The following is a 57671-nucleotide window of genomic DNA, read 5'->3' as shown; positions in this document are numbered from 1 at the left end:
AGAGGCATTAGATATTCACTCGGATTCCCTTCTCCTGTGAGAACGTAATGATCGAGTTGCAATGCGTTGCCCCAGTTTTCTTCTAATACAAGGGTGGTAAAGCCCATTTCCATGACGAGAAATTCAACAAACCGGTGTTTCATCGTAAAAATTTCATGACTGCCATGATTTGCCTCACCTAAACCTACAATTGAAGCAGAACCGATCATTTTGCGCAGCGGTTCAATATCTTTAAGATCAGTCCCAGGCTCAGCGCTATTCAAGTGAAAAGATTTCAGCTCTAACCATTCTTTTGGACTTGGATTCTTTGCCTTCTTCCCTTGTTGTTCGCTGTCCATCTCGGTTAATGGAGTTGCGTACGTGGAATGGGCTCCTGTTAAGAGGAGACCACAAATCGATGCTGCGATGATGCTACTTCTGTAAAAGTTCATTTCTCTTTCCTCCTAAAAGCTTCGTTTGCTCAAAGTATGGCCCGTGCACTGCCTGTACAACAAGTAACCTTTTGTCATAAGTTTCAAACGCCCTGTTACCAACGGTTTCTCCCTACCCCATATGACAATCTGTCATCAAAAAAAGCACCGGATCTTGAAGATCGGTACTTTTGGAATAGCATTTCCAATGTCATATGCTGCGATCGGGGATAAGAATAGGCCATCCATCGCACCCTACCTACTAAAGGAGTGGTGAATCATGGATAATAAAAAGCGTTCCTCTGAGCACGATCCAACGATTGCGCCAAGTATGTACGGTCATGATCCATTAGAAGAAAAGGCGACGGAAGAAGAAGTGGAAAAAGGGGATTACACAAAGGTAACACGGCTATTCCTCGATCGAACGCCGGAAGAGTAAAGACGGGATTTCTCCCGTCTTTTTGTCATCTATAGGATACTCTCGGTTCGCGCCAGTTCAATTGCTTCTTCCCGGTTGCTGACACCGAGCTTCGAGTAAAGAGTGGAACAGTAATTCCGTACCGTTCCCTCCGATAAATATAGTTTGGTGGCAATCGATTTGTAACGCAGCCCATCCGATAAAAGCTGTAAAATCTCCCGCTCCCGTTTCGTCAATCCATACGGATCATTCGGGCTGTACTTCTCTAACTGTTCACGTTGGCGCTTCATCTCTTCGAATACGCGTGTGGCGATCGACTGATCAAGCCACGTTCCCCCGCTATAGATGAGCTTCATCGCTTCCATCATCTCTTTTGGACGAGTAGACTTCAGCATATATCCTTCCGCCCCATGCTCCAACGCTGATGCTGCCTGTACCGAATCCTCAAACGTTGTCATGATTACAATCTTCATGTTCGGCCAGCGTTCTTTCATTTGAAGGAAGGTTTCCAGTCCGTTCATCCCTTGCATGTGCACGTCCATTAACACGATATCCGGCTGGTGTCGCTCACACTGTTCTAATGCTTCTTGCCCATCACTCGCTGTACCCACAACGATAAAGTTGTCCTGCTGGCTTAAAATTTGCTGTAAGCTGTCGGCAATCATCACTTGATCGTCAACAATAAGCAGACGGATACTTCCCTGTCCAGCTTCTGCCTGTATGGGAACATTACAAATGACAACGGTCCCTTGCCCTGATTGTGAATGAACGGACAGCGTACCTTGCTGTTGCTCAAGCCGTTCTTTTATTCCCTTTAGTTCTAAGCCGAATTCGATGGATTCTAGTCCGTTGCCATTATCTTCGATTTGTAAACGGAGTTGCTGACTTTCGAAATACAGATCAACAGCTATCACACTTGCTTGGCCGTGACGAACCGCATTTGTAAGCAATTCTTGCAGGCAACGATATAAAGAAATGCTCATTTTTTGCATAACGAGCGTCTCACTACCGATCACACGGAAGTTGACCGTTACACCTGTTGACTTCATAAATTCTTCCGTCAGTTCCAGGAGTGACTCACTTAACGACTGGTTGAACCGAGCATGAGCATGAGAGAGCTGATGCAAATGCTTTCTGATATCATCCAGGCTGCCCTGTGCTATGGAGACAAGTTTATCGACTCGTTCGACCTGTGAATCAGGAACCGAGGATCGGAGCGACTCAACGCCAACAATTAGAGAGGTTAACGAATGGCCAATCGTGTCATGCAACTCATGTGACAGCCGATTACGTTCCTCGATCATTGTCAGCTCTTCGATTTGCTTAATATGCTGCTCCAATAATTGCTTCTGTTCTTGAATGATACGGCCTTGCTTATGAGACTCAATTAATATGCTAAATGCCATCCCAATCGCAAAACCAAAGCTGCAACTAAACATGAACTCGTACGGGAGACGATTGGTAATCAACCCGTTTAAAGCCGGAAAAATAATCCCACTAGAGATTCCCGTCCACATATACGTTCTGCGACTACTGGCCACACCAATAATGATTACTAGTAAAACGAAAGGCCAAGTCCATCCAGGTGCTACAAAGGCCACAAATAGATAAAAAAAGCCTGTCATTACGACTTCGACTGCCAGATACCAATCTTTTTTTCTATATTGAACGATCAATGGAATGGCATAAACCAAAAGGGCACTAAGGATGATGACTCCGAACGGAACGGCTATCATTGCCGGATACATAATATCTGCGATGACGATGATACCTAGCCAAATCGTTCGCAAGGCAAAAATCACCCAATTGTACCAGAACCATTTTTTTATGTTGAATAACATTTTTCATGTACTCCTGCTCATTTGAATGGTAAGGAATTTCCCGAATGTTTCTGACTCATCATGCATCATCATTTCCCGATTCGTCAAGCAGAATGAGCCGTGTCATATAGCCTTTATGACATTTTATCATGCCGCAAATATGAACGGTTAGCACGATGTCATACATAGATAGAACGGTATTGTCACTATGTGATTTTACAGCCCTGAGAATAAGGTGGATGTGTAAAGACAACACATTTCAACTTACAGGAGCGATGAGAAATGAAACCATTCCCTATGCAAAAAGGAGCGTCCCTTACGTTATCTGCATTATTGATAGGAACGCTGATACTTCCTACTTACGGTTGTGCGGAAGCAAGTGTGGACCAAGCAATCACGCAACAACAAAATACGGATCATGCCAAAATAAAAGAAGCGATTGATAAAGCTGCTGCCAGCGAAAACATTCCAGGTGTCCTCTTTGCAGTAAAGAAGGGAAATGATTTCTGGTCGTATGCTTCCGGCGAAGCGAATATAGAAAGTAAGAAACCGATGGAAGCTGACTTTTCATTTCGAATCGGGAGTATAACGAAATCGTTTGTCGGTGTAGTGACCCTGCAACTAGCTGAGGAAAAGAAGCTAAGCCTCGATGACTCGTTGGAAAAATGGCTCCCAGGTGTCGTCCAAGGAAACGGATATGACGGTAACAAAATTACGATTCGTCAGTTATTAAATCATTCGAGTGGAGTGGCAGACTACTTAGATGATGAACTCAAGGAAAGTATAATCCAGAACTCCACTCAAACGTTTACAGCTGAACAACTCATTTCTCGCGCATTAAAGCATACACCGACTACCGGTGGCTATTCGAATACGAATACAGTGCTGATGAAACTCGTTATCCAAAAGGTCACAGGAGAAACGGTTGCCGAACAAATCAAGAAACGAGTGATTGAGCCGCTTCAACTAACAGAAACGTTTTTCCCGGCAAAGTCTCAATCCATTCCGAAAAACAGTCCGAATGGATACTTTAACAATGCCGGTACATTAATGGATATAACTGACCTTAACCCTTCGTTTGCAGACGCAGCAGGGGCTATGATCTCGACTACGAAAGATTTAACAACGTTCTTTAGCGCTTTATTGGGTGGAAAATTGTTAACACCTGAGATGCAGAAAGAAATGTTAACCACTGTTTCTAATCCACACGGGAAATTCGGACTTGGTATTCAGGAAGTAACATTGCCGAATGGCACTACCATATGGGGTCATCAAGGTGGCATTCCTGGATTCACCAACTTCGCAGGTGGAACAAAAGACGGCGAGCACGTGATCGCGATGAGTATCAATGCATTAGGAGATACTGTTTCTCATATGGAGAACATCCAGATGACTGAATTCTCGGGACAAGCCAAGCAACCATCCACCCCGGATCAAGCAGCTCAAAAACATGGGAAAGAAATGAAGGACTTCATTGATCAGAAAGCAAAAGTCGAGGGAGTCCCTGGAATAATTGCTGCTGGGTTAAGAGACGGAGAATACTGGTCTTATGCAGCGGGTGTAGCCAACCTCGATCATAAAAATCCGATGGAGCCAGACTTTACTTTCCGTATTGGCAGTGTCACAAAGGCGTTTGTTGCTACCCTTGTCTTACAGTTGGCTCAAGAGGAAAAGCTGAATCTGGATGACTCGGTAGAAAAATGGCTCCCAGGTGTGGTAAAGGGCAATGGGTATGACGGCAACAAAATCACGATTCGTCAGTTATTGAACCAAACGAGCGGGATTGCAAGCTATACGAGTACAGACATGCGGTACGCTACCTCATTCCCTCAATATACCGTTGATGACCTTGTACGTATGGGACTGGCAAAGCCGCCAGTATTTCAACCGGGAGCAGGCTGGGACTATTCGAATACAAACACCGTGCTAGCTGGTCTTGTTATTCAGAAGGTGACAGGAGAAACGTACGATGTGCAGATGAAGAAACGAATCCTCGACCCGCTTCAGATGACAGATACATCCTTTAGTGGTAGTAATCCAAAAATCCCGGGCCAGCATGCAACAGGCTATAACATGAATCAGGCAGGGAAACTGTATGATTTCACAGAGTATAATCCTTCATGGGCGAATGCCGCGGGGGAAATGATCTCGACAGGGAAAGATTTGACCGCCTTTTTTAGTGCGCTTTTGGGTGGGAAACTATTAAGTGACGAGATGATGAAGCAGATGACAACAGGTGTGGAATCACCTTTTGGCAAATATGGACTGGGACTTTATGAGGTGACACTGCCGAATGGAAAGACCTATTGGGGTCATGGAGGCGGCATTCATGGGTTTGAAACGTTAGCGGGTGGTACCTTAGGCGGGAAGGATATTTTGGTGACGAACATCAATGCGGTTGGTCCAGAACCTGTCATCGCTAATCAAGCCATGTTCGAAAAGGAATTTAGCCGTTAAGTTAAAAAGGAAAAATGATAGAAGGCTTTTGCCTTGGGAACTCCAAGTGCAATAAGCCTTTTTCCTTTTCAATTATATCTATAAATTTATTTATGTATATGCTATTAAAACATAATTTGTTTTATCGATAACTCGACCTTAGAATAGCAACTGTATCCCAATCAAAAAATACAGGAGGCAATATAGTATGACCCCATCAATTAAATAGGTACTGACATTGCTCCTTCAAGTGGCTGCGGAATGTTTATTGATTCAGAATGTCACGTATGGCTGCATCGATCTTCTGGGCAGTTACATGTCGGCGGTTTACAAATGAGAGCATATGGGGTGTAACTAAACTTCGCATATGTTTGGATGTTTGGGCTGGCCCAAGATTGCACCCGTATCCATCGGTAATCCGATCAGGAAAATGTCCCATGCGTTCGCGCAGGTGTGAGTTATAACGTAAATTGAGACTGTTTATCTCGGACATTCCGTCGCGGGCAGAGGAAACGGTCGGGGCCGAGATGGCAGCAAGCTGGCACCGGAATAGGAAATTTCCGGTGCCAGCTTGCTGGTGTTCTTAATGTGATGAAGAGCCAATGAGTTGCTCGGCAATGCTTTTGGAAAGAGTCAACGTATTAATTTCAGAAGGCATCGCATTGATATTAAGGGTTTGTACATAATCCCCGCCGCGAGTTCCACCTGTGAACGTTGCGAATCCTGGAACGTTGCCGCCATGCCCCCAAATCGTAATACCATTCGTCAGCTTTGTTCCAACGATCCCCAAGCCGTATTCACCTGCTGGAGTTTCAACCCCAGTTAACATCTGATCTAAAGTAGCTGGTTTTAATAGCTTGCCACTAAGTATAGCACTGAAGAATGTATTCATATCATCCGCTGTGGAGATCATAGATCCCGCAGCATCTGCCCAAGAGGGATTCATTTCGGTTCTGTCTATGAATTGACCGTCGAGTACGAAGTATCCTCGTGCATGTTCACCTGGAATAAACGAGTAGTCGTCGGGTACATACGTGCTCGTTAGGTTAAGGGGAGCTATGAAACGTTTCCTAATATGTTCCCCGTATGTTTCTCCAGTAGCCTTCTTAATAATCATCCCTGCCAGTACCGTATTCGTATTGGAATAAACCCATTTCTCTCCAGGCTTAGAGATTGCCTTCATATTCAGTCCAGTACGAACTAATTCGTCAGCAGTAAAGGAATGTAACGGGTTTGGGAGAAATTTATCGAGAAAATCCTTGTGGTCTGAATAGTCAGGAATACCGCTTGTTTGGTTTAATAGTTGCCGAATCGTGATATGATCCCCTTCATATTCAGTACCCTTAACAACATCAGGCAGCCATTTTTCTATCGTGTCATCCAGGTTCAGTTTTTGTTCATCAACAAGCTGAAGAACGACCATTGCAGTAAACGTCTTTGTTAGACTACCGATCCGGAAAGTAAAGTTCGTCTTAACCGGGTCAGTACCGTAAATGCTTGCTTCACCGGAAGCATATGCCCATTTTGATCCTTTGTTTGAGGAAGCTACAATTATGCCCGGTATATTTTGATGGTTAGCAGCTTCATCGATAAGTTGCTTGGCTTTGGTCTGCGAATCTTGACTGTAAGTAGTAACGAGGGGATCCGCCTGCTTTGCAAAACCAGTTCCTTGTAATGGCAGTAATAGAGTCGCGGTAATCATTGTCGATACAGTGAGCATAGAAATTTTGTTCATTTCGTTTCTCCTTTTGATTAAAGAATCGTATTATTCATTCATTCGTTGCGAAGCGATTTGTCTCCCCGAGTATTGCAAAGTAATTGTCATACTGCCAAGATGCCATTATGTCACCATGATGCGTTTTTACTGTCATATGACGGCTTATCGCCCGATTAGGACGGGATTATGATGGTATCATTAGAGAATGGAAGAAAATCACAGAAAGTTAATGGAGGGCTACTCACTATCATGGCAACAGAAAATATGGCCCGTCACTCTGGACAGGCACAGGCCACTCACAAAGGATCGACTCTCGCCTTGTACGCTCTGACACTCGGTGCATTTGCGATCGGGATGACAGAGTTTATCATTATGGGGCTGCTTTCCGAGGTAGCCACCAGTCTGAATGTTTCCATACCACTGGCTGGATTCCTTATCACAGGATATGCATTGGGTGTCGCTATCGGCGCTCCCATCATTACAATCGCAACCCACAAAATGCCGCGCAAAGCACTTTTACTATTTCTTATGATTTTATTTATCGCGGGAAATGCGCTAGCCGCTCTCGCACCGAATTATACGGTTTTGATGTTGGCTCGCATCCTAGCTGCTCTTACTCACGGATCGTTCTTCGGTGTGGGTTCGGTCATTGCCGCAGAGCTGGTTCCCAAGGAAAAACGCGCGGGTGCCATCGCGATCATGTTTACGGGACTGACACTGGCAAATATTTTGGGTGTACCGATTGGAACATTTCTGGGGCAAGCGTACGGCTGGCGCTCTACCTTCTGGGCGATCACGATTATCGGGATCATTGCATTAATCGGAATCGTTATGCTCGTTCCGAAGGTAACCAGTGCAACATCTAGTCTGCGGCAAGAGCTCGGCGTGCTCAAACACCCAGCAGTTCACATCGCGCTTTTGATGACCGTATTCGGATTTGGTGGCGTATTTACTGCGTTTACGTACATTTCGCCAATCCTGGTGGATATCACGGGCTTTTCCCCCAGCTCTGTTTCGTACATCCTCGTCCTGTTCGGCGTAGGGATTACGATCGGGAATATTTACGGAGGAAAATTGGCAGACCGCAAGCTGTTTCCTTCCTTGCTCGGGATACTTGTCGCACTGGCGCTCATTCTCGCTGTGTTCAGCTTAACCGATCAAAATAAGATCCTCACCTTGATAACCGTATTCCTTTTGGGGATTGCCGCATTTGGTACGGTTCCTGGCTTGCAGCTCCACATGCTGAACACAGCCAAGGAAGCACCTACGCTCGCCTCGACACTAAACATCGCGGCCTTCAATCTGGGAAATGCGCTTGGTGCCTATATTGGGGGCGTCGTGATCGATTTTAACTTTGCAGGAGGTCTTTCTGCTGTTCCTTGGGTCGCTTCACTCGTGACGGTCATCGGAATTTTGTTTACGATATGGGGAGCACAGCACCAGAAACGTCTCAGTTAAGAAAGGATAGCCAACATGGTGGACTTTGAATGGTACCGAAGCTTTATCAGCATCTATAAGCATAGCTCCGTATCGGAAGCTGCCAGAACGAGAATGATGACCCAACCAGCCATGAGCCAGCATCTGGCCTCCCTGGAAGCAGAGGTGGGGGAGCCATTATTTACACGAGCTCCCCGAAAAATGATTCCTACCGAGAGAGGCAAGGCTCTCTATACACAGGTGGTTCCGCTCATCGAAGCTTTGGAAGAAACCACGCAAACCCTCAAGACGAACGGTGCCACATCTTTACCCGTGATTCGAATCGGGTCAGCGCATGAGTTTTTCCGTGAGAAGCTAGCTCCGCATATCGGAAGCTTCCAAATGCGCGTCATCGCCTATCTCGGTGTCGCTTCCAAGATACTCGAATTCCTGTTGGAGGAAAAAGTAGATCTCATCGTCATGTCGCAAAAGCTTTCCGCGCCAGGCGTCGAATATATTCCGTACATGCAAGAGGAATTTGCTTTGGTGGCACCTCCCGATTACAGTGAACCAAAATTTGACGACAAGGAGTCTTTTGAATCGTGGCTATGCTCCCAGCCGTGGATCAGCTATGATTTGGATTTGCCGATCATCCGCCGTTTTTGGCGCGAGCATTTTCAGAAGCGACCACAAACGCATCCGACACACGTCGTACCGGATTTGCACAGTGTGCTGAAGGCTATCAAGCACGGTGCTGGCATCAGCCTGTTGCCCACATTCATGCTGGATGACCATTTGTCCAGAAACAAAGTAAAGATCATGTACCCGTCCTGTACGGTTCATAACGACCTATACTTGGCATACCACGTGAAAAACCGGAATCTGCCTCATCTGAAGACATTGATTGAATCGCTAAAAAAGACGGCTTGATCCACACTTTCGTCCAAGCTAGAAAAAGGGCTGTCATCCTTTGATGGATAACAGCCTTCTTTTTAACTCTTTTTTTCAGACAAACAAGACGCTTGCTTTTTTATCAATTGAGTAGTAAAGTGATAATAAGCTCAGCGAAGGGAGGCAAACTAACATGCGTAATAACACCATAGGCTCATTAATCTGGTTACGCTTGATGCGGTTTACCACCCAAAGCAACCAGCTGTCAAATGAGTTTCTCAAACGCTTCGATTTAACAACAGCTCAATTCGATGTCCTGATGCAAATAAGCGTCTACCAGCCTCTCACCCAGTCGGAGTTAGCTGAGAAGGTAACCGTTACACAAGGTGGTATTTCTCGGATGCTCGTCAGACTTGAAAAAGAGGGCTACATTGTACGCAAGCAGGATTGGAAAACGAAAACGATCAGCCTAACCGAAAAAGGGGAAGCCGTACTGGAACAAGCCTTTCCTGAACAACTAGCGTTTCAGTCGTCATTCTTCGATGAGGTACTGAGTGAAGAAGAACAAAAAACGCTTTACACCCTAATGACACGCATTCATAAAAATAGCCAAAAAAAAGAATTACCGCCTGTGTAATTTTTTTCACCATCACTTGATTAGTCAAGTTAAACAAGGAGGAACTACCATGTACACCATTCCAGGCCATCACCATGTATCTATGTTAACCAAACATGCTCCATCAAATAATCACTTTTATCAAAACGTATTGGGACTGCGCAGAGTGAAAAAAACCGTCAACCAAGACGATCCGTCGATGTATCACCTGTTTTACGGAGATTTGACAGGCAGTGCAGGAACCGAGTTGTCGTTTTTTGAAATGCCGATGGTAGGAAAAACCGTACGCGGCACGAACGCGATCACTCGAATCGGACTGCTCGTTTCGTCACTGGAGAGCTTGACCTTTTGGAAAAAGCGCTTTGAACAACTGAATGTTCACCATGGCGAGATTACCAAGTACGCTGGCCGCGATGCCTTGCATTTCGAAGACTCGGAAGGCCTGCGAATGATCCTGATCAATAACAACGGCGAAGGAGTTCCATCGAATTGGGCTCCATGGGACGAATCCGTGGTCGAAGAAAAGCATCGCATCTTGGGAATCGGCACGGTTGAGATTACCGTCCGTTCCTTGGACAAATTAGCCAGTCTGTTAACAGACACATTCGGTTATACCGAGGTATCACGCTCAGAACAAGAAGCCATTTATCAATCCGTCGCTGGTAAATCCTTCGGTGAAATTGTCATCAAGCAGGAAGAGGGAACACCTGAAAAACCGGGTCGAGGAAGTGTTCATCACTTGGCGATTCGCGTGAAAAACGATGAAGAGCTGCAATACTGGGATGACGCCGTTCGTAAACGCGGTTTCCGTTCAACAGGGATTGTGGATCGATTCTACTTCAAAAGCTTGTATTTCCGTGAGTCAAACGGCATTTTGTTCGAAATTGCAACAGACGGTCCTGGCTTCACAGCAGATTCAACCGTCGAGGATCTCGGAAAAGCTTTGGACTTACCTCCATTCCTCGAAGAACGCCGAGCAGAAATTGAAGCGAAATTGACACCTATTGATTAAAAGGAGTGAATCAACATGGAACAATATCGTATCGACACCAAAAAGGGACTTGAATTCGGCCTATATTCGATTGGCGACCATGTCCCGAATCCACACACCGGCTCCAAGATTTCTACTGAACAGCGCATCAAGGAATTAATCGAAGCAAGTAAGCTGGCAGATGAAGCAGGACTTGATGTATTCGCTGTCGGCGAAAGCCACCAGACGTATTTTACGACGCAAGCACATACCGTCATTCTGGGTGCGATCGCACAAGCTACGAAAAACATTAAAATCGCTAGCTCCGCCACTGTATTGAGCACATCTGATCCGGTCCGCGTGTATGAGGATTTCGCTACCTTGGATCTGATCTCAAATGGTCGGGCAGAAATTGTTGCCGGACGCGGTTCCCGAGTAGGAGCGTATAGCCTCCTCGGCTACGATGTGCGCGACTATGAGGAATTGTTTGAAGAGAAAATGGACCTTCTTCTCAAGCTAAATAACGAGGATCGCGTTACGTGGGAAGGGCAGTTCCGTGCACCACTACAAAACGCTACGATCCTGCCGCAGCCTTTACAAGGACGTCTTCCTATCTGGCGTGCAGTAGGGGGACCACCTGCAAGCGCGATTAAAGCCGGTCAAGCTGGTGTACCTATGATGCTGACCACACTTGGAGGTCCAGCCATCAACTTCAAGGGTTCCGTCGATGCTTACCGGGAGGCTGCGAAGCAAAATGGTTTTGACCCAGCGACCTTGCCAGTAGCGACAACGAGTTTGTTTTATACAGCCGACAAGACTTCGGATGCGCTTCGCGAGTTCTATCCTCATCTAAATGGTGGGTTTATCGCATTGCGTGGCGGTGGCTATCCGAAGCAACAGTTTGCACAGTCTGTCGATTATCGTGATGCGTTAATGATAGGAAGCCCTGACGTCATCATCGAAAAAATGCTTTACCAATACGAAATGTACGGACAACAACGCTTCATGGCGCAAATCGATTTTGGCGGCGTACCTTTTGATAAAATTGCGAAAAATATCGAACTGATCGCAACGAAAATCTTGCCAGAAGTGAAAAAGCATACAACCAAGTCCTAACCATAAAAGGAGTGGCACCTATGAAAATCGTCGGAATTGCAGGTTCTAATGTAGGCTCGAAAACAAGAACAGCGATGGATTTGACACTCAAAAAGGCCCGGGGAAAATACCCGGATGCAGAAATTACGCTGCTTGACCTGGCCGAGTACAATCTCGTCTTCAGTGACGGTCGGAATTACACCGATTACGAAGGCGACACCAAGTTCGTGACTGAAACCATCATGGGAGCCGATGCGCTTATCATTGGAACACCCACATTCCAAGCATCCATCCCAGCCACATTGAAGAACATTTTTGACCTGTTGCCCGTCAACGCATTCCGGGATAAAGTGGTCAGCGTATTGGTCACAGCAGGAACGTCAAAGCACTATCTCATGGCGGAACAACAGTTGAAGCCGATCCTCTCTTATATGAAGGCGCATATCGTACCCACTTATGTCTTTATCGAAGAGAAGGATTTCAACCGCAAAGAAATCATCAATGACGATATTCACTTCCGCCTGGAGCGTCTCGTCGAGGATACGGTACTGCTCGTCGATGCGTATGCAAGGATTCGGGAGCAAAAAGATGCGGAGTACGATTTTTAATCGAATCAACTTTATCTCAAATTAGAGAAACTTGATTCAAAGACATCAACCGAAAGAGTTAGGAGGTGATCGTCATGTAGTAGACACCTGAAGGCCTATACATGACACCATCTAATTCAAAAACAAAAATTCTAGGAGGAATTATCCATGACAACGAAAAACCACAATGTAATTGATGTAAACGATGCAGCTCTGTTGTTGATCGACCACCAAAGCGGTTTGTTCCAAACAGTAGGGGACATGGATGTGCCAACACTCCGCCGAAACGTGATCGCCCTTGCAAAAGTGGCAAAGCTGCTGAATATCCCGACACTCACAACTGACTCTGTACCAACTGGCCCGAATGGCCCATTGATCCCAGAAATCGCTGAAATCCTGCCAAATAACGTGTATGTACCGCGTAACGGTGAGATCAATGCTTGGGATAACCCTAATTTTGTAAAAGCGGTTGAAGCCACTGGCAAGAAGACCCTGATTATTGCCGGTACACTCACCAGCGTTTGCATGGCGTTCCCTACCTTGTCTGCACTGGCAGAAGGCTACAAAGTCTTCACAGTTATTGACGCATCGGGTAACTGGAGCAAGATGGCGACAGATATTACACTGGCTCGCGTAGTGCAAGCAGGAGCAGTTCCTATTGATACACTCGCTGTCATGTCCGAACTGCAAAAAACATGGAACCGCCCAGATGCCCTAGAGTTCGCAGAAATTTATGCGGAAGTAATGCCAAACTACGGCCTGCTCATCGAAAGCTTCCAAAGAGCGTTTAAAGAAGGCCAGGCAGCTAAGTAACCTGCCGTCCAACAACCATCATAAATAAAAGACGCGGATCTTCTTCTCAAAAGGAAAGAAGGTCTGCGTCTCTTTTATTTTTCTATCTTCTGCTTCTGTCCAACCAAACCAAAGAAAAACATATCCACCCATTGCTTCATACTCAACGTTACTCGCTCACGATTCGATGCTTCCCAATGCCGTCCCAGCTCATTTTTGTACATCGTGAAGTACATCATCATCATTTCTTCTGTCAGATCACGCTGAATATAACCCTCCTGCTTCCCAAGCGCGACAAACTTCGTAAAAAAATGCCTGATTTTTTGTTCGTATTCGCTTTCTATTCGTTGCAGCAAGCCACTTAATTCAGAAAAGGGGGGCTCCTGTTAATCGGTAGATTGATTCCGTTAGTATTTCAACTGTCTGGAAAAATGCTGATACTCCTTAATTCTTATATGCGCATCACACGTTCTGCCGCTCCTTCATGGAAGCATCACTACCTCATTATGATTGGTGTAAAACCGGAGGCTCAAGGCAAAGGAGTCGGCAAAGCCCTGATGCAACACCTGTTTCAAACCATAAAGGATGACCACGAATCGCAGGGAATCGCGCTGGATACGGAAAAAGAAGAGAATGTGGGTTTGTATCGCAAACTAGGATTTACGTTACGAGAACAAACTAAAATCGATGATGTGCCTGTGTATTGTATGGTCTATCAAAAAAATCACTAGAATGACGGATACATGCTGCCGCCACTTCGCATTATGTTACAATTATTGTAAGAAACACACACATCGATGGAAGCGAGTTGATCTTATGAAAAAGAAAGTGATCCTGGCCGGCGGCACTGGCTTTATCGGCAAGTATCTGGCAGACAAATTCAATCAACTTGGCTACGAAGTAATGATCATCGCAAGAACTTCCCCTCATATAACATGGGACAATCACGCAAAAATCGTGGAAGCTTTGGAAGATTCCGAGCTGCTCATCAACCTGGCGGGCAAATCCGTCAACTGTCGTTACCATGATAAGAACAAGGAAGAAATCCTGAAATCTCGGACAGAGACCACTCATATACTCGGCAATGCTGTTTTGGCTTGCAAAAACCCACCTTTGCTCTGGCTCAATTCCAGCACAGCCACCATCTATAGGCATGCGGAGGATCGTCCCATGACAGAAGCGAGTGGGGAGATTGGAACAGGCTTTTCCGTTGATGTCGGGAAGCAATGGGAAGCGGCCTTCTTTTCCTTTGATTTGCCGCATACGAGACAAGTTGCCTTACGCATGGCAATCGTGCTGGGTGAAAACGGCGGGGTTATCGATCCATACAAAAATCTCGTTCGCTTTGGCCTTGGGGGTGTACAAGGGTCTGGCAATCAGCGTTTTAGCTGGATTCATGTCGAAGATATCTTCCAGATCATTCTCTTCTTGAAAGAGCGAACAGACTTAAGCGGCGTATTCAATTGTTCTTCTCCACACCCCGTCACAAACCGTGAATTCATGCAGCATTTTCGCAGCGTGATGAATCGAAGCTTCGGACTGCCTTCTCCCAAATGGATGCTCGAAATGGGGGCCATAATGATCGGAACGGAAACAGAGCTGGTGCTGAAAAGCCGCTGGGTCATTCCAGAAAGGCTTGAGCGTGAAGGGTACCAATTTCGTTTTGCCCATATTGATAAAACGTTGCAGGATATCTTGAAATGACCGAAAAACCTTCCAAGAACTATGTTCTTCACGCAAAAATAGGGACGTTACCTTTATTGACGAGCCACATCTCGTAGCCAAAATGGGGCAAACGGAAACCTGGATGACCTTTTTTAAAAGACACAGAATAGAATACACATGCCTTCGTGAGTGAAGTACAAGGAGAGATCGTTTCATTTTGAACGGTCTCTTTTTTTATTTCCCCACAAATTTGTATCTGTCACTATACTTCATCAACTGCACGGCTTTTACTTTGCTACCTCTTTGCTAATAGCATCATTGGATTTTAATTCCTGCTCATTCCCTTACACTTCCTTAACATGGGAAAAGTCATTTCTCAATATAAGCGTGATAGGATCGTACAAGAAACAAGCAGCAGCTTTAAAAGGAGACTTCGTATGAAAAAATGGATGTTTACTCTAACGGCGTCACTCGTACTCTCGACCCTTTTCGGTTACGGTCAAACCCATGCTTCCGGTACGAATTCAGCTGGTGTCCATAATGGTAAAACACGTTCTGTAGGCAGCCTTTCCTTTATTGGAGAACAAACCATTCCATATGGCCAGCAGTTTGAAGGAACGACTATTGGAGGACTTTCAGGTATTCATTATGATCCAAAAAAAGGACAGTGGCTCATCATCAGTGATGATCGGTCTGATAAAAACCCTGCGAGATTCTACCAAGCAAAATTAGCCTACGATCATAAACAGTTTCAACCGGTTCAACTATCCGGTGTAACATTTTTAAAGCAGCCAAATGGAAGCTATTATCCCAATCAAAAACAATTCGCAACGCAAGGTGGAGAAATCCCGGATTTGGAAGACATTGCGGTAGACCCTAAGGATGGAACCATCTGGTATACAACGGAAGGCAGCCGATCACATGGCATGAATCCATCAGTTAAGCATGCGACCAGAGATGGGAAGTATTTATCTTCGTTCCCGGCGTCAAAGCTATTCACCATGACTCCAAAGCTCGAAATCGGACCTCGCCAAAACCAAAACTTTGAAGGTCTCAGCTTTTCGCCAGACGGTTCGACTCTTTGGGTTTCTATGGAAAACGCTGTCTATCAGGATGGAGGACTCCCTACGGTAAACGCTGGATCGCTCTCGCGCATAACGCAATATGATCGCAATGGAAATATGAAAGCGCAATATGCCTATCCGGTTGATGCCATCCCTGCAAAACCGGGTCCTGGAAAGTATGCGGATAATGGGGTAACAAGTATTCTCGCTGTCAATGATCATCAACTCTTGCTGACAGAACGAGCCGGAGTTGAAGGAGCAGATGGAACCTTCTCCTTCCATGTTCGTGTGTATGAGATTGATACAACAGGTGCCACTGACATTTCCAATCTGGATTTGTTACTTGGAAAGAATATTACTCCCGTTAAAAAACGGCTGGTCCTCGATTTATCCAAATCAGGACGGCATATCGATAACATCGAAGGAATAACGTGGGGACCCAAGCTTCCGAACGGGCACGACAGCTTGGTTCTGGTTTCAGATAACAACTTTGCAAGTACACAAACCACTCAGTTTTTAGCTTTCGAAGTGCTACCTAAAAAGTGAGCAATGGGGTATAGGAAAAGGGGCTTTCCCCAAAAAGTCATGAAAATGACTAGGGATCGCCCCTGCTTCTATTTCCTTTATCCTTTCACCGTAGCAATCGGCGCCACTTCGGCTACAATCTCAGCCATCCCATGATCCACATGCGACCGAATCACAGGAGTAATATCTTTATAGGCATAAGGCGCCTCTTTTTTCAGCTCTTCTTCCCATTTCTTCAAAATATCGCTCCGTCCGCGCAAGTCCGCCCGCTTCGGGTCAATCGGATTGATCACGCGGAAGTTAGCAAGAAACTCGCGAAATCGGTCATCGTCCACTTTCACAGCATCTCCGCGAGAAAGTGCACGACCTGCACCATGGCTTGCGCTATACAAGCTATCCCGATTGCCGAGCCCCGCCAAAATAAAGCTGTGCGAGCCCATGGAACCGGGAATAAACACAGGTTCACCCGTATACTGAAACGGCGTGCCCATCATTTGCTCGGCCGATTTCGCCGTACACGACCCTTTTCGATGCAAAAATCCGCCCACCTGCTCCAGCTGCTCTTCCCACAAATAATTATGAGGCGCATCGTACAACAGCCTGTGTTCAAAATCGCCCAACACATCGGAAATCGATTTGTACATCATCAGACCCAGCATCAATCGATTGGCAAATGCAAAGTTCGCCGCATTGTGCAGGAGACTCCAAAACATTTTCCACTGTGGCAGGGAACGCTCTGAAAGAGGCAGTGGATACATGCCGTTATCCGGATGCTTCAAGGAAGTCGGGTACATCTTTTTCAACATCTCTTTGATCCATGCACCGCTGTTATAACCAATGGAAACAGAACCGGTATGAATCATGAGGACGACTTGCCCTTCTTTCAGCCCCCACTGACTGGCGATAGAGCCCTGATGCACTTTTTTGACCACCTGAATCTCAAAAAAATGATTCCCTCCGCCAAGTGAACCGATTTGTGCATCCCGGGAAAGCTCGGCAGGGCCGAGAAAGTCATCGAGGCCAATCGTTGATTCCGCGATAAAGGACCCCATTTTATTAACATGGTTCAAATCCAGCTCCTGCTGTTTCTCGTTGTAATAACGCCAAATTCCCTCGCTATTCGCTTCCTTGTGGCTGTCCAGTATGCCGATCAGACCTTCCTTGAACATTTTCTCACGCATCTGCCGCGTCATGGGAATATTGCGGCCCCCTTCGAAAAAAACATGGCGAACATTCCGCTCAATGGCGTCCAGGTGTGTGCGAATCTGTTCCTCGCACAAATCCGTGACATACAGACGCATCCCGCAGTTAATATCGTTGCCAATCGCTTGCGGAAGCACAAACCCACGTGTAAACAGCGTCGTGCCTACAGGAATGCCGCTCCCTTTGTGAAAATCGGGTGTAATCGCTACTTCCAAAACTCCGGCATCGGGATCGTCAAAATAATCGGGTGAATGCTTTTGCAGCGTTGCAATCGTTTCATTCACCTCTAAAAGTCGATGAAGCTCCTCTACCGCATTATTTTCCACTTTTACTTCCGGATTGATGAAATATTTAATCGGCGTGTTGCTCAAAAGAAGACCACCTTTATTCGTTTTATAGGAACGTACGTTCTTTGTTTATCAATAGAAAAAGCCGCTTCCAAAAACTCATTTCTTCATGCGGGGATGAAAAAATGCAGCCATGATTGCAGCCTCTACGCTTGGAGCTATTGGGTTATCACAAGGGCGTTATCCGCAGTCTATAGGAAACGGAGTTGGCTCACCCTTAAACAGCGCAATTGCGTAAATGGCATACCTATGGAGTTGGATCTTATCGCTACATGGTTTTATTTCATGCTTGGTTACGTATGCGAACATGTTTGAATCCTCCTCCTTTCGTTTCTTGCTCACGATCTTACCATTGGATAAATTTTACTGTCAAGCCCCCGAATTATCGAGGGCCCGAGTAATCTTTCCCTTTTACATCGAGTCTAACTCGCCTTCCATAAACTTGATCAGATACACCCCCGGCTGCGCAAGGAACTCCGTAAAGCTGCACAAGTCCGCATACTCCTTATGCTCCTCATCGTAGCAGCCTATGCTCCCTTTTTTCTTCGGATTCCACACAAGATGCAGATGGGAGTAGTTGTCGATTTCGGCAGACAAACGCAGCAGCTTTTGCCGACCAATTTTCATCTCAATCGTATCGGTCAATGTGAAAAAGTCGATATACGCGATGTCATACTCATTGTCCGCCAGCTCAAGACGTAGCTCTTCCCCGGTAAGGAAGCCAATTAGTTCTTCGGTCAGTTTAAATTTTTGCAGCTCGTACTTTCTGTTCTCCACATCATGCAGCTCGGCAGGTTCCAGCGATTTCAAATACGCAGCCAACTCCGTATCTTTATTGCTGACCGCGATGGTATAAGGCCGCTCGCCACCCTTTTCCGCTATCATAACGTCCGCACCGCGTTCAACCAAATACTTGACCATGGCGGCATTCCCCAAGCGCGTAGCAACTGTTAATGGGGTCGCTTGATACGGGTACACCATATTCGGTTTGTTAAAATTGATGTCTACCCCGTGGTCGAGCAAATAAGCGGTGGTCGTAAGGTCATGATCCGACACGGCTTCACGCAATACATCGCCGCCATGCAGTCTTATATCCAGTCCCAGCTCTTGAATGAGCGGGATGTTCTTTTTGTTGCCATAGTAAGCCTCCGAATAAGCGCCTGAGCGCACCTGATTGAGCATGTCCAGCTTGGCGCCTTGCGCTACAACAAAGCGAACGATCTCTTCCTTGCCATAACGTACGGCCTTCAAAAAAGCCGGTTTATTTTTGACATTCAGATTAACGCCATGCTCTACCAGCAGCTTAACAACTTCTAGTTTCTCCGATACAAGTGCCAGATCCAACGGACTTATCGTCGTATATTCGCTAAGCACGATACCCTTTTCTATATCCCAGCCTGCCGCAATCGCATCTTGCAAAGCCGGGACATTTCCTTGATAAATATGCATCGCGATTTCTGGCAGCTCTTCGAACCTCCCGATATCTTTCAACTTGATCATCGATTACCCTCTCCTAGCCTAGTCTTATGAAAAATATAGAAAATAAATTGGCAAAAAACAACAAATTTCTACCTTATTCTCTTTTGTTAGATTGAAAATACAGTCAATTATGTCTATTTTTGACGAATCTACTCGATAAAAAGTTTTTTCCCAATAAAAGGAGTAGTCTTACGAGAAGAGAAATACTTATGCAAATCGTCTTATACATAATTTTTAAGGAGAGTGGACTGATGAAGAAGATGCGTACTCTCGCTTCTCTTACGCTTGCAGCATCACTCATGCTGAGTGGCCTTCCTTACAATGCACTGGCAGCGGCGGAGTTTAGCGAACAGGATTGGGAGCAAGTAAACGAATTTACCAACGCGGAAGTAGAGATTGGCTCCGAAATCTCAAAAATCTCCCCCCTGCTGAACACCAGTTCCAGCAAAAACGTCAGTGTCATTATTGAGCTGAACAGCGAGCCTTCGATCACAGCTAAACACAGTGAAGGTTCAGAATCTTCCGTTAGATCATTGCGAGCGAAAGTAGAGGAGGAGCAAGAATCTTTCCTCGATGAGGCAAAAGACAACAAGGTCAAACTGAAGGTAAAGCGCAAGTTTGAGCACGTATTCAACGGGATGGAAGTAACAGTGTCAGCCGACGAGTTGGAAGAGCTGGCTGAACTGCCACAGGTGAAACGCATTTATCAAAATACGTATTATGAGTTTCCCGAAATTGATGCTGTCAGCGAGAAAGCATCGTCCACCAAATGGGATCAGGCCCCTCTCCAACAAATCGGCGTTCTCGATATGTGGAAGGACGGTCTGACAGGGAAAGGATTGAAGGTCGGCGTCATCGATACGGGTGTCGATTACAAGCACCCTGATCTCAAAGATGCTTATAAAGGCGGATATGACTCCTTCGACAATGACAAAGACCCTTATGAAGAAGCACCAATCCCTGTGGAAGATGACCGCGATGGAAAAGGATATGAAGGCTCCAGCCATGGAACTCACGTCTCTGGCACCATCGTAGGACGCGCCAAAAACAGGACCTCAGATGTGCAGGTAAAAGGGGTTGCCTACGGTGCAGACCTCTACGTCTACCGCGTATTGGGCCGAGGCGGCGGTAGCTCCGCTCAGGTCATCGACGGTATCGAAAAAGCGGTGAAAGACGGCATGGACGTCATTAACCTGTCGCTTGGTGCCGCCAGTGAGAAGAACTCTGACTCCCCAGATGCCATCGCTGTGAATAACGCGGTACTGTCTGGTGTGATCACTGTTGTATCAGGTGGGAATTCAGCCGACGATGAACGCGGCAGACATTTCTACACGGCGGGATCACCTTCTGGAGCGAGGCTGCCGATCACAGTTGCAGCGGTAGACTCCCCTACCGTGCAATATGACGGCTCAGCAACCTCGGCCTTCGGAGCCAATTACGAATTCCCTGTGATGGCATGGCAGGTCAAAAAGGATAACTTCGCCTCCATCATCGGAACCAAACCGCTGCCAGTCGTCTATGCCAACCTTGGCTCTCGCAGCGATTTTGAAAAGGCAAATGTAAAAGGCAAAGTCGCTCTCGTTTCCCGTGGTTCTCTCGGCTTCACGGAAAAAATCGATAACGCCCGAAAAGCTGGTGCAGTCGCTATCGTGGTCTTTAACGGTAACGACGTAGACGGGGACGGCGTAGCTGACTTGGATATCCGTGATCGCGAGGACTATGTCAACACAATCCTGGGTGACCAAATCGAAGCAATCCCTACCTTCGACATGAAGGGTTTGGAAGGCCGGACACTGGCAAAAGAGCTGCTGGCTGACGCTGAAAAAGCGAAAACACTGACGTTTACGTTCTCAGGAAACTACCCAAGCACAAATGATCCGGGCGACCGAATCGCCGGATTTAGCTCACGCGGTCCAATCATGGGCGACGATTACAGCATCAAGCCGAATCTGGCTGCACCAGGTGTAGCCGTTCTATCCAGCTATCCATCTTGGAGCAAGCTTATCCCTAACGCCAAGTACGACAAGGCATACGCCCGTCTAAACGGTACAAGCATGGCGGCTCCGCACGTTTCCGGTCTTGCCCTGCTGTTGAAACAGGCACATCCGGACTGGACCCCTGCTGATATCAAGGCAGCGCTCGCGAACACCTCAAAACCGCTGTATAGCCCAGACGGCACACTGTACGATGTGTACTCTCAAGGTGCAGGTCGCGTAAACGGCTACGCCGCATCGAAAACACCTGCTGTTCTGACAACGGTAGAGCAGCTCACCATTTTGGGCGAAGATTTTGAGCCGAAGACCATTCCGTATTATGCGGATAACGTTTCCTTTGGCTTGCTGAAGGCTGGCAGCAATACCGTCACGAAAACGCTCCAGCTGAAAAACCTGTCCAAGAAAGAAGTTTCTTACGAAGCAGAAGTAATCATGCATCCATCCGTCACGACAGATCCTTATAAGCCTGGCTCCAAAACGCCAGATGTCGATGACATCGATGTGGAAATCACCGATGACTCCATCTCCGCTAAAAAAGGCGATGCGACCACATTTGAGCTCAACCTGTCCGTTGACTCCGATGCAAAAGACGGCGTGTATGAAGGGGAAGTCCTGCTGAAAGCGAAAGGCAACCCTGACCTGCGCCTGCCGTTTGCTGTACACGTGGGAGACAAGCGTGAGGATACCAACTTCGGTTTCGACAACCTGAAGCTGTCCGATACGACGATCACGCCTGATGGCGATGGCAATGAGGATTCGTTCACACTCGAAGCCGAGCTGCAAGCCAAAGACGTGAACCAGATCTCTGTTGAAGCATGGGACATGGACGATAAATACGTCGGTACGCTCGCATCCGTGTTCAACAATTACGCGCTGATTGCACCAGGTCCTATCACCTTCTCTAATCTCGATGGTACCTACTACGATGGTGGCCAAGTAGCGAAGAAGCTCGATCCAGGCAAATACAAGCTGAAGCTCGTCGGTCGAAGCGTTGACCAAAGCAAACCGAAGGGTGAGCAGATTGTAAAAGAGTACGAAGCTTGGAAATCCTTCATGATTAAGGCGTCTAATAAAAACGCAGTCTTGTCCAAGGTAGTTGAAGAAGCCGAGGAGCAATTCGAATTTGAGATTGCGAACACCGCAGAGCTGGATCAACCAGTGCTTTCCCTGCCGGAAGAGAGCAATGAAGTGACTTATCAGGTGACAAAGAGCTCTGATGAGGCGTTTATCGACGATGAGGGGATTTTGAAGGAGCTTCCTGCCGAAGGTGAAGAGACAGTTACGCTGTATGTGACGATTACTTCTAAGGAAGATGAGTCGGTTACGCGGACTGTGAAAGTGGAAGTGACGTTGGAAGCGGTAGTAGAGTAGTTTGGTATGACGCTTCATAGATAAAGGAAGGCTCCGCCATGATGTGTGGCGGGGCCTTCTTCCTTCATCTCCCCCACTCCTACTCTGCGAAATCAAAAAGAACCTTCAATCCAAAAACGGATCAAAGGTTCCAAATGATTGCTATTAACTAATTAACTATACGCCAGTTCTTTTTCAACGAGACCAAGCGCCTCGTCTGTCGAACGTTGAAGCTCTTGGAGAAGCTCTTCGTTTTGCAAGAGTGACACGCCATAAGAAGGAATCATTTCTTTGATTTTCGGTTCCCACTCTGTCATACGTTGTGGGAAGCATTTTTCTAATACCTCAAGCATAACCTGAACAGCTGTAGAAGCACCTGGAGATGCGCCGAGCAATGCAGCTACGGAGCCATCAGCGGCACTAACCACTTCTGTACCAAATTGAAGGGTGCCTTTTCCTGCTGGTGTATCTTTGATAACCTGTACGCGTTGACCAGCTACCACGATACCCCAATCCTCACTTTTCGCGTTCGGAATGAACTCCCGTAGTTCTTCCATGCGCTTTTCATGCGATAACATAACTTGCTCGATCAGGTATTTGGTCAATGCCATTTCTTTTACGCCTGCCGCCAACATCGTGATGACGTTGTTCGGTTTTACGGAAGTGATCAAATCCATATTGGAACCTGTTTTTAAGAACTTTGGCGAGAATCCCGCAAAAGGTCCAAACAGCAAGGATTTTTTGTTGTCGATATATCTGGTATCCAGATGCGGTACCGACATTGGAGGAGCGCCGACCTTTGCTTTACCGTACACTTTTGCATGGTGCTGCTCTACCACTTCCTGATTTTTACAAACCATGAACAATCCGCTTACCGGGAAACCGCCGATATGTTTGGACTCTGGAATACCGGTTTTTTGGAGCAAATGCAGACTTCCGCCCCCACCGCCGATAAAGACGAATTTGGCAATATGGTCTTCGATGTTACCGGTAGCCATATTGTACACTTTCAATTTCCACATGCCGTCGCTCGTACGTTTGATATCCTCAACAGCATGATTGTAGTTAATCGCAACGTCTTTCGTCTTCAGGTAATCAAACAACATACGTGTCAAAGCACCAAAATTGACATCCGTACCAGAGTCGATTTTGGTTGCAGCTATTGGTTCATTCGATGCGCGGCCTTCCATGATGAGCGGAATCCATTCCTTCAATTTTTCAGGGTCATCGGAGTATTCCATTCCTTGAAATAGAGGATTGTTTGCCAGCGCTTCAAAACGTTTTTTCAAAAAGCTTACATTCTTTTCGCCTTGCACCATACTCATATGAGGTATTGGCATGATAAAGTCTTGCGGATTTTGGATGAGATTGTTTTTTACAAGGTAAGCCCAGAATTGTCTGGACAGCTGAAAATGTTCATTGATTTTAATGGCTTTGCTAATATCTATAGACCCGTCAGCTTTCTCGGATGTATAGTTCAGCTCACAGAGTGCCGCGTGGCCAGTACCCGCATTATTCCATTCGTTAGAGCTTTCTTCGCCTGCTTTTGCGAGTTTCTCAAAAACCTTGATTTCCAACTCCGGTGCCAATTCTTTCAGTAATGCTCCCAGAGTTGCGCTCATGACACCTGCACCAATCAAAATAACGTCTGTTTTTTGCTGTATGGAGCTCATATTACCCTTCCTTATCTACTGTTTTTGTAAAAAAGAAGTAGTAGCTCCTTGCCCCGTTGCAAGACGCTACGAAAACATCTTACCTTTCACAACTATAACTATATCATAGAAATTATTTATTGATTCAATTATCTATTATAATTAGAGGATTAATAACTATTTAATGTTGGTAAAAATGTAAGAATGCTGTCCACAGCGCCTTAACTCAGCTTTTTGCAAGGGTTCCATTTAGATGAAAAAACCTGAGCCCGGTAGAGGACCGAGCTCAGGTGCGTGGATGAGGCTTATGACATTTACAACAGTTTTATGGTTCTGTCACATGCTTCCGCAACGTATTGATCATGCGTAACGATTATAATTGTTTTGCCATCATCATTGAGTCCCTTTAGAAGCTTAACAATTTCGTTTCTATTGTCCATATCCAGTGAGCCCGTAGGTTCATCAGCAAGGATGAGGTCGCATGGTTTTAATAAAGTTCTCGCAATCGCTACCCGCTGCTGCTCTCCACCTGACAAGCCGTATGTTTTTTGCTTAAGCGGTATATTCAAACCCACTTTTTCAAGTGCATCGATTTTTAGCTTTTGCTTTTCCTTTCGCGAGTTTCTTGAATAGAGTAACGGAATTTCAAGATTATAGTCCACTGTTGCATCATCAATTAATGCGTAATTTTGGAACAAGTAACCGATCTTTGTCCGAAGAAGCCTGTTTGCTTGAGCTGAACCAATCCGAGGACTATTTTTTTCAAACAGTTTGACAGTGCCGTCACTCGGTTTTTCTAGCAATCCCATAATATTTAAAACGGTTGTCTTTCCGGAGCCGCTTTTCCCAGTAATGGCGAGCATTTCACCGTCATAGACCTTCAAATTCACCTGTTCAAGTACCAAATGGTCTTCATAGCGCTTGCTGACATCCACCAGCTCACATACCGTTTTCATATTGCTCAACCCCCTCCTTTCAGGACTTTCACTTTGTTTTTCCGTTCGATAACGAAAAGTGCAACAACAGATGCCATCAATTCAATTACGATCACTCCAACCCCTACTGCAAACACGTTGATTTCAGATGACCCGATCGTCTGATAGATGGATGTCGCCACTGCAAATACACTTGCCGCCTTCTCCAACACACTAGTTGCCAGCCCATTATTAATAAGAAAACAGATACCGATTTGAATTACCCATGTCGCTAGTAAAAACCACAAATACTCTTTGTATGTTTTAATAAAATCGGTACCAAATAATCTGCGAACGATAAATCTTCGTTGAAATTTGTTGAAGAATACGCTCAGATTCTGCACAACCAACACGATTAATCCCGCTACCAATCCGATGCTAAGGAACAAAAGCTGATCCCTCTGCTTTTGCAGATCGTATATCTGCTCGATAACGTACTGGTCAACAGATATCAGGGTGGTCAGGTTGTCATCGAGTTTGAGCCTTTTCATTTCTGTCTCCAGTGCCTTTACTGTCTGCTGGCTGTCTCTATTGATCAACTTCACCTTCAAAGGATCCCGCCCTCCACCACCAGTCATCATGTTTGCTTTATCTGCAACAAGACTGTTTTTCTCGGTGATCACTTGGATGATCGGATCTACAATCATATTGTTTTCTAAGCGAAATACATCAGGGTTGAAGCTGAAAATTTTCTGGTCATTCGCAGTCCAAATGATGGTAAGTTGTTGATTCCTTACGCTGTCGGGAATCACTACTTTAAACAGATTTCCATCCGCTTCCATACGACCCATTCTAATTTTCTTAAAGTAATCCAGAATATCTTTTTCTTTATCACGATATTTTTCAGGTACAAGCAAAATGAAATCGCTTGTCTCTTCTGAAATTCCCACAGGATTGTTTTGAATATCATACACGGGAAACTCTTGCAAATAATTAAGGTTTACAGAAATAGAACGTATACCGCTAGACTCCCTGTTAAGAATAAGTGATTGTTGCTCATACGCTATCGCGTTGATGTATAAGGCTCCCATTCGATTGAGTAGAGGGTAAAGGCCTGTCACTTCAGTTACCGTCGTTTTTGGTGAACCTTTCTCTACATCCTCCGAATCATTCCCAACCTTTACGGGATAGAACACACCATAATCCTTGCTGCGCTCCCAACTCTTCAGATTTTCCTGCTTGATGCTCAATTCATGATACTGACCCCAAATGGATAGGATGACTAATATCAGAAAGATGGAGCATCCGATCTTGAGCAGGGTGTTCAACGCAAAAATGACATTCGTTTGTTTGCGATTTTTGATTACATCAACTACCTTGATCCTAGAAATATAAATGTAGGCGAAGAGTGAAATGAAAGTGACAAAGACAAAACTAATCAACTGGGAAATGACAACACTTCCGATGAATGAAACAGTTGTGTCCTTAATTAGCAAGGCCGCAAGTACGGAGGCTGATGCTGAAAGAAGAAAAAGAATGGTAATGAATCTCCCTACAACTAGATACCAGAGATATAAGTTAGACAAGCCATGCATCTTCATAACGCCGATCCGCTTGGATTCATTAAATATGTAGTAGATGAGCATAATGATCACGATGGTAATTATTACGTACTTTATGTATGTAAAGAAATCTTCCTCGATTTCCATTTCTCCAGAATTGTATGATTGACCCTTGAAATCTTCAGTAGTAAGCACGGCCCCTTGGCCAACCAGTTTATTAGCAATTATTTTTTGGATGACACGGTCAACAAACTCATTGTACCGTTCTTCAGTCCCCTCGATAAAATACTCGCCTGCTACTGGAAGATGTTCATAAACAGTCTTAAGCGGTTTCATTTCAAAAAGGTAATGACCACCAAAACTCTTGATGATACCCACCTGATCCTGACTACCGGTATCTACCGTAGATAGAAAGGAGTTGCTCTTCTGCGTGTCTTCCGCGGTCAAAAACTTGCCCGTTGTTAATCGAAAGGAATCAAACAACCGGGTGTTGTTTGTCAGTAGCACGTATTTGTGAATTTGAGCCTCGTCATCTACACTGTAGTCTATCTGTGTTCGGAAGATATTGACCTTGCTGTCGACGGCTGCTTCGAGTAAGATCGGGTACATTTCATCTGGTGCAGCAAAATTCGCATAGTTGGGAATCTCAAACTGCTTTGATATCCCCTCTCCTGCCTTTTCCATTCGATCAAGTTCATTTCGATAAGTTTCATTGTAAACCAATAGAAAAGACACCGCGAAAACAAGAACTAGCAAACATGATAATGTCTTTTTCAATTCACCCGCTCCCCTCATGTGATGAAGAACTCCGCCCTTTCTCACAAACATACCATACGCTACTCAAAAGAGTAACGTATGGCAGTTGATTTCCAACTATTCTATTATTTAGGTGCAGTTGCCTCGTTATCCCAGTATGCATACCCGGTACTATCTTTTGGTCCGTAAGCATCTGCCTTCGAATACTCACCAGCGTCCGCATAAGCCTTATCAGTGCTGCTTCCTACCTTAGCTGTCGAAGAGTGGTAGTTCTCCGGGTGATTGTAGTGGGACCAGCAGTGCTTTTGCGAACCAGAGTTCTTTGTGCCGTAATCCCAGGTACCGCCACCAACGTTTTCTACCGCGAACGGAGACACCTTAGAGTTGACTAGTTCAACTTTGCCTTTTGTCTGAATTTCTTCTGCCGCCATCGCCTGAGAACCCATTGCCAAAGTAAGTGCTGCAATTACGCCTACCATACTTTTCTTCAACACAATTTCCATCTCCTTCAATTCTTTATATTTTTTGTCTTACATAAATATATTATCACAATAATTTACCAGAAAACTTACAGTTTATATAGTTTTTGGAAAATTATAATCTCTCCTATTATTTCGAGAGCGCCTTCTTCTTTTTTCTCGGGTACAAGACATATCCTTTTCCATAGTTGGAAACTAGACATTGAGGTTTCGAAGGATCATCTTCAAGACGCTCACGAATCCGTTTTATCACTACATATAGAGCATCCTTTTGAATGGTGCTGTTTTTTCCCCAGCCACGCCGGATTAATTCAGTTGGTGTCCTTTCTTCTCCCATCTTTTCTGCTAAGTAACGCAAGACTTTAAACATCGTTCGAGAAAGAGCGCGTTCCATTCCATCTTTTACAATGACCTCTTGCTCTATATCAAGATAACAATCCTCTCCAAGAGAAATTTTCATGTTGTCGACAGTCGAATTCATAGTTTACGGCTCCCCTCTCATAGAAAATGTCACTATAAGCTAGCATGCCTCTCGAGTTATTATCCATATTTTATCATAATTACCAAAATTATCCTATATTACTTTTTGATTATACTCATCTATCTAAAGTAAATTGCATCGCTTGCCGACAACTTTGTAAAAGAGGGCTTTTTTGCCAAAAGGGAGAACATAGGTGACTAGAAAATACTTCATCTGCTTTGAAGTTGAGAGCTTCTTTTCCTCGGAGCATGAGAAGCTGTCAAGTAGCCAGAAATAAGTAGGGAGATACGTATAAGGAGAGATGGAGATGAACTCTTTTATCCACACGACAACCAGCATTCCGTGGCAGCGTTTAACGACAGCCTATGGAAGAGGGACGGACATTCCGCGGCTTATAGATACCAGGCAATATGAGGAATTGGCCAATCTAATCGAGCACCAAAGCACCTTGTGGCAGACGACGCCGTGGGTGATGCTGATACTCCTGCAGGAGCTTGCCAAACAGAAACCAGAGCAGGTCTCTTCGGAGGAAATTCAGTTGTACGCGGCTGTAGCTTCTGCTATAAACGTGGACGAAATGAATTCACAAAATGCGGTTGAGACCATGAACGAGCTATTGGACGAAAAGTATTTATGGCCAGAGGACGAGGAAGACGATGAATTATGGTGGGAAGAAGATGAGCAGCGGGGCTATGGGCAGGAAGCCTTTTTTAGCTATTTTTCTTTCAGTTATTTGCTGCTAAAAGATGCCATTCCCGTTTTTACCGCGATTATGGAAGGGAATGATAAGCTCGCTCCCGCTATTCAAGAGCTGCTGCTTATGCTTCAGTCAGAAGGGGATAGTGCTGACGAATAGGTGTCGGAGTCTCTTTGATAGTACCCACCCCCGTCACTTTACGATGGGGTGGGTATTCCCAACTGCTGTACGTAATATCGATGTGCAACTTCTGCAATGCGATCCTGGTCTTCCCAGAAGCTCTGATCAAGCTTATCCAGCCGTTCTGCCTCTTCCTCGGTAAGGAACTGTGGAATATCCCAGAGTTGGGTGAGGCGGTTGTCTTCCGATAAATGCTCGATGCAGGCATATCCGGACTGGACGATTTCGAGTGAATGGACTGCCCCGATGGCTTGTAAGGCCCGTACCACATAGATATATGCTTCTTCTCCCCAGTTGCAAAAAAACTGCAAAAACCCGCCGTTATATACATCAGCTTCCAACAGCCATAAGGCGGCAATCTCTTGTTCCTGTGAGGTCAGTGTGTTCCAGCCCGAAGCATTCTTTTTCTGCACAAAGGCTGCGGCAAAATCGAACCATACGTCATGGATATCCATCTTACTCAACTTGTACGCCCCCTTAATGTTTAACCCCTTTTAGATCAGATGTGCACAAACGATACGAAATAAATTAATCTTATATGAATACATAATCGTTTGGTAGATGGCGGTAGCTTTGCGTGGCTGGCATCTAAGAAAAAGAATCATTTAGGAGGTTGCAATGGATCAGGTACTTATCGAACAATTGAATCGCTGGCATGAAGAAGACGAACAGCAGCGAATTGTGGACTTGCTGCTAACCGTTCCGGAGGAGGAACGAGAGTATGAGGCGGTCAGCCGACTGGGCAGAGCTTATAACAACTTGGGGCTTTATGATGAAGCAATTAACCAATTGAACAGAATTGCTGAAGCAGGTCAACAAGATCCAGTCTGGCACTTTCGGGTAGGTTTTGCCCTCTATCATTTGAAAAGATATGAAGAAGCGGCACAGGCATTCCGTACCTCGGACAAGTTAGAAACCGGTAATCAAAATACCGAATCATGGTTAAAATGGAGCCTGCAAAAAGCGGAGAAGCAGCAAAGACAAGAGCTTCGGATGGCAGCCAAAAAGGCAGCCGCTGTTGAGGGTTCAGCATCGGAGGAAATTCCTTTTTCGAACATGTCGCTTGATGACTTTTGGGATGACAGCGAGTACGCGAAAAAGTCCTATCTATCCGAGCCACCCACGGATGAACTGATCGCCTCGATCGAGGAAGAGCTCGGATACAAGCTCCCTGCCTCCTATCTTGCACTAATGAAGCATCAGAATGGCGGCATTCCGAAGAACACGTGCTTTCCAACAGAGGATCCGACCTCTTGGGCGGAGGATCATATTGCCATTACGGGCATTCTAGGCATTGGCCGAGAGAAAAGCTATTCGCTCTGTGGGGATCTCGGCAGTCCATTTATGATTGAAGACTGGGGATATCCAGACATTGGAGTCGTCATCTGCGATTGTCCTTCAGCAGGTCATGACGTAGTCATGCTGGATTACCGGGCATGCGGGAGAGACGGTGAACCCGAAGTCATTCACGTCGATCAGGAAAGCGATTATGAAATTACTTTCCTGGCTGAAAATTTCGAGGCATTTATCAGGGGCTTGGTGAGCGAAGAAGAATACGATACCTCCGAGGAGGACAAGGAAGCTGCTCTTTATAAAGTAGCCCACGGGAAGTTTTCTTCCTTGCTGGAGGAGCTGTGCAAGCCAGTAACGGAAGTGGAACAAATCGATCAGAAAATACGCAGCATTTGTACACGGATTGTAGAGGAAAAAGGCTTCTTTTCTTTTCATGCGGATGAACTCTCGTATCTGATGTACGATGTGCAGTTTTGGCTATACACAAAGTCATATCCCGATACCAGTCGCGAACAGTATTTGGCTGTCTATGAGAAAATGATTGCCTTTGGCGGAGAATTCGGTCAAGGTGGCTATGCTCCGGGCTGGATTAGCGAATGGCTGGACCGTCGCAAGAAGGAAGGTCATATCGTACAGGAAAATGGACACATCCGGTTTACAGATCAGTTCGTAGCGGAAGTGATTCAGCAGCTACGAGAAGCCTAAAATACATGCAAGCAACAAAGAGCCCACGTCAACGCGGGCTCTTTGCGCATCCCTGGATGCTATGTCGTACTACTCATGAAAATCGAGGCCCGACCTTACTTCTTTCACATACCCTGCCCGAATGACGAAATCTCCGAAATGTTCGCCTTCCTCACGTTCCTTCGCATACCGATTTAAGATCGGCCGCAGCTCATTCAGTATTTCTGCTTCCCCGATATTTTCACGATACAGCTTGTTCAATCGATTGCCGGAAAAACCGCCGCCCAAATACATGTTGTATTTACCGACAGCCTTCCCAATAAAAGAGATTTCTGCGAGTGCGGGTCTTGCGCATCCATTTGGGCATCCTGTCATGCGAATGACGATCTCCTCATCGCGCAAACCCGACTCATCCAAGATCAGCTCGATCTTATCCAGCAGTGTAGGCAAATAACGCTCTGCCTCAGCCATCGCGAGTCCGCAAGTCGGCAACGAAACACAAGCCATGGAGTTTCTCCGCAGCGCAGAATAGGAAGTTCCATCGGTGAGCCCGTATGCTTGAATGATCTTTTCAATTTCCGGCTTCTTTTCGCTGGTGACATTCCCAATGAGGAGATTCTGATTCGGCGTCAGTCGGAAATCCCCTGTATGCACCTTGGCAATCTCCCGCAGGCCGGACTTCAGGAGGTAGTTGTCCTCGTCTTTTACACGGCCATTCTGAATGAAAAGGGTAAAATGCCAGTTATCGTCACTCCCTTTCACCCAGCCGTAGCGATCGCCATTATGCTCGAAGTGATAGAGACGTGCCTTCTCCAGCTCCCAGCCCAGTCGTTGTTCCAGTTCATGGATAAACCATTCGATGCCGCGGTCGTCGATTGTGTATTTGAACCGAGCGTGCTTCCGCACTGCGCGATCTCCGTAGTCTCTCTGAATCATGACCGTTTTCTCGGCGACTTCCAATACTTGCTCCGGTGTGACGAAGCCGATCACCCGGGCCACCTGCGGATACGTTTTGGGATCGCCGTGGGTCATTCCCATTCCGCCTCCGACCGCAACGTTGAAGCCCAGCAGTCGTCCTTCCTCATGAATAGCGATAAAGCCCAAATCCTGAGAAAACACGTCAACATCGTTGGCAGGCGGTACGGCTATGCCGATCTTAAACTTACGAGGCAAATAGACAGGCCCATAGATCGGTTCTTGCTCTACCCCATCCCGACTGTCGACAACCTTTTCTTCATCCAGCCAGATTTCATGATAGGCGCGGGTCCGGGGGTCGAGGTGATTGCTTATTTTTTTTGCCCATTCGTAAACCTCTTGATGAACTTCCGACTCGTACGGATTTGGATTGCACATGACGTTGCGGTTGACGTCGCCACAAGCAGCCAGTGTACTTAACAAGGCTTCGTTTACTTCTTGAATCACCTGCTTCATATTCCACTTAATCACGCCATGCAGTTGAAAAGACTGACGAGTCGTCAGGCGAATCGTTCCATTCGCAAACTGCTGGGCGATATCGTCCATCATGAGCCATTGCTCTGGTGTGACAACGCCACCAGCGGCACGCACACGCACCATGAATTGATAGGCTGGCTCCAGCTTCTGTTTGCTCCGTTCGTTACGAAGATCCCGGTCATCCTGCATGTAGCTGCCATGAAATTTCATCAGGCGGTTATCGTCCTCAGGGATGGACCCAGAAATCCTGTCTTCCAGCGTTTCCGTCAGACTTCCCCGCAAGTAATCGCTTTTGCGTTTAATGTCCTCTACATCGCTGTGAGGAGCACTGTTTGGCGAAAGCAAATGATTTTCTGACATGGTTTCATCTCCCCTCTCATTCTTTCTCAATAATCAGTAGACATCTCGCTGATAGCGTTTTTCCTGCTGCATCCGTTTCAAATACGCAACGGCTTCCTCTGAATCGAGTCCGCCCTCTTTTTGGAGAATGGTGACCAAGGCTGCTTGAACATCATGCGCCATCTTCTTCTCATCTCCGCATACGTATACATGCGCCCCAGTCTGTAGCCATTGGTAAAGCTCCTTGCTCTTCTCAAGCATCCGGTGCTGAACATACACCTTTTCGCTTGTGTCTCGAGAGAACGCGACATCCATATGCGTCAGTACGCCCTGTTTGAGCCAACGCTGCCATTCGAGCTGATAGAGAAAATCCGTGGAGAAATGCTGATCGCCAAAGAAAAGCCATGTCTTGCCCGTCGCCCCAAGCTCCTCCCGCTCTCCCAGAAAAGCGCGGAATGGAGCGACACCCGTGCCAGGACCAATCATGATCAGCGGAGTGTCCAGGTTAGCCGGAAGCTTAAAGTTGGGGTTATGCTGCACAAATACTGGCAGCGTATCACCCGTCTCCAAACGATCCGCGATATAGCTCGAACAAACGCCGTACCGCTCACGCCCATGAGCCTGATAGTGAACATTGCGAATTGTCAGATGAACTTCGTCTGGGTAGGACTTTAAGCTGCTTGAGATCGAATAGAGACGCGGCGGCAGCTTTCTAAGGATGGAGACAAATTCTTTGGCAGGCACGCCCTTCAAATCGTAGGCCTCCACCAGGTCTAGCAAATCTCGATTTCGAACATAATCACGAAGCTCTTGCTCCTGCCCTTCCGCAAGCAATTCCTGCAACCCATTTCCTGATGATAGCTTTACTGCTTGTTCCAAGAGAGGCTTGGTGAGAACCGTGATTTCAAAATGACTGGACAAAGCCTCTTCCACCGTGCGCTCTTCCCCGTTTTTATGAATGGGAACGAGCTCTTCCGACTTCCAGCCCATCGTGTCAATCAACTCACGGACAAGGTCTGGGTGATTTTTAGGATAGACCCCCAAACAATCACCCGGTTCATATTCGAGATTGGAACCCTCAAGGGAGATTTCCAGATGGCGCGTTTCCTTATCTGATCCCCGTCCGTTCAGATTCAAGTTCTCCAAGACCACAGCCTGAAACGGATTCGACCGTGAATATTCGGTCTGTGTCCCTGACCCGATCACTGCACCGCCCACGACTGCGCTTGCAGCAGCAACCTGGGTGACGGAAGTTTCGTTGAGAGAAGCTAGAACATGATTCATCCATTCCGAGGCTTGCTCGTCGTAATCCACATCGCAATCGACCCGGGTAGTAAGACGCTTGCCGCCTAGCTCTTCCAACCGCTTATCGAACTCTTTGCCGGTTTGGCAGAACAATTCATAAGAGGTGTCGCCCAATGCCAGCACGGAAAACTGCAGGCCCACCAATTGCGGCGCTCTTTTGCTGTGCAGGAATTCATGGAAGGAGATCGCGTTGTCCGGTGGTTCACCATCCCCGTGTGTGCTTACCACAACAAGCAGATTTTCAACCTTTTTCAACGCATTCGTCTTGAAGTCGCTCATAGAGGAAAGAGTTACGTGGAAGCCGTGCTCCTGAAGCTTTCCGGTCAGCACCTTGGCCAACTTTTGGCTGTTCCCGGACTGAGATCCGAAAAGCACTGTCACCTCTTTGGAAATGACTGCCCCATTCGCAGCTGAAGTGGCTTGAAACCCAGCGGCCATCGGTGCTTCTACTTTGTGAAGAGCTGCAAGATACCCGCTCAGCCAAACCTTTTGCACCTCCGAGAGCGTGGGCAGCAACCGATTTAGGAGCTCTACTTGTTCCTGACTGAAAGGACTGTCTGTCACCTTAAGTACCAACGATATACACCTCACACGAGAAAAAATTAATTCCGAGTAATCTTATATGATTATTTACTTTAAGCTACCACAGCGAGTAGAACCCGAGCAATTGGAATTCGTTATTGTCATTATAAGTTTTACTAATCATCGGAAAACAACAAAGAGCCCCGGTCCTAAGATAAGGAACCGGAGCGTTTTTCACTCATATTCTTACTATTCAACTTGTTACGTACATGAAAAGTTACCTTTGTCCCTGTACCTAACGTACTTTCGATATGCAGTCCTGTTCCGAAGTGCCGTTTTAATCGCTGATCTGTATTGATCAATCCGACTCCTGAACTGCTATCTGCTTTTCTTTCTAAAAGTCGTTGTACTTGATCTTCGTCCATTCCGATCCCATCGTCTTCAACGGCTATTTCTACATGCTTTTCCTGGACAGAAATCCGAATCTTAATTTTCCCCCCACGAATGCGGTTCATCACACCATGTTTGATCGCATTTTCAACGAGAGGCTGGATCGTAAGAAAGGGAATTTTTACATCCTCACAGTCATCTATCTCCCAAACAACCTGTAGCCTTTCTTCAAACCGGACCTTTTCAATATATAGGTAAGAGCGCACCATACTTAGCTCCGTTTCGATCGGAACCAGCCCGTCCATATCTTCAAATTTGAATTTATTCCTCAAAAAATTGCTGAACTCATACAGTAAATCACGCATCTTATCCAAATTAATGTCACTTAAAGCCGTTACAGCACTCAACGCATTAAATAAAAAATGAGGCTGGATTTGCGCTTGCAGCCACGCAGCTTCTAATCGCAGTTGTTCCCGAACGGATTGTTTAATCGTAGTTAGCGCCTCAATCCGCGATTTTATTTCCATTCCTTCTACTGGCTTGGTCACATAATCGTTGGCTCCCGCTAAAAAACCACTTTGAATATCTTTTGGTTGGCTTCTTGCAGTAAGGAGCAAAACTGGGAGCTCCGTGAGTGTAAACCGCTCGCGAATCATTCGTGTCAGCTCATAACCGGACATCTGCGGCATCATAATATCGGAAATAACGAGATCCCATTCCTTTGTATCCAGAATAGCCAACGCTTCTTTCCCGCTCGTCACCATCGTTACTTCATATTCGTCTGGAGGTAGTATAGCTTCCAGCACCTGAAGGTTAACAGGGTCATCATCCACAATTAATAGGCGCGGACGATCGCGATTCACGTCTAATAGAGTTGTTGGTTTCGTAGCCGAAGGGATAGATTGTACGACTACCGGTTCGAATGAACGAGAAACAGCTACCTCTTCCTCCGCTTCCCCATGTGCCAGCTTTAACGAAAATGTAAATGTTGAGCCTTCCCCTAAGGCTGAGGACACATCCAACGTACCTCCATGGAGCTCAACCAGCTGCTTGCTTATACTCAGACCTAACCCAAAGCCACCTTCAATCATGGTCTCACTCGAGCTGGCTTGCTCGTACGGACGGAACAGGCGCTTTTGCATGTCCTCATCCATTCCAATCCCTGTATCATGAATTACAATAAAAGCTCTTCCGTCCTTGGTAAAAGCTTGAATGGAAATGATCCCTTCATTCGTATATTTCACAGCATTGTGAAGTAAATTGAAAACGATTTGAATCACCCGGTTCTCATCCGCGTGTACGGGAGGAAAATCTTCAGAGATTTGATTTGCGATTTTTACAGACTTTACTTCTGCGTTAAATTGCATCATATCAAGTACCCCGGTCACGATGGGCTGAATCCATATGGCTTTTTTCTGTAGGCGCGGGTTTCCTTCCTGTAAACTCATCACATCAATCAAATCATTTAATATCAAAGTCAGCCGTCGTCCTACTGATAAAACCGTTTCAAGCTCTTTGATACTCCTTTCCTGCAACAAATGTCGTTCCCTATTTAAAACGGATTGGGACATGTTCAGAATGCTATGTAGCGGATTTTTAAATTCATGTGAAGTGTTGGCCAGAAATTGATCCTTATGATCATTCATTCTTTGCAAGGTTGCAGCAATCTCTTTTGTGTTAGCATGCATGATGAAATAACCCTTAAACCACACAGTGGCTAAGCACCCCATCGAAATAATCAGATCAAATGGATAATAGACAAGACTCAAACCGCTTTCTCGCCAAATTAACGACCAAATAAAATGGTGAAGCAACGCAAGAAAAGAAAAAAGCAGTAAAAGATTGCTCATGATGTCTTTGATCAATTTTTTAAAGATGGAAATCAACGTGATCACTGCGGCGATACCGACCATTAGAAAATAAACCGGAAAGAGCATCGTCACCTGATCAGGGTCTAAAAACAACGTAATGCCAGCAGTCCCAAAATTCATCACCCTATATACAGGATACATCCTGCTCCAATAAGGGAGTTCGCGATGATTCATACACTCCAATAATGCATAGGCCCCAATGACGAGGGCAATATTCGCTAACCGGAAATCCCAATCAATGCCGATGTAAAATAATTGGTGGAACAACTTCTCATCGTTGCTTAACACGCTAGTAAGCGCTATGCATAATGTCAGCAAAGAAAAATACAGCAGATTCTTTTTCTTATCTCCTAGTAAAAATAAAATAAACGCATAAACAGAATGTATGAGAAATATCATGGCTGCCAGAAGCTGCGTAGAAACGGAGACTTTTATTTCCTTTGCAATGGCTTCTTCTGAACCAAATTTAATGGATCGAACAATGCCGCTGCTTCGACCATCCACATAATTTGCCGCCTGAATGACGATTTCGATTACCCCATTTTCGTCTGCCGTAAAGGTTGAAGAATAAGGCAGATTCTTCGCAAAATATTCATCCTCCGATTCGCCCACCCGCCCCGATTTAGCAAGCAATCGGCCGTTTACGTATAATTCTGATGCCGTGCGCACACTGGGTACACGAATACTATAATTCAGGTCCTTTTCCGGATTTACATACAGACGCAAGCGATAAGAAGCAAATCCATAGGGAGTGGACTTGTCTGCATGCAAAGCTTCATTCCATCTTCCCGGAACCTGAATAAGCGCTGGCTCCTTCTCGTCTATTCCTTGTTGCCGTCTGCCATCCATCAACCATTGGGAGGGATAAAACTCCCACTCTCCATCGAGTAAGAGAGTGTCGCCATCTTCTGCATTCCAATCACGCAAATCGAATTGCCCATTCTTAATGTCCGCTTGTTGATCACGAAACGATTCCATCCACAAAATACGCGCACCGGATAAGATGATTACTAATAGCCCGAGTAATAGTAGGATATGGCTCTTTTTCATTTGGTATTTGGGTATATGATTTGCCAAGAAGTATTCCTCTCCTAGTCATTTTCTTCTATGACATTCAAACAGAATCTATCCACAATTTACCACATGGGGTGTGACAGAGAAATACAGTTGCCATAGAAAAAGCTACGGTTATCTGAGGAGTACCGTAGCTTATCAAATGCAGTTTTTCTATGAATAGCAACCTATTCCGGCTCATATACGCCCCTACCAAGTCATGTAGTGGCTATCAGGAACTCTTCTCCGCTTGGCAGTGAAAGTCCATCGGTACGACCAGTGAAGTAGCGCTGGTTTAGTTCTGCCGAGGATACATGCTGGACTTCTCGGAAACCAGCTTCGCGGGCCAGTGCCAGCATCTCCGGTGGTTGGAAGAAGCTGATGAAGGGCGTACCGCTTGCTCGCGCTCCCTTTTCCGCCTCTTCAACCTCAGGACGCTCCTCGGTTTCTGTGAGGTTAAAAGGGAGCAGAAATGTCATAGCCAGCGTGGAGCCTGGGGCAAGCGTCGCTGTTTGGCGTAACGTAGCCACAATCGCATCCTTGGTGAGGTACTGGGTGACGCCGGTGGATGCTACCACAGCTGGTCGGCTAGCGTCAAAGCCAGCGACCTTTAGTTGCTCCCACCAAGACCCGCCTGACTCGAAGTCAACTGGCACGAGTCGTAGCCACTCGGGGATGCCAAAGCCAAGCTCGAGTAGACGTTGTCTCTTCCAACCCTGCGTTCCTGGCTGGTCGACCTCGAAGATTCGCATCCGGGAGGCGATCTCCGGTCGGCGCTGAGCAAAGGTGTCGAGGCCAGCGCCAAGGATGACGTACTGGGTGACGCCTTGGCTGAGCTGTTCGGTGACCAAATCCTCAATAAAGCGTGCACGAGCCACAATAGATGCTCGAAATCCGCTAGTGCTCTCTGGGTCCATGTCGGGGCGTTGGCGCCATCCTTCTTCCGGGGCCGCCAGTCGCAGACCGATCTCGTCTTCTAGCACATGCGGTGGTGAATCGATCTGTACGTGCAATGCTCGCCACAACGCGACCCGCACCGCTGTGTGGTCTGGCGCGGTAATTTGCTTATCATGCATGGCTGCTCTCTCTCCTATCGATTCGTTCTATTCATACAAAATGGTTTGATTTTAATATGCTCCGATTTATTAGGACAATCCTGATAAATAGCAATTCAATACTTCCAGATCACTCTCCTCCAAAGAGTTGCCCTCACCTAGCCTCAGCCTCATGAAATTATCGGCTAAAAATTTAAAAAGGAGTACGCCGCAGCATGCTCCTTTTGTTGATTTACTTATGATTTGCTCACTACTTCCCCACTGGAATACTCTGGGCAAAACGAAACACATTATGCGGATCGTACTTTCGTTTCACCTGCTTCAATCTGGCAAAGTTCACACCATAATACGCCTCAGGCCAGTTCTTGATCTGCAAATCGGGGAAGTTCACATAATCTCCTACGACAAAGGGACGTAGCGCTCTGCGGAACCTTTTCACCCACTGGATACTCCGCTGCTGCTCGCTGTCGTTCCTCCATCGCGCCGACAGCTCATAGATCGTCTCCGCCTTCCGATGAGGATAGGCCGTTGCAATCGGGGATACCCGGCTCACCGCGCTTCCTGCACCACCCAAACTCTGACTCCACACGGTAGAATGCCTGTTGGGCGCCTTCGACAGGAAATTGCGGATGATCCGTACTCCTTGGCGAGGCAAAGGCTTAAAACCAAAAGCCCCGGTTATTTTAAACTTCGGCTCCAGATTTAGGTCCGCTGCGGCAAAAAATTTGGTTGCTTCGATAAAAGGCACCGTCCGCACCTTCACCTTCACTGGAGTTCCTGCTTGCAGCAAAGGTCTGATCAATCGCCGCAGCTCCTTTGCACCGCCCAGCAATTGCCCGGTAGACACGATAGTACCCACTTGCTTGGCGGACACCTCGATAGTTGAGGTTAAGCGGTTCGTGACAGACGGCGCCCAACGCTGCCAAGTCGGGAAAACCTTCTCCAGATCGCGCCATTTCCAGGTAATGCTGTAGATGGAGACATCCTGGATAGGCCGTACCCGAAACGTAAAGTCTGTAGCAATGCCAAAGTTCCCTCCTCCACCACCTTGTGATGCCCAGAGCAGATCCGAATGTCTCTTCTTATTTGCGACGATCGTCTTCGCCCCACGCCGTCCCGATGCTACCACCATCTTCACCTGTTTCAGGTTATCGCAGGTAAGGCCATATTTGCGCGACAAAAGTCCAATCCCGCCACCCAGGGCAAGGCCCGCAACACCCACGTCGGGCGCAGTCCCAGCCGGGAGTGCCACACGCTCATTCCACAGCTTCTTGTACACGCGGGCAAGCGGATTGCCCGTCTGTACATGGGCCACCATATTCTTGCGATCCACCTTCACCTTATTCATCTCGCTCACATCGATGATAATCCCGCCATTTACAGCAGAAAAACCTTCATAACTGTGCCGCCCGCTCCGCGCTCGCAGCCGTACGCCCCGCTCACGAGCCCATTTGACTGCGTTGATCACATCCTGCGTCCGTCTGCAAAAAACGATGACCCGTGGAAACTTCGAAAAGCGCCTATTAAACTCCATTCTGGCCGCATTGTAAGTCCGATCACCTGGCAACACGATCCTCCCGGTCAATCGGGTACTGGCTTTTTTCCGTTTTTGTGCCATCGAATGTTCACCAACCTCGTTCATGGAGTAAGCTTTTCTCATCTGCTTATTCCTATGTGGGGACACTAGACCTGGTAACGGCACATGCCTTGTAGGGGGACGGGTACAAAAATAACGGCTTAAACCGAAGTCATCTCGTGAACAGAATAGCCCTCACAAAATGTGTTACACTACTATAAGCAACCGCTTATATGAATATCTCGAATGACTTCTTGGGGGCATGTGATGAAACCATTGATACTAACGACGATTCCCGGTGGAATCATAACCATCCTTATCTTTTATCTGGATTTCTTCCCATTTAATCTTGTCGAAAAATTTCTCATGTTTGCGGCTTTCGTCATTGTACCTCTAGTGATTTTACTTTTGCGCTATGACGAAAAGAATAAACAGCAACGGGTTATTTATACTGCTATAAAGCTGCTTCAATTTCCCGCAGCGCTTCTCGCCTTAGCCTCTGTAATGGGCAGCAAGACGTGGGGGCTGGGAAGCACAGCCATACCAGGGACCCTTTCGCTCGGGTGGCTACTATTCACATTCCTGCTCTGCATCTATGGCCTGACCGTTATTATGAATCGCATAGGAAGAACAGGGGAAATCGCGATTGGCGCGGGGCTCGTTTACTTTTTTATCGGGGGCATTTGGTTCACTCTCTATCAGTATCAATTTGACCTCTTCCAAGCTAAACCCGCGACGCATGCCCTGAGTTCAGTCCACTTTCATTTCTCATCTGCAATCGTTCCGATTTTTATCGGTTTACTGGGACGGATCATGACGAAGAAAAGCTGGTATCCCTGGGTCGTTGCCGTCGATATTATCGGACCCATTCTGATCGCTGTCGGGATTATTTTCTCAAAGCCGATTGAGTACATTGGCGTCACCTTGTTCGCTTGTAATATTGCGATTTACACTACTTATCTGCTTGGTTACTTGAGAAGAGGCTCTTTACAGAATAAGTCGAGCTTCTTTTTAGTCCTTTCCTGCATTGCCTTTTACACCATTGTCGTCGTTTCCATTTGCTATCCGATATTGAAAAGCATATTTTCATTAACCATACACGATTTCATTCCGATTTACGGATCGCTGCATGCGTTTGGGTTTGTTTTGTGTGGGCTGATTGGATGGGTGTACATGATAGATTCTCTTAAGGAAAAACGCTAGCTTGCGAGTTTACAACAAAGAGCAACATGAGTGATTACCACTACGTGTTGCTCTTTGTTTCTGAATTACACTTCGCATCCTTTTAATAGAAGCCATTGTTTCATAACAGCAAATGTTTGTTCAGCATCCTCTTCGTACATGACGGCAACCTCTTGCCGGTTGGCATAATTAAACCTTACATAGCCGCCTAGCTGCTGGTAAAACAGCTTGCAAAGATATTCGTTCTCAAGCACCAAATCAGGGAGAAAGGCTTCTTGGCACATGCCAGCCAGCTCCGGCAACGATATTCCATCCTGCACCGGGGGCAAGCGCAAAAAGAGGTGACTCCGCGTCTCCGACCACGGCTCATAATAAACCGCTCCCTCTTGGTCACTTCCGTATACTTGGCGATAGATTTCGTCCAGCACTCTAGCATACATCTCTTCGTCTTCCTGCTTCTGCCCTTGTAGCGATAGCGCCTTCAATCGCTCAGCATGCCTCGGCAGCCAAAGCAGTTGATCGGTCTGTATATGCACGGCCAGAAAATCACCGTCCACGGTAGTGCCTATCGCAATACACTGACCGATCTGCTGCTGCGTAATCGGGCTGTCAGCGTCATGCTCCCATAAATCGTACTCGGCAAAAGGCTGAAGCACCTCCGTATCAGGCAAATTGACATTCATCCATCCTCTGTAAGTCCCTTCACCGAATTGCTGTAAAAATTGGAAGTATCCCGGTGGAAAAAAAGCGGCTTCCTCCTTCGATAGCGCTTGGTTTCGGCCATCGGACAACCGCTTTGGCTGCGATACTATGTACATGAATGCCTCCTCCTGTATCCTACAAATCGAGACTTCCTCATCTGCGCTCGTCCATCAACCGTTCCAAAAACTCCGCAAGAGACGAAGCATAAGCATACGTGTCATACATGGGCTTCACCCTCTCTCCTCACACTCGACTCCACTTTTGATAACCTAACTTTACTAACGATTCTTGTATTTCTTGGTCTACTTTTGTTTTGTTAGTCACAAATTCCACTGTAGATAAAGCACTTGGAAGTTTTTGATGGATAAAGGTATCAAAATCGATGGCTGTTTTTAAAATGCGGAGCTTGCGCAGCGAAGACAATTGCTCTATTCCCGTCAAACGAGCCAAGCCTTTACAATTCCAAATGGATAGCTCCTCCAACGCCTTCATCTCCCGCTCAAAGCTGACTTCACGCAGTTGAATTTGATCTTCAATCATAAGACGCGTTAGCGCTCGGAAGTTCGCGATATTGGACAGGTCATGAAATCCGCGGACTCTGGAGATCTCCAGGTCGTCGATTTCGTTCTCTTCAATTTCTTGAATATGCTCTCGACCTCCAAGCAAAATGCGAAGGTGCTTCAGTTTTTTAAGCCGGTTAACAAAATGTAACGGTAATTTGCTGATCGAATGCAGTGCGAGATAATTCAAATCCTTTAGATCGCCTACCGCATCCAGGTTTTTCACCTTACCCCCGACATGCAATTGTTCCAGATGAGAGAACTCTTTCAAATATTGCAGGTTGAGAGTTTTTTTCTCAGAGATAATCGATAATTCTCTTAGAGAGCGCAGCGTTTCTATTCCCAAAACCTCTGAATTCTCCAACTCGTATATGCCCAGGTGTAAACTGTGCAAATGTTTCAGCGTGGCCAATACTTCGGTGTTATGTGCCTGGGTAAGACTATTGAGATGCAGCATTTTGACATGGGGAATCCGCAAGAGAGTATGTCCATCGAACGAGAGAGAATAGTGCCCATAGAAACGCACTCCGAAGTTTTCATCCAAACGCGCACAAAGCTCATCCACTTCCTCCAAAATGGAGCCATAAAACTCCGGGTGAGAGAACTGGACAATCACTTGGTTGCCGTCGCGCAAGTCCTGCCCGATCTGAACCCGGTCCAGCTCAACAGGATTATTGATCAGAATTCTTCTCTTCCATATTTTTCGCACGCGTACAGCCTCCTTACAAAGGATATGGCGGGGCCTTTCCTGCGACAATGTTATCTGGATGAACGTCAGTTGGCTCATAGTCACTCATGCGGAGAAAGATATACTCAATTTCTTCTAATGGCATTTGCAATTGTTGGCTGACCTCGTAAAGTCCGAGGTTTTGCGCTAGAAGTTCCCGAGCTTTATTGATCTTTCCATCCAGCCAATTGTTTTCTATCATCCAACTTTTTACCCGGGCTAAAAATTGATCTTGTGTCTCCTTATCTGCATGCTTTTTATAGGTAGCAACAGACTCAGACAGATACTGATAGAGGTAAATACCCAAGGCTTCGCGTTGTTCATTTTTAGACATTCGTTGATACTGCTCATACATGATGCTGATGTCTAAATCTAGAGCATGGTCCCTGCTATCAAAGCGTCTAAATGTTTTTCGCCCGTAACTTTCAGGTAAAACACGCCATATAAAATGAATATCATACGGAAACTGCCATGTTTTTGCTAAATCTTCTAGCGGCAACAATTCATCTCTCAATTGACCTACACACGTTCCATATGTATCTAATGTAAAAGATAGTTTCATTCATGCCTCCTTAGACAATATCAAGCGAAGACAGCATATTTCCTCCCTCGCGATCAAACAAAGTAATGATCATCAAACGAAATAACACCTTCTGTAAATGAAATTTGGTTGCCTTGAAACCTCTTTAAAATTTCAATGGAGAACTCCTCAAATGAGTTTGCAATCACTTCTTGATAACCCATACCGGAGTGATATTTAAAAATTTGCCCCGAGATGCCGTTTCTCCCCGGATCTAAATCCAGAATCAGATGAGAGGATGCTTCAAAATCAGTAAACGAAATCCATTTCTTACTCCAAATCAAAGGCTTGATTCGGTCTTCCTCAATCCAATCCACCTGTTCTTCGTCCTCAAACAAGTCATTCAGCATGGACCATGTTTCGATGATAGCTGGAATAGATAAAAAGGAGTTGTAGCCGATAAAAGGCACATGCTCTTGTTGTCCATTCCATGTAGATAGATAGTTTCGGAAATGAATGGGTAGTTGTTGTGCTTTCCAAGAGGTTTATTTCTTCCCCTGTGGCAGGGGGGTGACTGTAGAAAATATCGGGTGTGATATTGTTTGGATATGTTTTAAGATGTTGTCCCAGACGTCCTTAGCCATTCTTGGTTCACCACCACTTTTCATATATTGAAAGCAAAGAGACGTGCCTATACAGCCGATATAGTTTCAAAATTCATATTTCTTGAATCGTTCTCTGAGAGTTTCTTCATGTGGTATCCACTCCGCATCACTCCATAAAGACATTTTCACGAGATCCGACAGCTTATCAACGGCTTGATAGGGACTCGTCATGCTGATGAAGTCCTCAAAATCCTCATTACGGATATCTAACGATTCTCGTAGGTAGTCATCATGAAGACGCTCTTCTTTGAGTCCATATTCATCCCTCGTCCACTGTTCACAAAAGATTTTTTCGGCTTGGATGTCTCCATTCTCGAAAAACGACACCTCGAATATTTCTTCATTCATATATCCGATCGTCATCACTGGTTCCTCAGTAAGCTGGGACAATGTTTTGCCGATCTTCTTCACCGTGCCCCATACAAAATAATCGTGGAGCACGCTGATCCAGTTCTCGTTGCTTTTGCTTACGTACATGACAACGTTAATCTCTTGTGCCTCATCTTTTCGGTTGCCTAGTACTTCGGGGTGCCTTTTGGTTAACTCTCTTAATGCTTCGATGGTCTTCTCCACGTTTTTTGACTTGATATGCAAATTTGCGAATGATCTTCCCACGAGATGGCCTCCTCAAATCGCTTTCTCATGCATGGTTGTTATTTCCATTATAGTATGGGTCTTTCCTGAGTCTACCTACTTTTTGCCTGAATTTTTGAAATGATCTCCACTGATGATATGGCTCACCGCGTTGTCTATAACGGCAACCTCTTGAAAAAAGAAGCCTCCGGTTTGGAGGCTTCTTTTCGTTTCCTATGCTTGTCTCAGGTCCAATTATTCGCTTCTCAAAATGTGCTCGATTCGCTTTTCCGGCACGACCCAGATCGCGGCAACGAGTACGTAAAAGAAGCCGGATACCCATGGACTCACATACGCGGTCAATATCGCGAGCAAATAGAGAACAGGAGATATTTTCACCTTCCAGTCTCTGCCCATTGACTTTACGAATGCAGAATCGCCAGAATGCTGGCTAATGATTGCGAGTTGAAGCATTCTGTAAGAAGTCGCTGCAAGCAAAAGAATGATCCCGTACAATGCCATCGGAGCGGGAGCAAACTCGCTTTCCCCCATCCACGCGGTCGTGAACGGAATAAGGGATAGCCAAAAGAGCAACATCAAATTCAACCACATGAGCCGCCCGTTCATTGTGCGAACCATGTGCAGCAGATGATGATGATTGTTCCAGTAGATGCCGACATAAATGAAACTGAAGATGTAACTAAGAACTTTTGGGCCTAGTTCGATTAACGAATGCCAGTCGTGGTCTTCTGGTACTTTGAATTCTAGCACCATAATCGTAATGATAATTGCCAGCACGCCATCGCTGAACGCTTCCATCCGGTTTGCTCTCATTTGGTGATCACCTATTTCCCGCTTTGCGCGCTGAATTGATCTAATAGATATCCATAGTTTATTCTATCTTTTCTTCATGATGTCAAGCACAACCTTTCCCTCATTCAGGATCGTTTTAACGCAGACACTTGGCCAATTTGATGACGAAGACCGAGATCCCATTGTCCTTCAAAGTGATTACCATTAGTATATGATGGAAGGGGGTAGAGTTCCGTTGAAAACAGCGAGTGAGATACTTTCGATAATCAGTAATGACAGTTTTTTAGAGAATGTCTTCCATAAAGATGTTGATTGGGACGCTGAATTAGACGCTAGGGATGCTGATGAATTTGATACGGCATGGAGTTCTAGTTACAAAAAAGTTGATGAAATTGCCCCCTCTGAAAATACTGTGATCAGAGAAATTAGGGAATTTGTGTTCAAGCAAACTTTTCGGATAACCCAGAATTCAGAACTGGCAGGGTATGCGTCAGACGACCTTGGTCTAATTTCCAAGGCGTTTGAAAACAAGATCAATATTGAATTTATCAATAACCTATGGGATTCCTACCTGCAAGGGAATTTCCCGAATTAGCGATTATAAGAGTAGTCGAAAAAGACCGGAGAAGCATAAAAATATGCACTCCGGTCTTTTTGGATTAGGAAAGAGAGTTCCCTTTACTTTTTGGTTGCTGCTTCAATATCTTTGTACGCCCAATGGCTTGGAGGTACATCCGGCCAGCTTTGTCCTATTACCATGCTTAACTGCGAATGGTTCAGCAAACGATTGATAATGGTGACCGTTTCTGCTCGAGTCAATGTCTTTTGGGGATAGAATGTACCATCTGGATAGCCAGCCAAGTAGCCTTCTTTACTTACTGCCGCGATAATCTGAGTTGCCCAGTGATCTGCTGGTACATCGTAGAAGTTGTTCGGCATGCCGTCTCCATTTAATCCCAGATATTTGTATACAATGGTCGCCATTTCCGCGCGCGTGATTCCGCCTCCCGGATTGAACGTGCCATTCGCATAACCGTTCATCAGACCTGCTTCATTCGCTCTTCTAATCGCATCTGCTGCAACAATTATTGCAGCCACATTGAATCAGATTTTAACAAATCGCCCTCTACAAAAACTCTACAAAATTCCATTATCAAATCTTGAATCACTAAACACCCGATCGATTGTTTTTAAGAGGTGTCCTGAATATCTTGTCGAAAACTATTCTTTATGAAAATAATGAAATGGTCCCAAACATAGACAACTAATAACCGAACCTATAGGGGGCATGACTTACATCCATAAATGGGGGCTTAAGAGGTTGCTACTATTACTAATTGAGGTTATGAAATGAAAACAGTCGCCTGGAAATGGACGAAAATGATCGTTGTTGCTCTACTAGTGGTAACAGCCGTTCGCTTACTCTGGATGAGTTTCCTCACCACCTTTGACTACGCTGAAAAACCAGTGGCTGTACAAGGTGTGCTTGATTTACGCGGGTGGGAATTCTCGGAATACCAAACATTACGGTTGGATGGGGAGTGGGAGTTCTTCCCTTCTCAGTTCATAGAGGGAAACAGCCTGAAAAAACCTGAGGGACAGACATACCTCCAAGTACCCAAGCGGTGGGATGAAGCATTTGTTCATGAGCAGGGTGTACCGGACTCCTTCCACTTCGGCACGTATCGACTACGCATCTTGCTTGATCAGGAACAGGAACAGACACTTGGGCTCAGGATCAATGAGCTTCGAACTGCCTCGACCGTCTATGCCAATGGGAAATTAGTCTCCCAGGTGGGACAACCGGCAACCAGCAACATAGAGCATCAAGCACGCAATATTCCCTATACTGTCAAACTGACACCAGAACAAGGTCAAGTAGAGTTGCTTATCCATGTTTCCAATGATGTCGGAGCAGGAGGAATCACAAAACCTATTCGCTTCGGTACGATAGAAGCTGTACAGATGCGGACGATCCTCTCCATCAGTTTGCAACTATTATTACTCGTCGTGTTTCTGATCCATAGTTTATATGCCTTGCTCCTGTACTTCCTGGGTGCCAGAAATAAAGGCTTGTTATATTTCTCATTGGTCATGGTTTGTGGAATATTGACTGTGGTAACAGCCGATGACAAGTTGTTATTTGTCTGGTTGCAGTTCGATTATGATTGGACAGTTAAGTTGACGTATCTCTCCTATGTCGGTGCGGTCGCCTTCATTCCTCCCTTGTTTCATTACCTGCTTCCGGCTTATCTGAACAGAAGGATTTTACAAGGTTTCGGTGGCTTGTGCAGTTTATACGCCATGTTCATCCTTTTCGTACCTGCTGGAACTATCTTAGCTATGAGCAGAATGCTCTCTATCGTGATGCTCCTATCCGTCATTATTTCTGCCTACATACTCTGGAAAGCCATTCGGGAAAAGGAAGACATTATATTTCTCCTGCTAGCTTGCTTGTTTGTAGGGGTGAATGTGATCTGGACGATTGCTTATGCCATATTAGGCTTAGAAATTGTTCACTACCCCTTCAACCTGATCTTTGCCGTACTTGCTTTTGCGGCATATTGGTTTAGACGATTTTTCCGGGCAACGACTGAAACGAAACATCTTGCTGAGAAATTACAGCAAGAGGATAAGCGCAAGGACGAATTTTTGGTGAATACCTCTCATGAACTAAGAAACCCATTACATGGCATCATCAATATCACACAAGCGATTATCGAGGATACAAACACGCCCCTTCATGAAGAACACAAAAAGCGTCTAGATATTCTCCTGCATGTCAGCAGGCGTCTGACGCTCATGCTAGATGATTTGCTGGATGTAACCCGATTAAAGGAGAACAGCATTCGCCTGCATGAGAAAAAATTAAACCTGCAGTCTATCTTCGCTGGTGTTTTCGATATGGCGAGACTGATGCTGGACGGAAAACCGATTGCTTTAAAAGCGGAAATAGACGATTCGTTTCCTTCTGTTCGGGGAGATGAAAACCGGCTGATTCAAATTCTTTTCAATTTGGTACATAATTCCATTAAATTTACAGATGAAGGAACCATCACGATTCGCGCGACAACGGCTAACGGATTTGCGTATATCCAAGTAGAGGATACTGGGGTTGGCATCGAGGAAAAGGCTCTGCAAATCATTTTTCAACCTTATGAACAAGCGGAACTGAATTCAATCAGAGCAAGTGGCGGATTCGGGCTTGGCTTACATATTTCCAAACAGTTGGTTGAGCTGCACGGCGGTACTCTATCGGTTCAGTCCACCCTGGGAAGAGGCTCTGCCTTTACTTTTACACTTCCACTAGCTCCAGATTCCGTTCCAATAGAAGAAAGCAGCGCTCAGACATTGATGCAGACTTCTCTAGAAATGGCCGCTGCAACGACTGATCAAATCACTACACCGACAGAAACGGTCTCTTCTATTAATAGAAAAGCAAAAATTATCGTGGTGGATGACGACAGCATTAACCTGAACATCCTTAGCAAAATGCTTGAATCAGATCAATATGAAGTAAGCACGGCAACCAGCGCTCAGCAAGCCCTGTCCATACTGGAACGTAAACCTGTGGACCTGGTCATCTCAGACGTCATGATGCCTCACGTATCCGGCTATGAACTAACACGCATCATCCGGAAACGATTCTCTGTTTTAGAACTGCCTGTCCTGCTCTTGACCGCGCGCAATCGTTCCCAGGATATTGTAACCGGCTTTCAAGCAGGGGCAAACGACTATGTTAAGAAACCCGTCGATGCTTGGGAATTAAAGGCAAGAGTAAAAGCCTTAACAGAGTTTAAAATATCCTTCGATGAACGTTTGCGTATGGAAGGAGCATGGTTACAATCACAAATCGAACCTCATTTTTTATTTAACGCATTAAATTCAATTGCCGCCTTGGGACTCCAGGACTTCACGAAAATGCAGGCACTGCTTGAAGAGTTTAGCAACTATTTGCGTTTGAGCTTCGACTTTCATAATTCTGAACCCGTTATTTCGCTTCACGATGAACTTGATCTTGTTCGATCTTATTTGTATATCGAGAAGCAACGATTTGGCGATCGATTACAAGTGGAATGGGATCTGGACCCTGATCTCGATTTTTATTTACCACCCTTATCCATACAACCGCTAGTCGAAAATGCAATCAAACACGGCTTAATGCAACGCACAAGTGGGGGAACAGTCTGGATTCACATCAAAGACAAAGAGGATTATTTCGAAGTTTCCATCCAAGACGATGGGGAAGGAATAACAGAGGAAGATCTGAATCAACTTTTCAGCCAAACAGGGCATGGCAAAAAAAGAGCAAGCGTAGGTCTGCGAAATATGGAACGGCGACTAAAACAACTATATAACCAGGGATTAACAATTGATAGCTCACCTGAACAAGGTACGATCGTAACTTTCAGACTCCCAAAATAAGGAATAAGCCACCCGGTTTATTCCTTATTTTTCTGCCTCCAAAGTTGATACCATTCTGTAATAGCCGGATTAGGCTGTTCTTGCAATTCGTTCCATAACACACTCGTTAATTGATCGTAGTGCTTGTGAACCGAAGAGTGCCTTCCCATGTCAGCAAATATTTTCATAAGGAAAAAATAAGCTTCTTCCTCAATCGGATAACGGTGACAAATGTCCAAACATAGCGTGATGGCTTTGTCCCATTCATCATTGGCGTAATACCAATCCACCATTTTCACGGCGGTTTGCACCCATTGCAGTTGTAATCTTTGACGCTCGCTTTCTGCCCATATGTAATTATGCTCTTGCAAATAATCTCCTTTACACAGAGCTATAGCTTGTTCATATTCGCCAATCGTCTCCGCAGATAAGGATATGTCAGAGCGAAAAAAACGCTCAAACTGATCCACATCTAAGATGGTTTGTTCTAGTCTTACCTTATATCCTTCTGATGTATTGCTGATTTGAAAATATTTACTAAATGGCGCCAACGTTTTGCGAATATGATAGATAGCCGTATACAATTGATGATAGGCTTTTTCCGGTTCAAGCTCTGGCCAGAGCAACTCAATGATCGCCGTTTTATTAACCGCTGTTCCCCTGTGTTGAACCAAATATAAGAACAACTGCTGCACCTTGGCAGTTCGCCAACGAAGTGGGATTTCCTGGCCCCCATCTACAATCGTTACTTGTTGAAACAGACTCATTTGTAAATTCTCCGATTTCTGGAGGGAGAAGGTCGTATGTTCCTCCATCATGGATTGAATTCGTTTCATTGTATTTTGCAGACGTTGCTTGCCAACTGGCTTTAAGACATAGTCGAGGGCGTTCAGCTCAAATGCTTTAATCGCATATCTCTCATATGCGGTGACGAAGACAATTTGCAATTGAGGTTTCACTTCCAAAAGCTGTTCGGCCAACTCGATACCGTTTAGCTTTGGTGTTTGAATATCCAAAAAGACAATATCAATCTCATTTTTTTCAATCTCTCGTTTGCCGATCATCGGATCCGTAAACTTGCCAACAATTTCAAAATCGCCGATATGTAATAACTGATGTTCCAAATAATTTAATGCCAACTCTTCATCGTCGATTAAGATCGCTTTCATACTGTTCCCCACTTTAATATTCTATCTATTCTCTAAACTATTCCCTCCCTGATCATTTACCCAAACATTCCCGCTCCACTACTTAGGTTACTGCTCAACTTGCCTTTAACTCTCCTCCTCTTGTATCGTTTGATTTTCATTAAGCCGCACTTTATAAGACTCGCCCCATACTTTCATTGACATAATGACCGGTTCCAGAGTCCTTCCGAAATCAGTAAGGGAGTATTCCACTCTTGGAGGAACCTCTTTATATATTTCGCGATGAATGATGCCATCCCGTTCAAGCTCTCTTAACTGCAATGTGAGCATAAACTGCGTGATTCCCGGATTGAGGCGCCTGAATTCATTGAATCTTTTCGTTCCGTTCAGGAGCTGATAGAGAATGATCCCCTTCCACTTTCCACCAATAACATCCAGCGTTGTTTCAACCGGACATGCTTGCATATCTGGACTCATTCCATATTTCTTTCTTCGGTCTCCCATCAGCTTATCCCCCAATGGTTTGATTTTTAATACTATACCATAAAAATATGCGTACTTACTTAAAGTAATTGAATCGATTTACAATGCAACTGTACAACATTTCCTATTTGAGAGGATGGATACCCATGAATACTCACCAAAAGATGAAAGCTGTCGGGGCTTACCGATACCTCCCTATATCTAATCCGGAAAGCCTTATTGATCTGCACTTGGATAAACCGGAACCTACAGGCCGTGATTTGCTTGTACGTGTAAAAGCAATCTCCGTCAACCCTGCAGATGTAGGCGTCCGCGAAAGTCATAACTACGAAGCCGATTCACCGAAAATTCTTGGTTGGGATGCCGCTGGAATCGTAGAACAAGTTGGTCCTGACTGCGAATTGTTTAAACCTGGGGACAAGATCTATTATGCGGGCAGTGTGTCTCGACCAGGCAGTAACAGTGAATTTCACTTAGTTGATGAACGAATTGTGGGGAATATGCCGCGAAGTTTGGATTTTGCTGCCGCCGCCGCATTACCGCTTACCTCTATAACTGCATGGGAGGGCCTATTTGATCGTTTAGGAATTAGCGTAAATACAGGTGAAAACAAAAGCATACTGATTATCGGTGCAGCTGGAGGAGTAGGATCGATTGCCATTCAACTTGCAAAATTAGCAGATTTGACCGTCATCGGTACTGCTTCACGTCCAGAGTCCATTCAATGGGTTAAAAGTCTCGGTGCGGATTTTATCATAAACCACAACAACCCTTTTCTCCCTCAACTCAAGGAAGTTGGTATTGACGCCGTAGATTATATCCTTTGCTTGAATGATACGGTTCAACATCTTGAAAATATGGCGGAAGTCATTGTCCCCCAAGGTAAAATTTGCTCTATCGTTCCTGCAAATAAAACTACCTGGGCAGGGAGCTTGAAAATGGACTTGCTGTTTTCTAAAAGTGTAACGTTTGTATGGGAGTTCATGTTTACACGGTCCTTGTTTCAAACCAATGACATGATCAAACAACACGAATTGTTGAATGAACTGGCGGACTTAATCGATGATGGGAAAATAAAAACTACGCTGACTGAACGACTGGAGCCAATCAATGCAGCAAACCTACGTTTCGCGCATGAGAAGTTGGAATCTGGACGGACCATTGGAAAAATCGTTTTAGAAAACTTCTGAAACTATGAAGACGAAGTAGGCATGGTTGGTTCCAAAATGCGATGATGTGAATAGACAACTCAAAGGCCCCATGCTACTATGGGGCCTTTTTGAGTGCAACGGCATGTGCTGGCGAGACAAATCCTCCCCAGATTCTGTAAAAACCTGCCTTTAGTTGTGATAGGGCTCAGCTTAACGGTGCCAGCTCGTCTGCGATCATTTTTGCCTTTTCCGCAAGCTCTCTCATATCATCCGCCGGAACAAGCTCGGCTAATTCGTAAGCCAGCGGATCACGGGAAAACTTGTACAATTCATCCCGAAGCAGGTTCCTTTTTTCTTCAGAGGCATCTATATAAAGTTTGCACGGCTGCCTATCCTCATCCAAATCATGCAAATCGACATAGCCTGATTTTTGAGATTCCAACACAATGGCTGAAAGATCGATTAGAACTGAGCAGGCAATATCAAGTTCTGCTCGAAACGTGCCGTTAGCATTTTTTATATCAAATCCAATACTTCCGCCGTTTTTCAAGTCTCCCTCAGAAAGCAGAACATCCAGACCCAAGTCCTTTAAAATCTGATTGAGCGTCACATCCGTTGAGTCCAATTGTTCCAAATAGTCTACTAGTGCCAGCGAATCATCGGAACCGCCAATTAAATCTCCCCACCATTTGCTTATGTACATGTTCTTCTCCCACTTTCTTTTAAGCATGGTAATGATCCAAATAAGATCGTTTCACTCAAAAGCATACTTATCAATGCCGCTTTCACCGAGCCACCGTCAGGCTATACCCGCCGCCTTTTGCAGACGAATTATAAGCTCCTTATGCGGTCCTTGCGCCTTGCGAGCCAATGCAGCCAGCTTCTCTGCCTTGCCCCAGATCGGGTACAGTACCCGCTCGGCCTCATCATCCGACAGAGTCTCTATTTGCTGTACGAATAGCGACAGCTTGTCTTCGCTTTCCAGCTCCGGCTGAATCTTCAGCTTTAGTGAATCGTGGGAGCGCAGCAGGCAGGCGATCAAGGTGGGAGTCGAGCGTTCCGTTATGCCATAGGTTTCGGCAAAAACGGCTGTGAACTTGTCATGCACCAGCTGATGCTCATCATCCACAATGTCCATGTAAGCTTCAACAAGCGAAAAATACCGCTCGGACGAAAGCCCCAGCCCGAACACAGCATAACTGCCGGGCATTACGCTTCTTTCGCTTTCCGTATCCTCGTACCATTCATACTCTTCCATCGCCTCACGAGCGTATTCCTCCAATAAAGGATGCAGCTCGGAATAAGCCAGAGCGTTCGCAAAAAAACGGTGCGTGTCCGATTTGGCTAGCCCCTTGATGGGTAAATACTCTCTCACGCTGGATTTTAACTTGATTTTGTAGCTTTTCGGGAAGTCCTTTCGTAGCAGGGAGAGGATAAACGAAATCGCCCGCTCATACGCCCCAGCTTCTTCCTTGCGAATAACGATTGTGAAGAGAGAAAAAACATCGTTAGCCTTGCATTCGACCAATTCATGGCGCAAATGGACTTCTTCTTGCGAGAAGCTATCGCTGCCATCCTTTAGCATACGCGCGGCTTTACCGCTGCCAAGCTGCTTCGCCAGCTCCAGAAAAGTCTGACCCTTGAATTTGTTAAAGTCCGGCTCGTAACGAATAATCATTACCGCTCCGTACAACAAAAGGTCGATAGGCTGATTCGGCTCATTCTTGTCCTCAAAAACAGCATCTGGCTTGATTACATACTCATTGGTCCTGTATTCGGAACGGGTGACGTCATAGTAATGCGGCAAAAATACATTCTCGACCCAGCCGGTCAAAGCCCTAATGATATCTCTTCGATGCTCCGCGAGAGCCTCAACCTGTTCTTTATTCAACTCCTGAATCCGGTCAAATAAAGCTATCGTCTTTGCGGCTTCCGGTTCGGGGAACAAATACGGATCCAGCAGATGACGCGCCAAAAAGAAGGTTTCCCGCCTGTTTGTCGGGTAAGAGCCCTTCTCCAGTTTTTCCTCCATATAGGACTGAATTCGCTCCAGAAGCTGCCGCTTTTTCTCTTCGTATACAGTTTCCAGCACCGTTAATTCCACAAGCCCGTCCAACGTTGCGAAGGCTCCTTGGAAGGTAAAACGGTAGTTGATCAATGGCGACGTTTCCAGCCTGTCCAGCCTCTCCCTTACGATTTCCGCCAGCAGGGGCTGAACCTCATGCAATATCTGCTCCCGCGTAAAGGGTGAAGCTTTCATCGACTTTTTGCCTGCGGCACTCCCCACAGATTTCGAACTTTCAACCCTAGTCCTGCCCGGCCGATAATCCAGCATGACAAAGTTAAAGATGCCTACTTGCAGTGTGGTGCGCAAGACCACTTCCTCTGCGTCCTTTCGACTCTCCTGTTCGTCAAACCATTTATGAATCGCCGTTTTCATCTCTTCCAGCGCTTCTTTCTGTAATTCGTTCATTGTCTCCCGCCTTTTCGCGTTTTCCATCTTTTCTCAACATAATCATACTATGAAAATGGGAAACCTTGTTGAAACTGTATACCTCTCCCTGAGATCGGCTAAAGATCAATCCTTAGGATGCAGGAAGTAGAGAGGAGAAAAATGCTTATGTCGGGAAGATCAGATTTAATAAGCATAAAAAGCCGCTGGAGCAAGAAGCTACAGCGGCTGGAAAAGGAACAAAATGATATTGAACGTAAAAAAAGCGGAGCTGAGAGCTGCACTAGTAGATCCAATTATCACTGGCTGCTGTTCATTCGGACTCATTAGCGCCAGTGTTTGCTGCGCTTCTAGGCTCCACCAACATGATATGGCATTCCTTTTCGGCGAAAGGCTTTTGATCGGCTCCCCCCGGGACAATAAACATCTCACCCTTGGAAATTTTCACTTGGCCATCACGAAAAGCAATGAACATCTCTCCTTCGAGCACAATAAATACCTTATCCGTACCTTGATGCTCGTGCCATATAAAATCCCCAGCAATCTTAATGAGCTTAAATTGAAAGTCATTTATTTCAGCAATGACTTTCGGAGACCAGAGATCGTTGAATGTAGATAGCTTCTCATTCAGATTAATAGCTTGGTAATGCATATGAATCCCTCCTCATTTTTCTCGACTTTTTAAAGCTTACGCAAGGCACTTGTTATATTTTGTAAAGCGTATTCGATAGCTAATGGGCCACCAGTAATAGCGGACGCATCCATTAAATGAACATTTCTTTTCTTAACGGCATTGAGATTATTCCATACATTGCTTTGTTTTAAGTCATTCATTAATTGTTCCTTTTTGGTAATGTCACCGATAAGGAAAATATGGTCTGCTTCAACAGTTGATATTCCTTCAAACGTAGTAAATTTATTAGTCGTACCTTTAAATATATGGTCTGGTGTAAGTCCCAGTCCCTTCTCTTTATCAAACGCAAGTATATAGACCGGATTTCCTTCACCTAGGACATTAAACGTTTTTCCATCCCACGACAATATAAGGGCTACTGACTCTCCTTCAATCGACTTTAATGCTTCGCGCCCAGTTGTGATTTCTTTCATCATTTTATCAATGACTTTTTCCGCTTCATCTTCTTTTCCAATAATCTCGGCTACTGTACGGAGTCCATATTGCCAATCGTCATAGATGTCCTTGGATTTTAACGTAATGACTGGCGCAACTTTTTCTA

The 57671-nt window shown here is 45.7% G+C and carries 49 protein-coding genes and 2 pseudogenes (2 of these 51 cut by a window edge); 20 read left to right on the top strand and 31 right to left on the bottom strand.

Going from position 1 to position 57671, the window contains the following annotated elements; genetic code table 11:
- Positions 1–431, bottom strand: the 5' portion of a protein-coding gene (locus PMI05_RS09300) for an erythromycin esterase family protein (protein WP_007720290.1). It extends 910 nt beyond the left edge of the window; the window shows 431 of its 1341 coding nt (coding positions 1–431); its start codon is at positions 429–431; its stop codon lies off the left edge, out of view.
- A 259-nt stretch (positions 432–690) separates the two neighbouring features.
- Between PMI05_RS09300 and PMI05_RS31030 the strand changes: the two genes are divergently transcribed.
- Entirely contained in the window at positions 691–849 is a 159-nt protein-coding gene (locus PMI05_RS31030; protein ID WP_007720288.1) for a hypothetical protein, read from the top strand.
- 29 nt (positions 850–878) lie between these two features.
- Here PMI05_RS31030 and PMI05_RS09295 read toward each other — a convergent pair whose 3' ends face one another.
- Positions 879–2669 carry a hybrid sensor histidine kinase/response regulator transcription factor gene (locus tag PMI05_RS09295; RefSeq protein ID WP_007720286.1) on the bottom strand — a complete coding sequence of 597 codons (1791 nt, stop codon included), beginning with the start codon at positions 2667–2669 and terminating at the stop codon, positions 879–881.
- A 261-nt stretch (positions 2670–2930) separates the two neighbouring features.
- On the opposite strand from PMI05_RS09295, the gene PMI05_RS09290 reads away from it, so the two are divergent.
- Positions 2931–5105, top strand: a complete 2175-nt coding sequence (locus PMI05_RS09290) for a serine hydrolase (protein WP_007720285.1) — start codon at positions 2931–2933, stop codon at positions 5103–5105.
- A gap of 250 nt (positions 5106–5355) precedes the next feature.
- Here the strand turns inward: PMI05_RS09290 and PMI05_RS31780 are convergent.
- Both PMI05_RS31780 and PMI05_RS09285 read right to left on the bottom strand, forming a co-directional pair.
- Positions 5356–5490 (bottom strand): annotated as a pseudogene (locus tag PMI05_RS31780) (Tn3 family transposase); the annotation flags it as partial.
- A 177-nt stretch (positions 5491–5667) separates the two neighbouring features.
- Positions 5668–6819 (bottom strand): serine hydrolase, encoded by a 1152-nt coding sequence (locus PMI05_RS09285; protein WP_007720284.1) that lies wholly within the window; start codon positions 6817–6819, stop codon positions 5668–5670.
- A gap of 231 nt (positions 6820–7050) precedes the next feature.
- Here PMI05_RS09285 and PMI05_RS09280 point away from each other — a divergent pair, with 231 nt between their 5' ends.
- The 7 genes from PMI05_RS09280 to PMI05_RS09250 all read left to right on the top strand — a co-directional run bounded on the left by PMI05_RS09280 (position 7051) and on the right by PMI05_RS09250 (position 13189).
- Positions 7051–8259 (top strand): MFS transporter, encoded by a 1209-nt coding sequence (locus PMI05_RS09280; protein ID WP_007720283.1) that lies wholly within the window; start codon positions 7051–7053, stop codon positions 8257–8259.
- A 15-nt stretch (positions 8260–8274) separates the two neighbouring features.
- Positions 8275–9147, top strand: a complete 873-nt coding sequence (locus PMI05_RS09275; RefSeq protein WP_007720282.1) for a LysR family transcriptional regulator — start codon at positions 8275–8277, stop codon at positions 9145–9147.
- A gap of 154 nt (positions 9148–9301) precedes the next feature.
- On the top strand, positions 9302–9745 hold the full coding sequence (locus tag PMI05_RS09270) for a MarR family winged helix-turn-helix transcriptional regulator (protein ID WP_007720281.1): 444 nt from the start codon (positions 9302–9304) through the stop codon (positions 9743–9745).
- Between the two features lie 49 nt (positions 9746–9794).
- Positions 9795–10736 (top strand): ring-cleaving dioxygenase, encoded by a 942-nt coding sequence (locus PMI05_RS09265; RefSeq protein ID WP_007720280.1) that lies wholly within the window; start codon positions 9795–9797, stop codon positions 10734–10736.
- Between the two features lie 15 nt (positions 10737–10751).
- Positions 10752–11810, top strand: coding sequence for an LLM class flavin-dependent oxidoreductase (locus PMI05_RS09260; protein ID WP_007720279.1), 1059 nt, complete (start codon positions 10752–10754; stop codon positions 11808–11810).
- A 20-nt stretch (positions 11811–11830) separates the two neighbouring features.
- Positions 11831–12397 (top strand): NADPH-dependent FMN reductase, encoded by a 567-nt coding sequence (locus PMI05_RS09255; RefSeq protein ID WP_007720278.1) that lies wholly within the window; start codon positions 11831–11833, stop codon positions 12395–12397.
- Positions 12398–12544: 147 nt separating this feature from the next.
- Positions 12545–13189, top strand: a complete 645-nt coding sequence (locus PMI05_RS09250; protein WP_007720277.1) for a hydrolase — start codon at positions 12545–12547, stop codon at positions 13187–13189.
- Between the two features lie 74 nt (positions 13190–13263).
- Here the strand turns inward: PMI05_RS09250 and PMI05_RS09245 are convergent, their stop codons facing one another.
- A complete protein-coding gene (locus PMI05_RS09245; RefSeq protein ID WP_238543274.1) occupies positions 13264–13524 on the bottom strand; it encodes a hypothetical protein in 261 nt (86 codons plus the stop codon).
- A 75-nt stretch (positions 13525–13599) separates the two neighbouring features.
- Here PMI05_RS09245 and PMI05_RS09240 point away from each other — a divergent pair, with 75 nt between their 5' ends.
- The 4 genes and pseudogenes from PMI05_RS09240 to PMI05_RS09230 all read left to right on the top strand — a co-directional run bounded on the left by PMI05_RS09240 (position 13600) and on the right by PMI05_RS09230 (position 16443).
- Complete coding sequence (locus PMI05_RS09240; protein ID WP_081496807.1) at positions 13600–13899, top strand: N-acetyltransferase; 300 nt, start codon at positions 13600–13602, stop codon at positions 13897–13899.
- A gap of 85 nt (positions 13900–13984) precedes the next feature.
- On the top strand, positions 13985–14872 hold the full coding sequence (locus PMI05_RS09235; RefSeq protein WP_007720274.1) for a TIGR01777 family oxidoreductase: 888 nt from the start codon (positions 13985–13987) through the stop codon (positions 14870–14872).
- 43 nt (positions 14873–14915) lie between these two features.
- Positions 14916–15003 (top strand): annotated as a pseudogene (locus tag PMI05_RS31340) (VOC family protein); the annotation flags it as partial.
- Between the two features lie 267 nt (positions 15004–15270).
- The gene (locus PMI05_RS09230) at positions 15271–16443 is read left to right on the top strand and encodes an esterase-like activity of phytase family protein (protein WP_007720272.1); all 1173 of its coding nucleotides are present in this window, start codon (positions 15271–15273) and stop codon (positions 16441–16443) included.
- A 77-nt stretch (positions 16444–16520) separates the two neighbouring features.
- On the opposite strand, the gene PMI05_RS09225 is transcribed toward PMI05_RS09230, so the two are convergent.
- Together PMI05_RS09225 and PMI05_RS09220 are read right to left on the bottom strand one after the other, a co-directional pair.
- Positions 16521–17996, bottom strand: a complete 1476-nt coding sequence (locus tag PMI05_RS09225; protein ID WP_007720271.1) for an RtcB family protein — start codon at positions 17994–17996, stop codon at positions 16521–16523.
- A 387-nt stretch (positions 17997–18383) separates the two neighbouring features.
- On the bottom strand, positions 18384–19472 hold the full coding sequence (locus tag PMI05_RS09220; protein WP_007720269.1) for an ankyrin repeat domain-containing protein: 1089 nt from the start codon (positions 19470–19472) through the stop codon (positions 18384–18386).
- Between the two features lie 230 nt (positions 19473–19702).
- Between PMI05_RS09220 and PMI05_RS09215 the strand changes: the two genes are divergently transcribed.
- Positions 19703–22816, top strand: coding sequence for a S8 family serine peptidase (locus tag PMI05_RS09215; RefSeq protein ID WP_007720268.1), 3114 nt, complete (start codon positions 19703–19705; stop codon positions 22814–22816).
- Between the two features lie 152 nt (positions 22817–22968).
- On the opposite strand, the gene PMI05_RS09210 is transcribed toward PMI05_RS09215, so the two are convergent.
- From PMI05_RS09210 to PMI05_RS09190, 5 genes are all read right to left on the bottom strand, one after another.
- Positions 22969–24468, bottom strand: coding sequence for a malate:quinone oxidoreductase (locus tag PMI05_RS09210; protein ID WP_007720266.1), 1500 nt, complete (start codon positions 24466–24468; stop codon positions 22969–22971).
- 293 nt (positions 24469–24761) lie between these two features.
- Complete coding sequence (locus PMI05_RS09205) at positions 24762–25403, bottom strand: ABC transporter ATP-binding protein (RefSeq protein WP_007720265.1); 642 nt, start codon at positions 25401–25403, stop codon at positions 24762–24764.
- Positions 25404–25408: 5 nt separating this feature from the next.
- The gene (locus PMI05_RS09200) at positions 25409–27700 is read right to left on the bottom strand and encodes a DUF1430 domain-containing protein (protein WP_039960502.1); all 2292 of its coding nucleotides are present in this window, start codon (positions 27698–27700) and stop codon (positions 25409–25411) included.
- Between the two features lie 104 nt (positions 27701–27804).
- Positions 27805–28182 carry a lactococcin 972 family bacteriocin gene (locus PMI05_RS09195; RefSeq protein WP_193375253.1) on the bottom strand — a complete coding sequence of 126 codons (378 nt, stop codon included), beginning with the start codon at positions 28180–28182 and terminating at the stop codon, positions 27805–27807.
- Between the two features lie 106 nt (positions 28183–28288).
- Positions 28289–28639, bottom strand: coding sequence for a winged helix-turn-helix domain-containing protein (locus PMI05_RS09190; protein WP_007720262.1), 351 nt, complete (start codon positions 28637–28639; stop codon positions 28289–28291).
- 307 nt (positions 28640–28946) lie between these two features.
- On the opposite strand from PMI05_RS09190, the gene PMI05_RS09185 reads away from it, so the two are divergent.
- Entirely contained in the window at positions 28947–29495 is a 549-nt protein-coding gene (locus tag PMI05_RS09185; RefSeq protein ID WP_007720261.1) for a hypothetical protein, read from the top strand.
- Between the two features lie 38 nt (positions 29496–29533).
- Here the strand turns inward: PMI05_RS09185 and PMI05_RS09180 are convergent, their stop codons facing one another.
- Entirely contained in the window at positions 29534–29980 is a 447-nt protein-coding gene (locus tag PMI05_RS09180) for a DUF4375 domain-containing protein (protein ID WP_007720260.1), read from the bottom strand.
- Positions 29981–30134: 154 nt separating this feature from the next.
- Between PMI05_RS09180 and PMI05_RS09175 the strand changes: the two genes are divergently transcribed.
- Positions 30135–31514 carry an SMI1/KNR4 family protein gene (locus PMI05_RS09175; protein WP_007720259.1) on the top strand — a complete coding sequence of 460 codons (1380 nt, stop codon included), beginning with the start codon at positions 30135–30137 and terminating at the stop codon, positions 31512–31514.
- A 69-nt stretch (positions 31515–31583) separates the two neighbouring features.
- Here the strand turns inward: PMI05_RS09175 and cysI are convergent, their stop codons facing one another.
- The 5 genes from cysI to PMI05_RS09150 all read right to left on the bottom strand — a co-directional run bounded on the left by cysI (position 31584) and on the right by PMI05_RS09150 (position 41098).
- Positions 31584–33305, bottom strand: a complete 1722-nt coding sequence (gene cysI / locus PMI05_RS09170; protein WP_007720258.1) for an assimilatory sulfite reductase (NADPH) hemoprotein subunit — start codon at positions 33303–33305, stop codon at positions 31584–31586.
- Positions 33306–33338: 33 nt separating this feature from the next.
- The gene (locus PMI05_RS09165; protein WP_007720257.1) at positions 33339–35165 is read right to left on the bottom strand and encodes an assimilatory sulfite reductase (NADPH) flavoprotein subunit; all 1827 of its coding nucleotides are present in this window, start codon (positions 35163–35165) and stop codon (positions 33339–33341) included.
- 155 nt (positions 35166–35320) lie between these two features.
- Positions 35321–38449: an ATP-binding protein gene (locus PMI05_RS09160; protein ID WP_007720256.1), complete on the bottom strand. Its 3129-nt coding sequence runs from the start codon at positions 38447–38449 to the stop codon at positions 35321–35323.
- 194 nt (positions 38450–38643) lie between these two features.
- A complete protein-coding gene (locus tag PMI05_RS09155) occupies positions 38644–39501 on the bottom strand; it encodes a class I SAM-dependent methyltransferase (RefSeq protein ID WP_007720255.1) in 858 nt (285 codons plus the stop codon).
- A 229-nt stretch (positions 39502–39730) separates the two neighbouring features.
- Positions 39731–41098 carry an FAD-binding oxidoreductase gene (locus PMI05_RS09150; RefSeq protein ID WP_039960507.1) on the bottom strand — a complete coding sequence of 456 codons (1368 nt, stop codon included), beginning with the start codon at positions 41096–41098 and terminating at the stop codon, positions 39731–39733.
- Positions 41099–41323: 225 nt separating this feature from the next.
- On the opposite strand from PMI05_RS09150, the gene PMI05_RS09145 reads away from it, so the two are divergent.
- Positions 41324–42259: a YndJ family transporter gene (locus tag PMI05_RS09145; protein WP_007720253.1), complete on the top strand. Its 936-nt coding sequence runs from the start codon at positions 41324–41326 to the stop codon at positions 42257–42259.
- A 65-nt stretch (positions 42260–42324) separates the two neighbouring features.
- On the opposite strand, the gene PMI05_RS09140 is transcribed toward PMI05_RS09145, so the two are convergent.
- The 6 genes from PMI05_RS09140 to PMI05_RS09115 all read right to left on the bottom strand — a co-directional run bounded on the left by PMI05_RS09140 (position 42325) and on the right by PMI05_RS09115 (position 46819).
- Positions 42325–43056, bottom strand: a complete 732-nt coding sequence (locus PMI05_RS09140) for a hypothetical protein (protein WP_007720251.1) — start codon at positions 43054–43056, stop codon at positions 42325–42327.
- 127 nt (positions 43057–43183) lie between these two features.
- Positions 43184–44209 (bottom strand): hypothetical protein, encoded by a 1026-nt coding sequence (locus tag PMI05_RS09135; protein ID WP_007720250.1) that lies wholly within the window; start codon positions 44207–44209, stop codon positions 43184–43186.
- Between the two features lie 13 nt (positions 44210–44222).
- A complete protein-coding gene (locus tag PMI05_RS09130; protein ID WP_007720249.1) occupies positions 44223–44789 on the bottom strand; it encodes a hypothetical protein in 567 nt (188 codons plus the stop codon).
- Between the two features lie 53 nt (positions 44790–44842).
- A complete protein-coding gene (locus PMI05_RS09125) occupies positions 44843–45265 on the bottom strand; it encodes an SMI1/KNR4 family protein (RefSeq protein WP_081496806.1) in 423 nt (140 codons plus the stop codon).
- Positions 45266–45457: 192 nt separating this feature from the next.
- The gene (locus PMI05_RS09120; RefSeq protein ID WP_007720247.1) at positions 45458–46027 is read right to left on the bottom strand and encodes a hypothetical protein; all 570 of its coding nucleotides are present in this window, start codon (positions 46025–46027) and stop codon (positions 45458–45460) included.
- 213 nt (positions 46028–46240) lie between these two features.
- Positions 46241–46819 carry a TMEM175 family protein gene (locus PMI05_RS09115; RefSeq protein WP_007720246.1) on the bottom strand — a complete coding sequence of 193 codons (579 nt, stop codon included), beginning with the start codon at positions 46817–46819 and terminating at the stop codon, positions 46241–46243.
- Positions 46820–47033: 214 nt separating this feature from the next.
- Between PMI05_RS09115 and PMI05_RS09110 the strand changes: the two genes are divergently transcribed.
- The gene (locus tag PMI05_RS09110; RefSeq protein WP_007720244.1) at positions 47034–47393 is read left to right on the top strand and encodes a hypothetical protein; all 360 of its coding nucleotides are present in this window, start codon (positions 47034–47036) and stop codon (positions 47391–47393) included.
- A gap of 83 nt (positions 47394–47476) precedes the next feature.
- Here PMI05_RS09110 and PMI05_RS09105 read toward each other — a convergent pair whose 3' ends face one another.
- Entirely contained in the window at positions 47477–47896 is a 420-nt protein-coding gene (locus PMI05_RS09105) for an S-layer homology domain-containing protein (protein WP_007720242.1), read from the bottom strand.
- Between the two features lie 252 nt (positions 47897–48148).
- Between PMI05_RS09105 and PMI05_RS09100 the strand changes: the two genes are divergently transcribed.
- Entirely contained in the window at positions 48149–51223 is a 3075-nt protein-coding gene (locus PMI05_RS09100) for an ATP-binding protein (protein ID WP_007720241.1), read from the top strand.
- Between the two features lie 17 nt (positions 51224–51240).
- Here PMI05_RS09100 and PMI05_RS09095 read toward each other — a convergent pair whose 3' ends face one another.
- Both PMI05_RS09095 and PMI05_RS09090 read right to left on the bottom strand, forming a co-directional pair.
- The gene (locus PMI05_RS09095; RefSeq protein WP_007720240.1) at positions 51241–52371 is read right to left on the bottom strand and encodes a response regulator; all 1131 of its coding nucleotides are present in this window, start codon (positions 52369–52371) and stop codon (positions 51241–51243) included.
- A 105-nt stretch (positions 52372–52476) separates the two neighbouring features.
- A complete protein-coding gene (locus tag PMI05_RS09090; RefSeq protein ID WP_007720239.1) occupies positions 52477–52854 on the bottom strand; it encodes a helix-turn-helix domain-containing protein in 378 nt (125 codons plus the stop codon).
- 125 nt (positions 52855–52979) lie between these two features.
- Between PMI05_RS09090 and PMI05_RS09085 the strand changes: the two genes are divergently transcribed.
- Complete coding sequence (locus PMI05_RS09085; protein WP_007720237.1) at positions 52980–54023, top strand: zinc-binding alcohol dehydrogenase family protein; 1044 nt, start codon at positions 52980–52982, stop codon at positions 54021–54023.
- Positions 54024–54189: 166 nt separating this feature from the next.
- Here PMI05_RS09085 and PMI05_RS09080 read toward each other — a convergent pair whose 3' ends face one another.
- From PMI05_RS09080 to PMI05_RS09065, 4 genes are all read right to left on the bottom strand, one after another.
- On the bottom strand, positions 54190–54687 hold the full coding sequence (locus PMI05_RS09080; protein WP_007720236.1) for an imm68 putative immunity domain-containing protein: 498 nt from the start codon (positions 54685–54687) through the stop codon (positions 54190–54192).
- A 96-nt stretch (positions 54688–54783) separates the two neighbouring features.
- Complete coding sequence (locus PMI05_RS09075) at positions 54784–56457, bottom strand: DUF6138 family protein (RefSeq protein WP_007720235.1); 1674 nt, start codon at positions 56455–56457, stop codon at positions 54784–54786.
- 292 nt (positions 56458–56749) lie between these two features.
- Positions 56750–57088, bottom strand: coding sequence for a cupin domain-containing protein (locus PMI05_RS09070; protein ID WP_007720234.1), 339 nt, complete (start codon positions 57086–57088; stop codon positions 56750–56752).
- A gap of 29 nt (positions 57089–57117) precedes the next feature.
- A protein-coding gene (locus PMI05_RS09065; RefSeq protein ID WP_007720233.1) for an ABC transporter substrate-binding protein crosses the window boundary here: on the bottom strand, positions 57118–57671 show its 3' portion. 430 nt of this gene lie beyond the right edge of the window; 554 of the gene's 984 nt are visible here — the last part of the coding sequence; its start codon lies beyond the right edge, outside the window; it ends in the stop codon at positions 57118–57120.

Origin of the sequence: Brevibacillus sp. BC25 (assembly GCF_000282075.1) — a bacterium.
Lineage (GTDB): Bacteria > Bacillota > Bacilli > Brevibacillales > Brevibacillaceae > Brevibacillus.
This window is presented reverse-complemented; position numbering and strand designations above follow the sequence as displayed.

Coding starts and splice junctions, on each gene's coding strand:
- PMI05_RS09265 (WP_007720280.1), top strand. CDS start 9,795: ATGTACACCATTCCAGGCCATCACCATGTATCTATGTTAACCAAACAT.
- PMI05_RS09070 (WP_007720234.1), bottom strand. CDS start 57,088: ATGCATTACCAAGCTATTAATCTGAATGAGAAGCTATCTACATTCAAC.
- PMI05_RS09210 (WP_007720266.1), bottom strand. CDS start 24,468: ATGAGCTCCATACAGCAAAAAACAGACGTTATTTTGATTGGTGCAGGT.
- PMI05_RS09260 (WP_007720279.1), top strand. CDS start 10,752: ATGGAACAATATCGTATCGACACCAAAAAGGGACTTGAATTCGGCCTA.
- PMI05_RS09175 (WP_007720259.1), top strand. CDS start 30,135: ATGGATCAGGTACTTATCGAACAATTGAATCGCTGGCATGAAGAAGAC.
- PMI05_RS09290 (WP_007720285.1), top strand. CDS start 2,931: ATGAAACCATTCCCTATGCAAAAAGGAGCGTCCCTTACGTTATCTGCA.
- PMI05_RS09215 (WP_007720268.1), top strand. CDS start 19,703: ATGAAGAAGATGCGTACTCTCGCTTCTCTTACGCTTGCAGCATCACTC.
- PMI05_RS09150 (WP_039960507.1), bottom strand. CDS start 41,098: ATGGCACAAAAACGGAAAAAAGCCAGTACCCGATTGACCGGGAGGATC.
- PMI05_RS09240 (WP_081496807.1), top strand. CDS start 13,600: ATGCTGATACTCCTTAATTCTTATATGCGCATCACACGTTCTGCCGCT.
- PMI05_RS09295 (WP_007720286.1), bottom strand. CDS start 2,669: ATGTTATTCAACATAAAAAAATGGTTCTGGTACAATTGGGTGATTTTT.
- PMI05_RS09230 (WP_007720272.1), top strand. CDS start 15,271: ATGAAAAAATGGATGTTTACTCTAACGGCGTCACTCGTACTCTCGACC.
- PMI05_RS09280 (WP_007720283.1), top strand. CDS start 7,051: ATGGCAACAGAAAATATGGCCCGTCACTCTGGACAGGCACAGGCCACT.
- PMI05_RS09190 (WP_007720262.1), bottom strand. CDS start 28,639: ATGAATTCGACTGTCGACAACATGAAAATTTCTCTTGGAGAGGATTGT.
- PMI05_RS31030 (WP_007720288.1), top strand. CDS start 691: ATGGATAATAAAAAGCGTTCCTCTGAGCACGATCCAACGATTGCGCCA.
- PMI05_RS09130 (WP_007720249.1), bottom strand. CDS start 44,789: ATGAAACTATCTTTTACATTAGATACATATGGAACGTGTGTAGGTCAA.
- PMI05_RS09095 (WP_007720240.1), bottom strand. CDS start 52,371: ATGAAAGCGATCTTAATCGACGATGAAGAGTTGGCATTAAATTATTTG.
- PMI05_RS09275 (WP_007720282.1), top strand. CDS start 8,275: ATGGTGGACTTTGAATGGTACCGAAGCTTTATCAGCATCTATAAGCAT.
- PMI05_RS09270 (WP_007720281.1), top strand. CDS start 9,302: ATGCGTAATAACACCATAGGCTCATTAATCTGGTTACGCTTGATGCGG.
- PMI05_RS09140 (WP_007720251.1), bottom strand. CDS start 43,056: ATGTACATAGTATCGCAGCCAAAGCGGTTGTCCGATGGCCGAAACCAA.
- PMI05_RS09250 (WP_007720277.1), top strand. CDS start 12,545: ATGACAACGAAAAACCACAATGTAATTGATGTAAACGATGCAGCTCTG.
- PMI05_RS09155 (WP_007720255.1), bottom strand. CDS start 39,501: ATGCATGATAAGCAAATTACCGCGCCAGACCACACAGCGGTGCGGGTC.
- PMI05_RS09075 (WP_007720235.1), bottom strand. CDS start 56,457: ATGAACGAATTACAGAAAGAAGCGCTGGAAGAGATGAAAACGGCGATT.
- PMI05_RS09235 (WP_007720274.1), top strand. CDS start 13,985: ATGAAAAAGAAAGTGATCCTGGCCGGCGGCACTGGCTTTATCGGCAAG.
- PMI05_RS09090 (WP_007720239.1), bottom strand. CDS start 52,854: ATGGGAGACCGAAGAAAGAAATATGGAATGAGTCCAGATATGCAAGCA.
- PMI05_RS09145 (WP_007720253.1), top strand. CDS start 41,324: ATGAAACCATTGATACTAACGACGATTCCCGGTGGAATCATAACCATC.
- PMI05_RS09115 (WP_007720246.1), bottom strand. CDS start 46,819: ATGAGAGCAAACCGGATGGAAGCGTTCAGCGATGGCGTGCTGGCAATT.
- PMI05_RS09205 (WP_007720265.1), bottom strand. CDS start 25,403: ATGAAAACGGTATGTGAGCTGGTGGATGTCAGCAAGCGCTATGAAGAC.
- cysI (WP_007720258.1), bottom strand. CDS start 33,305: ATGTCAGAAAATCATTTGCTTTCGCCAAACAGTGCTCCTCACAGCGAT.
- PMI05_RS09185 (WP_007720261.1), top strand. CDS start 28,947: ATGAACTCTTTTATCCACACGACAACCAGCATTCCGTGGCAGCGTTTA.
- PMI05_RS09195 (WP_193375253.1), bottom strand. CDS start 28,182: ATGGAAATTGTGTTGAAGAAAAGTATGGTAGGCGTAATTGCAGCACTT.
- PMI05_RS09100 (WP_007720241.1), top strand. CDS start 48,149: ATGAAAACAGTCGCCTGGAAATGGACGAAAATGATCGTTGTTGCTCTA.
- PMI05_RS09080 (WP_007720236.1), bottom strand. CDS start 54,687: ATGTACATAAGCAAATGGTGGGGAGATTTAATTGGCGGTTCCGATGAT.
- PMI05_RS09220 (WP_007720269.1), bottom strand. CDS start 19,472: ATGATCAAGTTGAAAGATATCGGGAGGTTCGAAGAGCTGCCAGAAATC.
- PMI05_RS09255 (WP_007720278.1), top strand. CDS start 11,831: ATGAAAATCGTCGGAATTGCAGGTTCTAATGTAGGCTCGAAAACAAGA.
- PMI05_RS09085 (WP_007720237.1), top strand. CDS start 52,980: ATGAATACTCACCAAAAGATGAAAGCTGTCGGGGCTTACCGATACCTC.
- PMI05_RS09285 (WP_007720284.1), bottom strand. CDS start 6,819: ATGAACAAAATTTCTATGCTCACTGTATCGACAATGATTACCGCGACT.